42 protein-coding genes, 1 rRNA gene and 1 riboswitch are annotated in these 44,173 nt (G+C 42.0%); of the genes, 19 read left to right on the top strand and 24 right to left on the bottom strand.

Annotated elements, in window-relative coordinates:
- Positions 1 to 464: 464 nt before the first annotated feature.
- From AY605_RS05020 to AY605_RS05005, 3 genes are all read right to left on the bottom strand, one after another.
- Positions 465 to 1,514, bottom strand: coding sequence for a 3-deoxy-7-phosphoheptulonate synthase (locus AY605_RS05020; RefSeq protein WP_064095366.1), 1,050 nt, complete (start codon positions 1,512 to 1,514; stop codon positions 465 to 467).
- Between the two features lie 521 nt (positions 1,515 to 2,035).
- The gene (locus AY605_RS05015) at positions 2,036 to 2,566 is read right to left on the bottom strand and encodes a hypothetical protein (RefSeq protein ID WP_064095365.1); all 531 of its coding nucleotides are present in this window, start codon (positions 2,564 to 2,566) and stop codon (positions 2,036 to 2,038) included.
- A gap of 219 nt (positions 2,567 to 2,785) precedes the next feature.
- A complete protein-coding gene (locus tag AY605_RS05005; RefSeq protein WP_064095363.1) occupies positions 2,786 to 3,898 on the bottom strand; it encodes an S-(hydroxymethyl)glutathione dehydrogenase/class III alcohol dehydrogenase in 1,113 nt (370 codons plus the stop codon).
- Positions 3,899 to 4,019: 121 nt separating this feature from the next.
- Between AY605_RS05005 and AY605_RS05000 the strand changes: the two genes are divergently transcribed.
- The 3 genes from AY605_RS05000 (at position 4,020) to AY605_RS04990 (ending at position 6,931) form a co-directional block, all read left to right on the top strand.
- On the top strand, positions 4,020 to 5,576 hold the full coding sequence (locus tag AY605_RS05000) for a phospholipase D family protein (RefSeq protein ID WP_064095362.1): 1,557 nt from the start codon (positions 4,020 to 4,022) through the stop codon (positions 5,574 to 5,576).
- 273 nt (positions 5,577 to 5,849) lie between these two features.
- Positions 5,850 to 6,287 carry a hypothetical protein gene (locus tag AY605_RS04995; protein ID WP_064095361.1) on the top strand — a complete coding sequence of 146 codons (438 nt, stop codon included), beginning with the start codon at positions 5,850 to 5,852 and terminating at the stop codon, positions 6,285 to 6,287.
- 161 nt (positions 6,288 to 6,448) lie between these two features.
- Complete coding sequence (locus AY605_RS04990) at positions 6,449 to 6,931, top strand: hypothetical protein (RefSeq protein ID WP_064095360.1); 483 nt, start codon at positions 6,449 to 6,451, stop codon at positions 6,929 to 6,931.
- Positions 6,932 to 7,017: 86 nt separating this feature from the next.
- Here the strand turns inward: AY605_RS04990 and AY605_RS04985 are convergent, their stop codons facing one another.
- From AY605_RS04985 to AY605_RS04955, 7 genes are all read right to left on the bottom strand, one after another.
- Entirely contained in the window at positions 7,018 to 7,602 is a 585-nt protein-coding gene (locus AY605_RS04985) for a uracil-DNA glycosylase family protein (protein WP_044108343.1), read from the bottom strand.
- A gap of 32 nt (positions 7,603 to 7,634) precedes the next feature.
- Positions 7,635 to 8,345 carry an SGNH/GDSL hydrolase family protein gene (locus AY605_RS04980; RefSeq protein WP_064095359.1) on the bottom strand — a complete coding sequence of 237 codons (711 nt, stop codon included), beginning with the start codon at positions 8,343 to 8,345 and terminating at the stop codon, positions 7,635 to 7,637.
- 217 nt (positions 8,346 to 8,562) lie between these two features.
- Positions 8,563 to 9,621, bottom strand: coding sequence for a fatty acid desaturase (locus tag AY605_RS04975; protein ID WP_064095358.1), 1,059 nt, complete (start codon positions 9,619 to 9,621; stop codon positions 8,563 to 8,565).
- A 409-nt stretch (positions 9,622 to 10,030) separates the two neighbouring features.
- The gene (locus AY605_RS04970) at positions 10,031 to 10,774 is read right to left on the bottom strand and encodes an SDR family oxidoreductase (RefSeq protein WP_004280440.1); all 744 of its coding nucleotides are present in this window, start codon (positions 10,772 to 10,774) and stop codon (positions 10,031 to 10,033) included.
- Positions 10,775 to 10,826: 52 nt separating this feature from the next.
- Positions 10,827 to 11,525 carry a histidine phosphatase family protein gene (locus AY605_RS04965; protein ID WP_064095357.1) on the bottom strand — a complete coding sequence of 233 codons (699 nt, stop codon included), beginning with the start codon at positions 11,523 to 11,525 and terminating at the stop codon, positions 10,827 to 10,829.
- Positions 11,522 to 12,643, bottom strand: coding sequence for a phosphotransferase family protein (locus AY605_RS04960; protein ID WP_064095356.1), 1,122 nt, complete (start codon positions 12,641 to 12,643; stop codon positions 11,522 to 11,524). Before AY605_RS04960 ends, AY605_RS04965 begins: the two co-directional genes overlap by 4 nt.
- A 55-nt stretch (positions 12,644 to 12,698) precedes the next feature.
- Positions 12,699 to 13,940: an acyl-CoA dehydrogenase family protein gene (locus AY605_RS04955; protein ID WP_064095355.1), complete on the bottom strand. Its 1,242-nt coding sequence runs from the start codon at positions 13,938 to 13,940 to the stop codon at positions 12,699 to 12,701.
- 94 nt (positions 13,941 to 14,034) lie between these two features.
- Between AY605_RS04955 and AY605_RS04950 the strand changes: the two genes are divergently transcribed.
- Complete coding sequence (locus AY605_RS04950; protein WP_064095354.1) at positions 14,035 to 14,952, top strand: LysR family transcriptional regulator; 918 nt, start codon at positions 14,035 to 14,037, stop codon at positions 14,950 to 14,952.
- 197 nt (positions 14,953 to 15,149) lie between these two features.
- Complete coding sequence (locus tag AY605_RS04945) at positions 15,150 to 15,710, top strand: thermonuclease family protein (protein ID WP_064095353.1); 561 nt, start codon at positions 15,150 to 15,152, stop codon at positions 15,708 to 15,710.
- 80 nt (positions 15,711 to 15,790) lie between these two features.
- On the opposite strand, the gene AY605_RS14990 is transcribed toward AY605_RS04945, so the two are convergent.
- Genes AY605_RS14990 through AY605_RS04935 form a run of 3 tightly spaced genes read right to left on the bottom strand, consistent with a single transcriptional unit; the run spans position 15,791 to position 18,354 of the window.
- The gene (locus tag AY605_RS14990) at positions 15,791 to 15,898 is read right to left on the bottom strand and encodes a DUF2474 family protein (RefSeq protein WP_144724873.1); all 108 of its coding nucleotides are present in this window, start codon (positions 15,896 to 15,898) and stop codon (positions 15,791 to 15,793) included.
- Between the two features lie 9 nt (positions 15,899 to 15,907).
- Positions 15,908 to 16,912 carry a cytochrome d ubiquinol oxidase subunit II gene (gene cydB / locus AY605_RS04940; protein WP_064095352.1) on the bottom strand — a complete coding sequence of 335 codons (1,005 nt, stop codon included), beginning with the start codon at positions 16,910 to 16,912 and terminating at the stop codon, positions 15,908 to 15,910.
- Positions 16,909 to 18,354 carry a cytochrome ubiquinol oxidase subunit I gene (locus tag AY605_RS04935; protein WP_064095351.1) on the bottom strand — a complete coding sequence of 482 codons (1,446 nt, stop codon included), beginning with the start codon at positions 18,352 to 18,354 and terminating at the stop codon, positions 16,909 to 16,911. Before AY605_RS04935 ends, cydB begins: the two co-directional genes overlap by 4 nt.
- Before the next feature lie 256 nt (positions 18,355 to 18,610).
- On the opposite strand from AY605_RS04935, the gene AY605_RS04930 reads away from it, so the two are divergent.
- Both AY605_RS04930 and AY605_RS04925 read left to right on the top strand, forming a co-directional pair.
- Complete coding sequence (locus tag AY605_RS04930; RefSeq protein ID WP_064095350.1) at positions 18,611 to 19,051, top strand: MarR family winged helix-turn-helix transcriptional regulator; 441 nt, start codon at positions 18,611 to 18,613, stop codon at positions 19,049 to 19,051.
- Positions 19,051 to 20,253, top strand: coding sequence for an MFS transporter (locus AY605_RS04925; RefSeq protein WP_064095369.1), 1,203 nt, complete (start codon positions 19,051 to 19,053; stop codon positions 20,251 to 20,253). Before AY605_RS04930 ends, AY605_RS04925 begins: the two co-directional genes overlap by 1 nt.
- A 6-nt stretch (positions 20,254 to 20,259) precedes the next feature.
- Here AY605_RS04925 and AY605_RS04920 read toward each other — a convergent pair whose 3' ends face one another.
- Complete coding sequence (locus tag AY605_RS04920; protein ID WP_064095349.1) at positions 20,260 to 21,240, bottom strand: GlxA family transcriptional regulator; 981 nt, start codon at positions 21,238 to 21,240, stop codon at positions 20,260 to 20,262.
- 78 nt (positions 21,241 to 21,318) lie between these two features.
- On the opposite strand from AY605_RS04920, the gene AY605_RS04915 reads away from it, so the two are divergent.
- Entirely contained in the window at positions 21,319 to 23,130 is a 1,812-nt protein-coding gene (locus AY605_RS04915) for an acyl-CoA dehydrogenase (protein WP_081406327.1), read from the top strand.
- Between the two features lie 54 nt (positions 23,131 to 23,184).
- Here AY605_RS04915 and AY605_RS04910 read toward each other — a convergent pair whose 3' ends face one another.
- Positions 23,185 to 24,399 carry an alkane 1-monooxygenase gene (locus AY605_RS04910; RefSeq protein WP_064095347.1) on the bottom strand — a complete coding sequence of 405 codons (1,215 nt, stop codon included), beginning with the start codon at positions 24,397 to 24,399 and terminating at the stop codon, positions 23,185 to 23,187.
- A 188-nt stretch (positions 24,400 to 24,587) separates the two neighbouring features.
- Here AY605_RS04910 and AY605_RS04905 point away from each other — a divergent pair, with 188 nt between their 5' ends.
- Positions 24,588 to 25,538, top strand: coding sequence for an AraC family transcriptional regulator (locus AY605_RS04905; protein WP_064095346.1), 951 nt, complete (start codon positions 24,588 to 24,590; stop codon positions 25,536 to 25,538).
- A 5-nt stretch (positions 25,539 to 25,543) separates the two neighbouring features.
- On the opposite strand, the gene lpxB is transcribed toward AY605_RS04905, so the two are convergent.
- Complete coding sequence (lpxB, locus tag AY605_RS04900) at positions 25,544 to 26,713, bottom strand: lipid-A-disaccharide synthase (protein WP_064095345.1); 1,170 nt, start codon at positions 26,711 to 26,713, stop codon at positions 25,544 to 25,546.
- 387 nt (positions 26,714 to 27,100) lie between these two features.
- On the opposite strand from lpxB, the gene AY605_RS04895 reads away from it, so the two are divergent.
- The 3 genes from AY605_RS04895 (at position 27,101) to AY605_RS04885 (ending at position 29,799) form a co-directional block, all read left to right on the top strand.
- The gene (locus AY605_RS04895) at positions 27,101 to 27,991 is read left to right on the top strand and encodes a sulfite exporter TauE/SafE family protein (protein ID WP_064095344.1); all 891 of its coding nucleotides are present in this window, start codon (positions 27,101 to 27,103) and stop codon (positions 27,989 to 27,991) included.
- A 127-nt stretch (positions 27,992 to 28,118) separates the two neighbouring features.
- Entirely contained in the window at positions 28,119 to 29,210 is a 1,092-nt protein-coding gene (locus tag AY605_RS04890) for a 3-deoxy-7-phosphoheptulonate synthase (RefSeq protein WP_191731298.1), read from the top strand.
- A gap of 64 nt (positions 29,211 to 29,274) precedes the next feature.
- Entirely contained in the window at positions 29,275 to 29,799 is a 525-nt protein-coding gene (locus AY605_RS04885; RefSeq protein ID WP_064095343.1) for a protein tyrosine phosphatase family protein, read from the top strand.
- A 2-nt stretch (positions 29,800 to 29,801) separates the two neighbouring features.
- On the opposite strand, the gene ispF is transcribed toward AY605_RS04885, so the two are convergent.
- Entirely contained in the window at positions 29,802 to 30,290 is a 489-nt protein-coding gene (gene ispF / locus AY605_RS04880) for a 2-C-methyl-D-erythritol 2,4-cyclodiphosphate synthase (RefSeq protein WP_064095367.1), read from the bottom strand.
- 100 nt (positions 30,291 to 30,390) lie between these two features.
- Between ispF and AY605_RS04875 the strand changes: the two genes are divergently transcribed.
- The gene (locus tag AY605_RS04875; protein WP_064095342.1) at positions 30,391 to 31,044 is read left to right on the top strand and encodes a hypothetical protein; all 654 of its coding nucleotides are present in this window, start codon (positions 30,391 to 30,393) and stop codon (positions 31,042 to 31,044) included.
- Positions 31,045 to 31,330: 286 nt separating this feature from the next.
- Here AY605_RS04875 and AY605_RS04870 read toward each other — a convergent pair whose 3' ends face one another.
- From AY605_RS04870 to AY605_RS04845, 6 genes are all read right to left on the bottom strand, one after another.
- Positions 31,331 to 32,575 carry a D-amino acid dehydrogenase gene (locus tag AY605_RS04870; RefSeq protein ID WP_064095341.1) on the bottom strand — a complete coding sequence of 415 codons (1,245 nt, stop codon included), beginning with the start codon at positions 32,573 to 32,575 and terminating at the stop codon, positions 31,331 to 31,333.
- Positions 32,576 to 32,710: 135 nt separating this feature from the next.
- A riboswitch (glycine riboswitch) is annotated at positions 32,711 to 32,798 on the bottom strand.
- A 320-nt stretch (positions 32,799 to 33,118) separates the two neighbouring features.
- The gene (locus tag AY605_RS04865) at positions 33,119 to 34,027 is read right to left on the bottom strand and encodes an AEC family transporter (protein WP_064095340.1); all 909 of its coding nucleotides are present in this window, start codon (positions 34,025 to 34,027) and stop codon (positions 33,119 to 33,121) included.
- 158 nt (positions 34,028 to 34,185) lie between these two features.
- The gene (locus AY605_RS04860; RefSeq protein ID WP_064095339.1) at positions 34,186 to 34,620 is read right to left on the bottom strand and encodes an Imm44 family immunity protein; all 435 of its coding nucleotides are present in this window, start codon (positions 34,618 to 34,620) and stop codon (positions 34,186 to 34,188) included.
- A gap of 131 nt (positions 34,621 to 34,751) precedes the next feature.
- Positions 34,752 to 35,846, bottom strand: coding sequence for a chorismate synthase (aroC, locus tag AY605_RS04855; RefSeq protein WP_064095338.1), 1,095 nt, complete (start codon positions 35,844 to 35,846; stop codon positions 34,752 to 34,754).
- A gap of 13 nt (positions 35,847 to 35,859) precedes the next feature.
- Positions 35,860 to 36,870: a 50S ribosomal protein L3 N(5)-glutamine methyltransferase gene (prmB, locus tag AY605_RS04850; protein ID WP_004647103.1), complete on the bottom strand. Its 1,011-nt coding sequence runs from the start codon at positions 36,868 to 36,870 to the stop codon at positions 35,860 to 35,862.
- 203 nt (positions 36,871 to 37,073) lie between these two features.
- Positions 37,074 to 37,457, bottom strand: a complete 384-nt coding sequence (locus AY605_RS04845; protein WP_064095337.1) for a lysozyme inhibitor LprI family protein — start codon at positions 37,455 to 37,457, stop codon at positions 37,074 to 37,076.
- A 200-nt stretch (positions 37,458 to 37,657) separates the two neighbouring features.
- Between AY605_RS04845 and AY605_RS04840 the strand changes: the two genes are divergently transcribed.
- The 6 genes from AY605_RS04840 (at position 37,658) to AY605_RS04815 (ending at position 43,565) form a co-directional block, all read left to right on the top strand.
- Complete coding sequence (locus AY605_RS04840) at positions 37,658 to 37,966, top strand: hypothetical protein (protein WP_064095336.1); 309 nt, start codon at positions 37,658 to 37,660, stop codon at positions 37,964 to 37,966.
- 160 nt (positions 37,967 to 38,126) lie between these two features.
- Complete coding sequence (locus AY605_RS04835) at positions 38,127 to 39,503, top strand: ABC1 kinase family protein (RefSeq protein WP_064095335.1); 1,377 nt, start codon at positions 38,127 to 38,129, stop codon at positions 39,501 to 39,503.
- 241 nt (positions 39,504 to 39,744) lie between these two features.
- The gene (locus AY605_RS04830; RefSeq protein WP_171254916.1) at positions 39,745 to 41,031 is read left to right on the top strand and encodes an acyl-CoA dehydrogenase family protein; all 1,287 of its coding nucleotides are present in this window, start codon (positions 39,745 to 39,747) and stop codon (positions 41,029 to 41,031) included.
- A gap of 23 nt (positions 41,032 to 41,054) precedes the next feature.
- Entirely contained in the window at positions 41,055 to 42,254 is a 1,200-nt protein-coding gene (locus AY605_RS04825; RefSeq protein ID WP_064095333.1) for an acyl-CoA dehydrogenase family protein, read from the top strand.
- 111 nt (positions 42,255 to 42,365) lie between these two features.
- Positions 42,366 to 42,857: a GNAT family N-acetyltransferase gene (locus tag AY605_RS04820; protein WP_064095332.1), complete on the top strand. Its 492-nt coding sequence runs from the start codon at positions 42,366 to 42,368 to the stop codon at positions 42,855 to 42,857.
- Positions 42,858 to 42,983: 126 nt separating this feature from the next.
- Complete coding sequence (locus tag AY605_RS04815; protein ID WP_064095331.1) at positions 42,984 to 43,565, top strand: lytic transglycosylase domain-containing protein; 582 nt, start codon at positions 42,984 to 42,986, stop codon at positions 43,563 to 43,565.
- Between the two features lie 473 nt (positions 43,566 to 44,038).
- Here the strand turns inward: AY605_RS04815 and rrf are convergent.
- Positions 44,039 to 44,153: ribosomal RNA gene (rrf, locus tag AY605_RS04805) — 5S ribosomal RNA — on the bottom strand.
- Positions 44,154 to 44,173 lie beyond the last annotated feature (20 nt).

The raw sequence follows: 44,173 nt of genomic DNA, 5'->3' as shown, positions 1-44,173 counted from the left end.
TCCTGTACTTGACTTGGAAATGTCCATATAGGACATTTCTATTTGGTTATTAGGTAGGACATTTCTACTTGGGAATAACAGCATTTTTAAATAATGTTATTTATCAAATATTTAACTCAATAAATCCAAAACCCAAAAGATCAAAAAACATACGTTTTAATAACTAGTGTGTTTTTTGATCAACTTTGTAATGTTTCGCCAATAAAATTGATTGTTTTTTGATCAAATCGAGGATTTTTTCAATGTTCCCGGTCTTCCCAGGGCAAAAACTATCCCCAATTTCTGGGGATAACATTTAGACATATATTATGCATATCTTAGTAAAAATTAATCTCGACCTTTGCATCTATTTATTCATTATATTTTTAAACTATTTAATGAGCAATTTTAAACATCAAGGTAAATTACCTCATTAGCTTCTTCTGCCTTCCCCCAATGACTTGAAGAAAGACAGAACCTGATTTTTAAGCACTATGCCTTAAACCTTCAAGTCGCAGTGAGTCAGTCATATTTAACAACATCTGTTCGGTTTTAGCCCAACCCAGACATCCATCAGTGATTGATTGACCATAAGTCATTTGCTCAGAAATTTTCTGATTTCCATCGACCAGATGACTTTCAAGCATTACACCGCGAACCTTGGTGTGTAAACGTTCTACCAGGATCTGTTTCAGCACTTCAGGTTGTAGCATCGGATTTTTTGAGCAGTTGCCATGACTACAGTCAATCACTAGTGCCGGCAATTCCATCTGATGTTTTGCCTGTATTTTCTCGATTTCAGCCAGCTGGTAATTAGGTCCACTATTTGAACCACGTAAAATTAAATGCGCTTTAGGATTACCTTGAGAATGTAAAATACATGGCAAACCGGACTGGCTCATACCCAGGAATTGATGAGGATGAGAGGCAGACTGAATAGCATCTAGGGCAATCTGGATCGAACCATCAGTACCATTTTTGAAACCAATGCTATATGGCATATGACTTGAGATTTCACGGTGAATTTGTGATTCGCTGGTACGTGCTCCAATCGCACCCCAAGCCAGTAGATCATCGAAATAAGCGGTTGCCATCGGGCTGAGAATTTCCGAAGCGATTGGCAGACCCATTTCAATAATTTTAAGATATAAGTCACGGGATTTTTCCAGACCCAATTGCATATTGGATGAACCATCCAGATTCGGATCGTAAAGGAAACCTTTCCAACCTACCGTAGTCCGCGGTTTTTCAATATAAGCACGCATGACCAGAAAAATCTGATCAGAAACCTGAGTTTGTAGCTGTTTTAATTTTTCTGCATATTCTAGCGCGGAAGCTTCATCATGAATGGAACATGGACCTGTAATCACCATTAATCGATGATCTCTGCCTTCTAATATATTTTGAACAGTTTGACGATGTTCAGCGACCTGGCTAGCCAATTGCGGAGACAGTGGCAATTGCTGCTTAAGTTGCTGGGGTAAAGTTAAAATGCTTTCAGCATGATGTTGTTGTGATGTATTTGGGGTATTCATGACTTTAATCCTGGGACTGAAAAGCAGTCCAAACTTTTATTTGAGCGTTATGGGTCTAATCGAAACTGTCTTGAGGGTCATTAGCTGACTAAAATAAGACCAATAAAAGCTATTAAAGTATGAATAGTTAAATGTTGTCATGATTGTCTCCAAAATATTCTTAAAAATTAAAGGCATAAAAAAACCTGATCAGGGTTGCCGATCAGGTATAAACTGGTGGGCAACCATTTCATTGCCCAAACGCATTCAGGCAATTATCTAAACTGCCAGAAATAAAAATATGCGTTTGAAATGAGAGGTTGCGTTAACATATTATGTCTTTCATAAAATATGAATCTGAAATTAAAATACGCGCTCTAGGATCATTTGACAAGTATTAAATATAAAAAAATATTTATTAACTTTTCTACTTTTTTTTATGATTTTATCACACAGTTAAAGATATCAATAAAAATGGCAAAACCCACAGAAATGTAGATTTTGCCAACAGTACTTCACTTCATTTTCATGAAGATGAATAATTAACGTGAAACACGATTCCAGGCATCACGTACTGCAAATTTCGCCTGTTCCCAGTTTAAACGAGATTCGCCTTTCATTTGTTCCCATTTTAATTTCAGATCTGGTTCTGCATCTTCAAAACGGGTGTGGGCATCATAGCTGCCACGGTTTTCATAACCTACGCGGTAAGCAGTATCGTAATCGCGGTCATAATCCAGATCGCTGTATGTGGTACGGGCATCTGAATAGTATGGGGTATTTACAGAATTATCACGCCAGTAAGCCTGTTCTTCGGTTGGATTTACTGCTTCGCCTATACCTTTACCGGCCAGACCACCGACCACAGCACCGACAACACCACCTACAGCAGCACCAACAGGACCACCTGCTGCACCAACTGCTACGCCTGCGGCTGCACCGCCTGCAGCACCCAAACCTGTTCCTACAGGATGTGCACCAGGTTCACCAGTAATCGGATCTGCATTTAAATCGTCGCGGACATCTTTTGGAGAGTTCTTAATAACATCACGATCAAAATTATCATTCGACATAAAACTTATCCTTATTTTTTAAAATGGTTTCAATCACGTATGTTGATACGTTCTATTTAATATAAACATCTGGAATGTAATGACCTTAGTTTGCTTGTGTTCTTTGGGTGAGTCTGTGTGATGCTTTAATGCACTAATGTATCCTGAATCAAGTGAAATCCGCATAAAAAAGACCGGTTTAATACCGGTCTTTTTCTCTCTTAAGCCTACGATAATCATTTATTCAAAATGAATGACCGTACGGATTGATTTACCTTCATGCATCAGGTCAAAAGCTTCATTGATCTGATCTAATGGCATGGTATGAGTTACAAAAGGTTCAAGCTGAATTTCACCTTTCATTGACTGCTCTACCATTCCTGGTAATTGTGAACGGCCTTTCACGCCACCAAAAGCGGTACCCATCCATTTACGCCCTGTGACTAACTGGAATGGGCGGGTTGAAATTTCTTTACCTGCACCGGCTACGCCAATAATCACCGACTGGCCCCAGCCACGGTGCGCGCATTCCAGTGCTGAACGCATGACATCAACATTACCGATACATTCGAATGAATGGTCTACACCCCAACCGGTCATTTCCACAATAACCTGCTGGATTGGTTGATCATAGTCTTTTGGATTAAGGAAATCTGTCGCACCAAACTGTTTCGCCAGTTCAAACTTATCTGGATTGGTATCTACCACAATAATACGGCCTGCTTTTGCCTGGCGGGCGCCCTGTACCACAGCAAGACCAATACCACCTAAACCAAATACTGCAACACTATCACCTTCCTGTACTTTGGCAGTGTTATGGACAGCACCAATGCCTGTCGTCACGCCACAGCCCAGCAGGCAGACATGCTCATGGTTAGCTTCAGGATTAATTTTTGCCAAGGATACTTCAGCAACTACGGTATATTCAGAGAATGTTGAACAGCCCATGTAATGGTAAATTGGCTCGCCGTTATAAGAAAAACGTGTAGTTCCATCTGGCATGACACCTTTACCTTGGGTCGCCCGTACAGCGACACACAGGTTGGTTTTTCCAGATTTACAGAACAAGCACTCACCACATTCAGCAGTATAAAGTGGAATTACGTGATCACCTGGTTTCAGACTGGTGACCCCTTCACCCACTTCAACCACTACACCTGCACCTTCATGACCCAGGATTGCAGGAAACACACCCTCAGGATCTTCACCAGACAAGGTAAATGCATCGGTATGACACACACCTGTATGGCTAATTTTCACCAGTACTTCACCTGCTTTTGGTGGAGCAACATCCACCTCAACAATCTCTAAGGGTTGGCCCGGACCAAACGCAACCGCTGCACGTGATTTCATGTAAAACTATCCTTTTTTTGCTGGTTTACAGATGACTAACAGTAACCTCTTTCTATTCGGAGATTCAACTATTAACATCGGGAGTTAAGGAATAAAAAATCCTATAATCAATGGAAGATCAATGACTAAACCTTCACCGTTTATCTGTTTAAGTGTTTTTACTTTAACCCTCATGATTTCTGGCTGCGAACTGGCTCCCAACACTGCCAAAGATGCAGAAATTACTCCAGCCCAACCCGCGCAATGGATAGAGGGTCAATTTTCAAAACAGCAGATTCATGAAGGGAAAACTGCTTTTTTACCCTTATATGACGGCTTTATAAGCATGGCGGCACGCCTGTACCTGATTAATAAGGCCCATCACCATCTTGATCTGCAATATTATATCTGGAAAGATGATTATATCGGTAACATGATGTTGGCCCAACTGTTAAAAGCTGCGGAGCGTGGAGTCAAGGTACGGTTACAGATTGATGATCAGAATGGTACGCAGCTAGATGACAAATTGCTGGCCCTGAGCCAGCATCCAAATATTCAGGTAAAGCTTTTTAATCCCTATAAATTTCGTAAATTACGTGCACTTGATTATGGTTTCCGGATGAAACAGGTTAATCATCGCATGCATAATAAACTGATCATTGCTGATGGGACTGCAGCAGTGACTGGTGGTCGTAATATCAGCAGTGAATACTTTGATGCCAGTGAAGACTTCCAGTTTACCGATGTCGATATCTTTTTTACAGGTCAAAGTGTAAATGCTGCGAATCAGACCTTTATCAAGTTTTGGAATGATGATCTTAGTTATAATCTTCAGCAGGTGCTAAATGATGCAGGCAATCCTGAAATGCTCAAAAAACTCAAAACTGAGTTTGCGCACGAAGATGTTGATGAAACTGAATTAAAACGCCGGGTCGGAATAGCCGAGAAACAAGTCGAACAGCAATTGAAAAAACAGCCCATTCAGTGGGCACCTGCTTATTTCGTTGCGGATACTCCCGCTAAAGCACGTCCCCATGCAAAAAATGGCGATTATATTTATACCCATATGCTCGAACTCATGGGTGAGCCCAAAAAACATCTGGAACTGGTGTCTTCATATTTTATTCCAACACAAGAAGGCACCGACTATTTAACTCATCGTGCTCAACAGGGCGTCAAAATCAGAATCCTGACCAACTCTTTTCAGGCCAATGATGTGGCTCTGGTATATGCCTATTATCAACAATATCGTCAGCAGTTACTGCAAAACGGCATCGAACTCTGGGAATTTAAACCTTATATTGTCCGGCCTGAACGTACCTGGTATGAAGTCATGACTGGAAATATTATTCCGGCAAAGAATAAAAATAGCTCAAGCTTGCATGCCAAATTCTTTGATCTGGATGGCATGGTATTTATTGGCTCCTTCAATTTTGATCCTCGTTCAGCTTTTTTGAATACTGAAGTCGGCCTCGTGATCCAGTCTGAAGATTTCCAGAAGGAAATTACTTACGCGATGGATCAGTATTTGCCACGTATCGCTTATCAGCTCAAGCTGAATGAAAAAAATGAAATCATTTGGCTGGAATATCAAAAAGATGGTCGTATCATTCAACATTTACATGATCCAGACACTACAAAATTCCAGCGCTTCATGATGAATCTTGTGACCAAATTTCCAGGTGAATGGTTAATGTAATGACAAACACATTACAATCTAATGACACAAATTATTTTAATGATTAAAAATCATAAATGAAAATTCATTTTTTGAGTAATCACCTTCTTCTCATTTCAATCTATTCCCTGTGGGAGGAGAGATTTTCAACATTAATTAAATTCTTATACTTATATTTATTAGTTTTTTTCTTATACATTAATCAGCTCAATCACGACAAAGCTTTTACCTCCTCTCTCGATTGCTTTAAAATTACACTTTTACAATCTTTTGCGATTATTCGCCTTCACTCCCATGCAATTTTTTGATTTAAGTCGCCAGTTTAAGCTTAGTGACATTCTGACGCCTGTTAAAACTCTCCATGATTTATCCCAGCAAGAGTGGTATCTGGCCAAGATTCGGGTTGAACATGACTGTCTGTCTGAATCCGATACGGTCGAGGGTCAGGTAGTTTTAAAATCGAATGAAAATATCCAGCTCGAACTGGAATGGCTGATTCAGGATAATGGCTATGAGTTACAGGTTTTATTTAAAGGTATAGAAACTGAGGCTACTGATGAGGCCGGCATTATATTAAAAGGTGCTCAACTGGTCGATGAACAGCAGCAAGTACTCTCTACCCAAGCGTTGAGCTTATGGATTGATGGTACTCTTTTGCCGATGTTGCCTGAGATCCGTCATGAAATTAAAGCACGTTTAAATTTGTGGGATTATGTCGAATACGATGGCTAATCGCCGCATTTTGCATTTTTTAAAGAGCCCATGTGGCTCTTTTTTATAATCTGAATGACGTTTTAGATTGATCAAACTGCCGTAGTTTTAGTTTTTTCAGGCAATGCCAAGCTAAATAAGTTGTTATAAAATTTATAAAAAATAAAAAAGAGAATCACGACATGATTTCTGAGAGTGAATGGCAACAGATTCGCCAAGTGGTCGCTGATGCACAACGGGCTGCCATGCATTGCTCTATTGCAACGGTCAACTCTAAAGGTTTGCCTAGCATTACTCCGATCGGAACTATATTTCTCAACAAAAAGACCAGTACGGGTTTCTTTTTTGATACTTATTCCACTACTTTTTCTGAAAATTTACAGCATCAGCCGATGGCCTGCATACAGGCTGTGAACAGTAGCAAACTGTTTTGGTTTCATTCGTTGCTTAAAGGTAAATTTAAGCGTTATCCAGGAGTACGCTTATATGCAGAAATTGGGCCTTTACGTCCGGCCTCACCTGAGGAAATACAGCAGGTGGAGTCGCGTATTCGAACTTTAAAATGGACCAAAGGTAGCCAGTTAATCTGGTCCAGCTTTCATCATGTCCGGGAGATTAAAATTAATAGCCATCGCTGGGTTGAATATCCAAATATGAATAAATAAAGCCAATAACTTACAAATAGTAAGTTTATGTCTTGTCTGTAGCCTAAAACCTCTTTAACCATTTTATCTGATTATTGGATTAAATATTAAACTAGACCCACATGTTCAAACATCAATCGGTAACTTTCGGCTTTTTTCTCTAGAGAAACCGGATATGCTCGAGAAGATGAAGGCATGCGATATAAATACAGATCACGTCCGACAAAATGGGCCTCGCTAGGCTGACCAATACTCGGCTTTAAAGTCCCTTCAGGCATAGACAGCATCATGGTGTCTGTGGCCTTGTCGCCTGTGGTCATAATATGATTGCACTGCGGCATTTGGCTGAGTAGTTGCTCAATATTGGTAGGTACTACAATTTCCAAAAATTTGTCTGAAGCATTGCCCTTTAAACGCCGGATCTGATAGCCACTATCAAAAATCGCAATCCCCGTTTCTGTTAAAAACTCCCGGATCAATTGTTCCTGAAATTTTTTATTGGGTAGATCTAAAAAGTAATCTTTATTTTCAAAGAAAATCAGTCCAAAAATCCGCCACATATCATTTTGATAGTTTGGATAATAAAAGTTCATTTTCCAGCGTGTGGCAGGTGGCGGAAAACTACCCAACATCAGTAATTTGGCATTGGGCGGTAAAAATGGCGGTAGCGGATGCGTTTCAATATCAGACATAGAATTAACTAAATTGAGAGATTTCAACTATTTTAGAAGGTCTTCCGAATCTTGCCAGCTACTTCTTGTCCCCAAAGTGTATAAACTTCCTTACTCGGATGAAAACCATCTGCAGCCATTTGTAAATTCATGGCACGATACTTCTCAATATCGTATTCAATCCATTGCATATTCACTTGCTGATTCACAAAATTTTCTAGTTGCTGGTTCATCTGTTTAGCATACTGGCCAAATAGCCAGGCTAAAGGATTCGGTAGCGCCGGAAACATATTCATTGGCGGCACACCGGCAGCAATGATCAGTTTCGGACTAAATTTTTGCTGAATTTTACTATAAAGCTGTTCCTGTTTCTGAATCCAAACCTCGACAGGTATCAGTTTGGTCACATCATTGACGCCAACCGACGTGACGATTACATCATAGTGCTGGACTTCTATTTGGTCCAAAGCATGAATTACTTTTGAGCTGGTATCGCCTGTTTTGGCCTGTAATTTCCAGTCAATTTCAAAGTCATCTTTCAGTTCATGCAGAATTGCACCCAGTAATGCGTCATCCTGATGTTCTACTCCTACACCTGCTGCTGCCGAATCCCCTAAAATCAGCAGAGACAGTTTGTTGCCGGTTCCGGTTTGACCTTCACGTGCACCTTCAGGTTCCGGCAGTCTTAGGGTATTTTTCTTGATACGATTACCCTGAATGACAAGTGCAGGAATCAAGGCAATGGTGGCGGCTTTCAGCAACATAGCGGGCTAATTTATATAGGGATATACTTAATTTTACCTGAGTTTATTCTTTTGAACTATTTCCTCAACAGTCATTTTAAATGAATGTTCATCTAAATTTAACTAAGATAGGATTCTTGCAAAATACAGGCTTATACATCTTGCCATTGGGTAAAACATCAAGGATAAATATAAAAAAATCCCGCTTAAAAACGGGATTTCTTATGGAAATTAAAGCTTAGATTTTATAGTCATTCCAGCGATTCATACGCTTAAAAGTTCCCACATCATTAAAACGCACGCCCACTTCTTTCATTACTTTATGCGCCGTTTTGGACGTCAGTTGACGGATATAAAATGGCTCTTTGACCACAAAATGATGAATCGCATGGGTCGAACCAAAATTACAGCAGAATAACTGGAACGGAACCATCCACCATGGATTGAGCACTTGGGTTTGTTTGATCACATCACGTGGATCAATATCGCCATAGTAATGCATATTTGAGCTGACAAACTGCAAGCTAAAAGAACGGATAAAGTTCGGAATCACCCAGATGACTGCCAGCAGATTTACAATCGGCATCGCGTCGACAATGCCTTGCGACCAGAGCATCTCATAACCGAATAGCGGTGAAACTGCATTTAAACCATGAAAGACCACAAACAGGTAGCACAATCCATAGTAAATAATGCTGAGAGGTAAAAAGCCAAATAGCTGAGAAATCATGGCAATTTTACGTTCTTTTTCAGGCTGTTTTTCCAGAAAAAGATGAATCATTTTAATCATCTGAAATGGACGCAGATACACTGACATCAACTGGTCACTAATCACCAGAATTCGGCGAATGCCCCAAGGCATACCATTACTGATGCCACGTTCTTCCAGGTCATGTTCAGTGCCTGAATATTTATGATGATGCAAATGTAAACGACGACGTGCCCACGGACTGATGGTGTTTGGACGTGCCAACCAGACCAGTGCCAGCATCAGATGATGTGCCCAAGGTGTTTTTTTGAAATACATATAATGAATCAGGTCATGTTCCAATTCATGGGTCAATGACGCAAAAATCGCAATCAAGGGAATGGTAAACCATGCTGAGAAATAACCTGTTCCATATGCTACCGCGCATGCAATCATGCCTGCCCAGGCAAAGCCTAAAATACTCGCACCTATAAAGTTCTGATGTTTGAGTATGGGATAACGAGCACGCACCTCTTCCCCGGCCTGGGTAACGATACTTCTGACCTTGGAGATTCGCTGCTGGTCAGTCATATCCGCAGATGTAGACATATGGACAACCTTTAATTTCTGAACGGTTGTACATTAAAGGAAATTCTAAAAAAGAGAAGTTATCTTTCCACTTTTAGAGTGAGTATGTCTAAGTTTTGGACAGTTTGGAAAAGTTCTTAAAATTGGCGAAAATTAGGAAAAGTAAAAGATGGTCTTTCTCATGAAACGAAAATTTAAAAGTAATTGATTTAATTGCAAATTCATCAATAAAATAAAAATATAATTTTTGATAATTTAAAACTTTATTTTAATAATCAATATATTAGGATTTATAAGATTTCGCTTTTTTGTAAATTCAAGCTATACATTTTTTAGAAAAAAATACTGATTCAGAAATTTTTCTCAGTTTGTCATAAAAAATAAAAAGAGAAGCGCTCTAGCTTCTCTTTTTATAGATCTAAGAGCGCTTTTAACCTAACTTGTTCACCAGTTTAAGTGGTAATACTTTCATGGCTAGACCGAGTGGCAACCAAGGCCATTTCGGCACATAAGCCTTAACTGGTGCTTTTTCAATTTCTGCTGCCAATAAACGCGAACCAGTTTTTTCATCTACTTCAAAAGGTAGCTTTTTTGCCCCTTCATTAATTTCAGTACGAATATATCCTGGGAAAATGGTGGTCACTTTTATTGGCGTATCGATCAATTCAGCTCGAATGCCTTCCGCTAAATGAGCCACGCCGGCCTTACTTGCACCATAAGCCGTTAAATGTTTTGGCATACCGCGCATTGCACTCATAGATGAAATCATCACCAGATGGCCAGAGTTTTGTGCACGGAAGATTTCAACTGCAGCTTCACATTGTGCTAATGCCGAAATAAAGTTGGTTTCAACCGTGGCTTTATTGATAGCAAAATTACCTTTACCAATCCGGCGGCCCTCACCGACACCAGCATTCACAATAACTCGGTCAATGGTGCCAAAGTCTTCTTTAAAAGCACGAAACACTTCAAACACTTGATCGTAATCGGTGACATCTAGTGTTTTGGCAATGACTTTGATGCCATATTGGCTTTCCAGTTCCTGCTTTAAGATTTCCAGACGCTCCAAACGACGTGCACAAATCGCCAGGTTATAGCCTTTTTTCGCAAATTCACGTGCCATACCGGCGCCGATCCCTGAACTTGCACCGGTAATTAAAATTGTTTTAGCCATGTATTTACCCTATTCCTTTATTTTTCTAGCGTATTAGGTTTTCAATCTCATTTTAAATCCAGGTCAATAAGTCTGGACGCTGTGCTTTAATAAAATGATGTTCATTTAAACTGAGTAGTTGCGGTTCATTACCCACCAGACGTAGTGTCGTGATACTGGTATTGGTAATCGCCCAGTTCAGAGCAAAGGTTTTCTCCGGACTAAGGCCCAAAATTTTGCCTACAGCCACAGAAATTACCCCACCTGAGGTATAAACTACTGCATAGCGTGGTCGGCTTTTGGACAACTGGTCACACAGATTTTCTAAGCCGCTTTCCACGCGTGCTTTGAAACTTGGCCAAGATTCATCATATTCATGGTGATAATCATCGCCAGTCCAGCGTGCAATTGCACCGCTAAAAATCTTGCTCAGATAATCCCGTGGATTTTCATGTTCTGATACATCCTGTTTCAGCAATTCAGGCTGATTAAAGCGCGGCTCATAACGGGCGAATACCTGCTGATGATTAAATTCATTCCAGGCACTATCGGTCAGAATCTCACTTTCCGGAAAACATTCTTCCAGAGATAATTTCGCCGTCTGCTGATGACGCTGCATGGAACCTGCAACCACATAAGGTGCTTCTTTCAGAATTTCATCAAAATAGCGACCCAAAAGCTTTGCCTGTAACTCGCCATTGGGCGAAAGCTGATCATAACTTTCTGCGCCAAAAGAGGCTTGGCCATGCCGGATCAGGTAAATAGTGGTCATTTTGGCATTATCTCTTTAAATTTCAGGATATATTTCTGTGCGATCTCATTAGCTTCCAGTTTTTGGCTGCCAATCAGTTTTAAAGCACGAATATGCAAGGCATGAATTATCACCCAGAAATCCTTAAAGGCCGGATTATTGGTTTGTTTGTGGTAATAACGATAATAAATCTGCTGGGCGATGACCGCGAGGCGGAATACACCAAACACCTCATAAAATGTCCAGTTCTCAGGCTGCAAACCGGTTTTTTCAAGATAGTAATCTACGACCTCTTTACGGGTAAACATACCTTTTAGATTGGTCGGCTGACGACGCGTCGCTTTAAAAATGGCATTATCGGTATCTTCTACCCAATAGGCCAAGGCAGAACCCAGATCCATCAGCGGATCGCCGAGAGTGGCCATTTCCCAGTCCAGTACACCAATCACTTCAGTCGGATTCTCTGGATCCAGAATGAGATTGTCAAAACGCCAGTCATTATGAATGACGCAGGTTTTAGAGTCGGAAGGAATATTTTCATTAAGCCAGTTGCGTACATATTTAAAAGATGGAACATTTATGGTCTTGGCTTTCTCATAACGATTATCCCAACCTTCTACCTGACGGCGGCAATAACCCTCACCTTTGCCCAACTTTTCCAGCTCGGTGCCTGTATAAGGAACCTGATGCAATTCGATCAGTTTATCAATCATATTGATACATAATGTCCGAATATCAGACTCAGTCAGTTGCAATTCAGGTGGCATTTTGGCGCGTGGAATAATGCCTGCGATGCGTTTCATCACATAGAAATCACAGCCAATCACCGATTCATCCTGACAAAGCGCGACCATTTCAGGTACGACCGGATAGTACCCAGCCAAAGCTTTCTGCACATGATATTCACGTGCCATATCATGTGCTGATTTGGCTTTGGTGCCTAGTGGCGGACGACGTAAAATTAGATCGGCATTGGCATACTTTAGACGATAGGTCCAGTTTGAAGCCCCACCTGAATATTGAGTCACTTCAACGGGGCTTTCAATATTGTTACCGTTTTGGATTAACCATTCGGTGATGGCCTGTACATCCAGCTCTTCACCTTGACGAACTCGTCCACCAACATCAATAACCGCCATAATGTTTCCTCAAAATTTTTTTAATACGTTTCAATCTTCTTGTTAAAAAACTAGATCACTTTTTGCGACGAGTACTGTAGCCACGTTTTGCCAGTTCCAGTTTGGCAATCATGCCTTTATGCACTTCATCTGGGCCATCGGCCAGACGTAAGGCACGTGCCTGAGCAAAGAATCCTGTCAATGGCGTATCCTGAGAGACTCCGGCACCACCGTGGATCTGAATCGCCATATCGACAACTTTTTCAAGCACACTTGGCGCAACGACTTTAATTGCAGAAATTTCAGTCAAAGCCGCCATATTCCCTAAAGTATCCATTTTATAGGCAGCATACAAGGTCAAAAGACGCGCCTGATCAATTGCAACCCGTGCTTCCGCGACACGTTCCAGGTTGCCGCCAAGTTTTAAAATCTCTTTGCCAAATGCGCTGCGGCTCATACCACGATCTATCATCAACTCCAAAGATTTTTCCGCCGCGCCAATACAGCGCATACAATGATGAATACGACCTGGTCCTAAGCGACCTTGAGCAATTTCAAAGCCCTGACCGGCACCACCAATAAAATTTGAAATAGGGACACGGACATTATCAAAACTGACTTCGCCGTGGCCATGTGGTGCATCATAGTCACCAAACACTGGCAGCATACGTTCGATTTTAACGCCGGCAGTATCGACCGGAACCAGAACCATCGAATGCTGATGATGACGGTCTTTTGTTTCATCTGGAGTATGCGCCATAAAAATAATGATTTTAGCATTCGGATCACCCAGACCTGATGACCACCATTTACGACCATTCAGAACAATCTCATCACCTTGAATTACCGCCGTTGCCTGCATATTGGTAGCATCACTGGATGCAACTGCAGGTTCAGTCATACAAAAGACCGAACGGATTTTTCCTTCTAAAAGTGGCATCAACCATTGCTGTTTCTGTTCTTCAGAACCATAACGCCATAAAACTTCCATATTGCCGCTATCAGGCGCATTACAGTTAAATACCGTTGGCGCAATCAGGCTACGGCCGGAAAGTTCCGCGATATGTGCATATTCCTGAACCGACAGGCCTTGACCAAGTTCTGGACAAGGAAGAAACATATTCCAGAGGCTTGCAGCTTTGGCTTTGGCTTTTAAATTTTCCAGTTCTGCAGGCCATTGCCATTTGGTCCAGTCTCCACCTTGGTTCAACTCGTGAACTTGCTGCCAGAATTCAGCTTCGACCGGCTCAATTTCTTCACTAATAAACTTTTTAGTTCTGTTTAAATAATCCTGTGCATGTGCTGAAAGTTCAAACATTGATTCATCCCTCTAAATATTCTAATTCATACGCTTTACAACACCTTAACCCAAATTCTATTATGAACAAAATGATTTTAACCCATATAATATTATGCATAGTATTCATTCTAAAACCGTGATGGATATTCGAAATTTCCATCGTATTGACATTAACCTTTATCCACTTTTTATTGCGATTTATGAGCAAAATAGTATTTCTAAAGCTGCACAGATTTTATCAGTTAGTCAGTCTGCTGCTAGTCATGCGTTGCAACGTTTAAGACAGCATTTACAAGATGATTTATTTGTGCGCACTGGTAGCAAAATGCAGCCTACCCCGTTTTCAGAACAGATATATCCTGAAGTAAAAAAAGCACTTTTTGCAATTCAAAATATTTCGATTCAGCATCAGCAGTTTAACCCTGAGATGATTCAGAGCCTGAAGATTGCGGTTCATGATGAAATTGAGCCGATGATTTTCCCTAAACTGGTTCAGCACTTCCAGCAGCTTAGCCTCGATATTCAACTTAGCAGCATGAAGCTGGATCGTAAAAATATTGCAGCAGATCTGGCCTCTCAGCAGGTCGATTTTGTCATAGATCTGGAACAAAATATTGCTGAAAAAATCCAGTTTGAGCGCCTGGTACAAGATAAATTTGTAGTATGTACACAATTGACAGAAATGAGTGAACAGATTTATCTTGCCTCTCTTCATATTGGCGTGTCCTCACGTCGTACTGGGGTTTTAGTTGAAGATATTTATTTAAATCGGAAACAGTATTCACGGCAGATTTTTTTACGTTGTCAGCATTATTCAACTGCACTACAAATTTTGCAGCAACAAAAGACAGCCATGCTGACTATTCCTGAAAATGTATTGGCACATTTACAATTGGCTGCTTGTCTTAACGTTTTTAAAGTTCCTGTAGAACTGCCTGAAATTAATATGGGTATGTATTGGCATAAGGATTTACAAGAGAATAAGAGGCATCAATTTTTAAGAAGTGAAATTTATAAAATTTTTGCTTAGGCTATTTAAAATATTAATTTTTGAAGCCCGTGGATTTATCTTATCAGCAGAAAAATATACTTAGGCTATTTTAGTCGGTACAAAACTAAACACTGAGTGATTAGCTTTTAATCCGTAGATCTACTGGCTTTGCTCTAAAATGACCCAACTTTTAGCTGTGTTCTCGCAGCTGTATCTTGCTGATTTGGATCTCGCCCTTGTTAAATCTCTCCACCAGCTGGCAAATTGTGCTGGGTCTAGTACTGCTGTGTTTTTCCTATTATCTGCTGCACAAAATTACGGTCTATTTAAAAGACATATTCCGTCCCTTTAAGAAAGGTAAAAAATATTGGTGCCGCGTAAAAGCTGTGAGTGATGGGGATACACTCACCTGCTACCGTTTTAATATCCGTCGCTCTGAAATCAAATTACGCTTTGCTTTTGTAGATGCACCAGAATCTAGTCAGGCCTATGGCAAGGAATCACAGCGACTAGTCAAAAGTATGGTGCATAATAAAATGGTTCGGGTAAAGATTACCGACATTGACCGTTATGGCCGTTGCGTCGGGGTGGTCTACCGCTATCGTAAAAATATCAATGAAGAGATTGTTAAACGTGGTGCAGCTTGGGTTTATGAGGAATACATTAAAGATAAAAACCATTTACGCTATATGATTGGACTGCAAGATAAAGCTAAGAAGCAGAAGAAAGGCCTTTGGAAACATACTCGTCCTGTACGTCCAAGTGTTTATCGCAAACAGTTAAAATCCTCAATTTAATTTTTTTATAATAGATTAATTGCAGCTAAAAAAAGTGATCAGGACATCCAGATCACTTTTTTCATCTTGGTTTTAATAATTTAGTAAGCTAAATGCACCATAAAGCGGAATGCACCGGCAATCACCGCCAGCGTTAAAAATCCCGCTAGCCATAATCCTACAAACCATAATACCTGTTTGCCTTTCATTACCGCTCCTTAATGATAGCCATCATCACCGACCCTGACCTTATGCCGGAATACCCAATAGGACATACCCGTATAAATCACAATAATCGGGATCAGGATCAATGCACCAATCAAAGTGAATAACTGGCTATTTTCATGCGCTGCTGCCTGCCAGATGGTCACGCTTGGCGGAATAATATATGGCCACAGGCTGATTAAGAAGCCAGTATAAGCGAGGAAAACCAGCACCAGCATATAGGTAAATGGACCTAATTCACTGCGTCTCTTACAGGCACGCAAAGCCAGCCAGGTAAACAGCAGAACCAAAATTGGAACCGGCATAAAATACGTAAGTTGAGGCTGGCTGAACCAGCGTTCAGCAATTTGCGGATGGGTTAACGGCGTATATATACTCACACCGGCCAGTATGATCAGCAAGGCAATAATCAGCTTTGGCATCAGTTTAAACATTCGATCCTGCAAGTCATCTCCAGTTTTATAGATCAGCCAACCACAACCCAATGCTGCATAGAGTACTACCACACTAATACCGGTAAAAACACTAAATGGACTAAGCCAGTCCAGACCACCTCCGACATAGACACCGTTCCGGGTCTCAATACCCTGAATATAGGCTCCTAGAATCATGCCTTGCAGAAAACTGGTAAGTACAGAACCACCTATAAAGGCTTTATCCCACCAATGCTTGCTACGGTTTGCCTTGAAGCGGAATTCAAAGGCCACGCCCCGGAAAATCAGAGCAATCACCATTAGAATAATTGGCATATACAATGCCGAGAGTACAGTTGAGTAAGCAAGGGGAAAAGCTGCAAATAGCCCGGCACCGCCTAACACCATCCAGGTTTCATTACCATCCCAAACCGGAGCAACAGTATTCATCATGACATCACGTTCATCCTGATGCGGGAAAAAAGGAAACAAGATGCCGATTCCCAGATCAAAACCATCAAGAATGGTATATACCAGTACACCAAGACCAATAATCGCAATCCAGATTAATGATAAATCAATCATTTTTTATCCTCCTGATCCGGTTGTTCAGGAACTTCTTCAATACGCTCGCGAATACTACTTAATGGTCGACGCGAAGCCTGAACCACATCGCTATCTGTTTCATGATGCGGTCTGGAATGAATGAACTCTGGACCTTTGTGCATAAGACGTAACATGTAGTAGATCCCGATGCCAAATACCACACAGTAGACGACTACAAAAATTATCAGGGTTAGCCCCACCTGTTCGGCGGATACCGGTGACAGTGCATCCTTGGTCCGCATGATGCCGTAGACTACCCAAGGCTGACGGCCGACTTCCGTCGTAAACCATCCAGCCAGCAAGGCAATAAATCCGGAGGGACCCATAATCAAGGCAAAACGGTGTAATGCGCGGGACTCATAAAAACGACCTCGGTTACGTGCCCACGCCCCCCATAATGCCAGTAACAGCATGAGGACTCCCAGACCGACCATGATCCTGAAGCTCCAGAAAACGATTAATGAATTAGGCCGGTCTTCAGGTGCAAAATCTTTGAGTCCTGTGACCGTTCCATCCATTGAGTGAGTCAGAATCAGGCTCCCCAAGTTCGGAATTCCGATTGCATATTTGGTTTCTTCAGCTTGCATATCGGGAATCCCAAAAAGATATAAAGGCATGCCTTCATCATGATTGGTTTCCCAGTGCCCTTCTATTGCGGCCAGTTTCGCTGGTTGATGCTCAAGAGTATTAATACCATGCATATCACCAATAACCACCTGCAATGGCGCAAGTACCAGAATCAACCACATTGCCATAGAGAATGAAGTTTTAACCAGTGGATCACGACGTCCCTTGAGCAGATGCCAGGCTGCTGCAGAAGCTACCAGCAAAGCAGAAACCAGAAAAGCAGCTGTACCCATATGTGCCAGACGATAAAGGAAAGAAGGATTAAATATGATAGCAATCCAGTCTTGCGGGATAATCAGGCCATTTTCTATTGCAAAACCGTGTGGAGTCTGCATCCAGCTGTTGGAAGATAAAATCCAGAACATGGAAATACAGGTTCCAAGCGAAACCATCAAGGTCGAGAAAAAATGTGCCTTCGGTCCCACTCGTCCCCAGCCAAATAACATGATGCCGAGAAATCCGGCTTCCAGAAAGAAAGCGGTTAAAACTTCATAGGCCAGTAAAGGTCCGGTGACACTACCCGCCACCCGTGAAAACTCACTCCAGTTCGTTCCGAACTGATAGCTCATGACCACGCCTGAGACTACACCCATCCCGAATGCAACAGCGAAAATTTTCACCCAGAATTTGAACAGATCCTGAAAAATCGGGTTTTTGGTTTTGAGCCAGCGCCATTCCAGAATAGCCAGAAAACCGGCCAGCCCAATTGAAATGGCAGGAAAAATGATATGAAAAGATACAGTAAAGGCGAACTGTATTCGTGCTAACTCTAATGCAGTTAAACCCAGAGTCATAAGCTTCACCTATGTATTGTTATTTGGCATCTTTGCCTTACAATTTTTAAGTCATGAATTCTTCTAGTGACATGGCTAGCTTAGGCGCGACCATTATAAAAAGTATGTATTCTTTTGTTGGTTATTTTTTAATCATGTTAAACCATGTAACTATAGCTAGCAAAAAGAACATGCTTAATCATTTTAAAAATCCCCCCTTGAGCTTTAGATAAAACAGGCGTAAATTAAGCAAAAATTAGTTACCCAGGTTAACTATATGTTCTATCAGACTTCCAGATTTCGTTCCTTGTTGTTGCGGTGCGCACGACTCATGAGTGATGAGATCAATACTATTTTATTATCCTCTCAGCTCAATTACTCCCTATGGCAAGTGCTTTACATCATTCAAGCCCACCAACAATGTACATTGGTTGATATTTCAAGCTATTTGAATGTGTCGAAGCCCGGTATTACCAAGCGGATTCAGCAACTGGTGGAGCTGGATCTGATCGCCCAGATCGAAACTGAAGATAAGCGTCAAAAACTATTCAAACTGAGTGAACAAGGCATAGAAACCTTTGCCATGTGTTCCAAGCAGATTGATGCATTTGAAGATCAGTTACTTGAACAGATTGAGGCAAATGATCTGCAAAAAAGTAAAACCACCCTGGTACAACTTATTCAGCAGTTACAACCTAATTCTCAGGAAAATTCATGATGAGCCAAGAACAAGAAGCGCCTTTATGGACGCCCAACTTTATCCTGATCAGTCTGGTAAATTTTCAACTGGTTCTGGTGTTTTACTTGCTAGTGATTGTCATCGTCGGTTACTCGGTTGCTGAGTTAGGTGCGTCGACTGCTCAAGCCGGTCTGGTATCCGGTCTGTTTATTGTGGGTACGTTATTTGGACGATTATTGATTGGAAAATTACTGAATCGTCTAGGTTTGAAAAATACTCTTGTTATTGGTTTGACTGGTTTCCTTCTTTTTTCCGGACTGTATTTGATTCCAGCCAAGCTGGAGGTTTTATTAGGGATCCGGCTGATACACGGTTTTATGATGGGTATGGCTTCTACTGTACTGGGTACAGTGATTGCACAGACCATTCCTGCCACCCGGCGTGGTGAAGGAATTGGCTATTACAGCATGAGCAGCACCCTTGGCACAGCGATTGGTCCCTTTGTCGGAATCTGGCTGATGACAAATTTTAATTATCAGGTTATTTTCATCTTTACCAGTATCGTTGCGCTCAGCTGCCTGATTTGTGGCTTGTTCATCCAGCCACCACGCCTTAAGGCAAGTCATTCATCAGCAGATTCTACCTCGCAAAGCACCAGTAAACTGGCTCAGTATATTGAACCGAATGCCCTACCGATTGCACTGATTGTACTGCTGGTGGCTACTTCTTATTCAGGTGTACTGTCCTTTATTCATTTTTATGCCAAAGACATTAATCTGGTCGAAGCAGCATCATTCTTTTTCTTAATGTATGCCTTTGCCATTTTGCTTTCGCGTCCTTTTACCGGCCCGCTGATGGATCGTAAAGGCGAAAATATCATTATCTATCCTGCCATTGTGATTATGGCACTGGGAATATTGCTACTCAGTCAGGCGCAAAACTCTGTGATGTTACTTGCCAGTGCTGCCTTGCTTGGTTTTGGTTTTGGTAATATCCAGTCGGTGTGTCAAACTATTGCGGTGAAAAGTACGACATTGCAGCGTATGGGACTCGCAACCTCAACCTTCTTTATTGCCCTGGATGCCGGTCTTGGTTTTGGCCCTTATTTCCTGGGTATGCTGCTGGATCAGATCGGTTATCGCCAGCTTTATCTGTTCTCGGCGCTGCTCACCCTGAGCTGCCTGGTCTGGTATTACCTTCTGCATGGCCGTAAAGTAGGAAAAGTACAGCCTTCTCATTAAACGCTTTTAAAAGCGCCGGCTGAACCGGCGCCGGTATTCCAACGGCGTCAGACCGGTTTTTTTATGAAATAAACGGCGGAATGAACTTGGGTCCTGATAGCCGACATTTTGCATGATCACATCCACAGCTTGATCGGTCTCTTCCAGTCGTTTACGGGCGGCTTCAATCCGGATTGCTTGTAGATACTGATTGGGCGGTATGTCTAAAGCTTGTTTAAAGCGTCGAATCAGGGTTCGGCCAGTCACATTAAACTGCTCTGCCAGCTGGTTCAAACTAAAATCTTCATGAAAATGCTGCTCTAGCCAGTTCTGGATTTTTTGTACCAGTTCATCATGGTGCGGCTGGCCAATATTCAGCAATGAATAAGACAACTGGCTATCACGGCGGTAATCAATTACAAAAGATTTAGCCGATTGCATGGCCACCTCAAAGCCATACAAGCGCTCAATCAGATGCAAACCCAAGTCAAACCAGGCCAGGCCTCCACCCGCACAATAGATATTCTGATCCCGGCTAATCATCAGATCGGCATTCAGTTTCACCTTTGGATAGCGTGAACGGAACATTTCCTGAAAACCCCAATGCGTTGTTGCAACTCGGTCATCTAAAATGCCTGCTTCTGCAAGAAAAAAATTCCCGGTACAGTTTCCTGCAATTAAAGTCGCATCTGCATGTGCAGATTGTAAAAAATGAATCAGTTCTGGATTCTGTTGTAATACATCCTGAATCGGTGCAGCGATGGTCGGTACCACCAGAATATTTGCAGTTTGAATTTCTTGATAAGAAAAATGTGCCTGCAACTGCAGCCCATTGATACACCGAATCGGGTGTCCATCCGGACTGGCGATACTCACCTTAAACAGGCGCTGTACATCCTGCTGCTGGATCCGGTTCCAGCTTACGCCAGCCATGGCAAATAAATCGACTACACCAGTAATGGCCGAAGCCAGAGCTCCATCAAAGCCTAAAATCACCACCTGTTGCATATTTTTCTATTTGTCACTTTTCACCCGATTCATGTCATTATTGACAATCCTCCTCAATAAAAGCAACTGCTAGTCTTGATGCTATCTCAAGGATTAAACATTCAGGATAGTACCGTGACTCAACTGATGAACGATAAAGATCTTCATTTCCAGCTTTATGACGTATTCAAACTTGAAGCGCTGACTAAACTGCAACGCTATCAGGATCATGACAAAAATACTTTCGACAGTATTCTGGAAACGGCAAAAGGTATCGCGACTGATTATTTTGCACCGCATAACGCCAAAGCTGATCAGCATGAACCGAACTTTGACGGCAAACAGGTCAAAACCATTGATGAAGTGAAGACAGCTTGGCAACAGTTTGCCGATGCCGGCCTGCTCTGCGCCCAGCATGATTATGCAGATGGCGGCATGCAACTGCCCACTTTGGTGAATATGGCCTGTAATACTTATTTCATGTCGGCCAATCCGTCCACCGTGGCTTATTCTTTTCTAACAGCAGCTGCGGCGAACCTGATACAAGCTTTTGCCTCCCCAGAACAAAAGCAAATATTCCTACCGCATATGTTGAGTGGCCGCTTTGCTGGCACCATGGCCATGACCGAACCGAATGTAGGTTCCTCTTTGGGCGATCTGACCACTAAAGCGATTCCTCAGACAGATGGAATTTATAAAATTAAAGGCCAGAAAATGTTTATTTCGGGTGGCGATCAGGACATTAGCGAAAATATTGTGCATCTGGTCTTGGCGAGGATTCAGGATGCGCCGCAAGGCGTGAAAGGAATTTCCCTGTTTATCGTACCAAAACTCAGAACTCATGAGGATGGTTCCCTCGGTAAAGCTAATGATGTACAGCTGGCTGGCTTACTGCACAAAATGGGCTATCGAGGTACTACATCTACAGTTTTAAGCTTTGGAGAAAATGATAATTGCTTAGGCTATTTAATTGGAGAACCTGGACATGGCTTAAAATATATGTTCAAGATGATGAATGAAGCGCGTGTGGGTGTAGGTCTGGGCGCAGCCATGATTGGTTATCGTGGCTATCTGGAATCTCTGGATTATGCTAAAAACCGTCCGCAAGGCCGGCCAGTTCATGAAAAAACACCTGATTCCAAACCGGTGAATATCATTGAACATACCGATGTCAAACGCATGCTGCTGGCGCAAAAGTCGTATGTAGAAGGTTCGCTGGCACTTTGCTTATTTGCAGCCCGATTAATTGATGAACATCAGGCAGCTCAAGATGAAGATAGTGCAATTCTGCTTGATCTCATCACCCCGGTGGTTAAATCTTTCCCTTCTACCTATGGTCCGAAAGCCAATGATCTGGCCATTCAGGTCTTGGGCGGCGCGGGTTATACCCGTGAATATCTGGTGGAGCAATGTTACCGTGATAACCGGCTCAATCCGATTCATGAAGGCACTTATGGTATTCAGTCTCTGGATCTGCTGGGACGTAAACTCTGGCAGCACAATGGCAAAGGGCTAAATTTACTCATGCAGCGCATCCAGAAGACCTTGTCAGAGATTCATGAACCTAAGATAGTGGAACTGGCAGATATCTATAAACAGCATCTTGCCACTGTGCAAAAGACTACACAGATTTTAGGCCAGGCCTTGCATCAAGGCAAAGTCGCCAATTCAGGACTGTATCTGGATATGATGGGCAAAACCATCCTGTCCTGGCTATGGCTGGAAATGGCGAATCAGGCTCAACTCAAGTTTGGCACATCTTCGCAGGCAGAAGATCAGACTTTTCTGGCAGGGAAAATTCAGGCAGCTCAATATTTTATTCGCTGGGAACTCCCTGAAGTTGAATATCAAGCCAAATTACTGATGAATCTGGATGATACTTGCCTGAATATGCAAGCCGACTGGTTCTAGGCAGACTTCATCAAAAAATGCGCCTTTATCGGCGCATTTTTATTTTGTAATTCATTAAGCGATAGAGTCATTTACACCAAATTTTTTAAACAGCTTGGCACGCTTGGAAGGCAAGATATTGGCCTTGCTTAAATCGCCCTGATAATGCTGATATACTCGCTGATCCATGATTTTGTACCATAAAGGTGGAATCAAGGCTGGAATCAGCATGGTTGCATAACCGCTGGGTAATTCTGGCGCTTCATCAAAATGCCGCAACGCCTGAAATGGCCGGCCTGGAAAGGCATGATGGTCAGAATGGCGCTGTAACTGGTACAAAAACAGATTAGTCACGATATTGTTGTTGTTCCAGCTATGTTCCGGCAAGGTTCGCTCATAACTGCCATCCGCTTTCTGTCCGCGTTTTAGTCCGTAGTGCTCGATATAATTCACAATCTCAAACAAGCTAACGCCATAAAATGCCTGTGTCAGTGTATAAGGAATAATTTTCTTGCCATACGCCTTTAGCATCAAGGCATGATAGCCGGCACTCATGGCCCAACCATGAAACAGTTCATTTTCCTGACTAAAGAATTTCAGCCCCTTACGCTCGAGCCGTCTTTTTTCAATCCGGATTGCAGATTTTAATCCGCCTATTACGGTACGTGGCCAGAAGCGGTAAAAAGATTCACCCATTTTCGAAGATGCCGGATCTTCAGGCGTGGCTACCCGTTTATGGTGTCCATAAGGATGTTCAATTCGGAAATGGTTATAGCCCAAAGGCATCAGGCTGGCATGAGACCAGTAATGGTCTTTTTTCTGGGGACGATGGCTGAGTTCATGTGCGGTATTCACCCCCACACCATTAATCGCCCCCATAGAAATTCCAAGCAATACCTGATCCAGCAAAGACACATTTGGTCGGCTTACGACATAGCCGGCAAAGGCATTGGCTGCCATTTGCAAGGGAATAAATGCTTTTACAATGCGGTCATAATAAGGATCATTAACCAGTGCCCTGATCTGCGCATCATTTGGGTTATTGGCATCATCGCCAATCAGGGCATCTAAAGTGGGAATAATTACATGCAGTAATAAAGGCCCGCCCATCGCAAAGATTTTTTGAGTGGCTTTGGGACCAAAATGATAACCAGCCAGAATTCCCATTCCGATCACAGGCAGACCTGGGCTGAGCAACCAGCCAAAACGTTTTTTATCCAGCTTGACACCCTTTAGTGCCGACGCTTCCTGCGTAAACTGCGCTTTCTGGATTTGTGCAGGGGCATTCATTGCGACCTTCCTTTTTTATGTTACTCTGCACTTATAGTTGAATATTTCAGCAGCAGCGAACAGTATTCAACGTCCAGAAAAGCTATGTCAGCGTCTTTGGCACATGCTGCCAAATTCTGGCCTATAATCACAAAGTTAAAAAATTTATTGTCAATTAAATGAAATAAAACAGAAGAATAGAGCTAGGCATGGATGCTTTAAGTAAAATTTTTGATGATATTCATCTGGAAAAATCGGAATATCTTTATCTAAATGTGTTTCATCCGGGCGGCTTTGACTATCAGCATGAGCCTTTTATGCTGGCCTATATCCTGTTACAGGGACAGGCCCAATTAAAGTTCATGAATGGTGATTGGCTGGAGCTGCAACAAGGTGATCTGGTGCTATTACCAGCAGGTTCCGCCCATCATGTTTCCTGCCCAGACAATGCCGATTTTTCTGCACGCTGTGCGATTAATCCTTATTTTCAGAGCCATGCACAGCAATGTGTCGATCTCAATGGGGAAAATTCTACGGAGCATAGCTTCATACTGGCCATTCGTTCCAGCCTGGATATCCAGATGGCCAAACCTCTTTTGAGTGCCTTACCTAAATACCTGCATATTCAGCATATTCTGGGTGATACGGCGCCGGAATGGTTACAGGTCGGCTTGCAGTTTCTGGCACTGGAAACCCAGCAGCTTCGTCCGGGACGTGACAAGATTCTGGATCATCTGGTCAGTATTTTACTGATTGAATGCGTGCGTGATTATATTTTAAACCTGGAAAATGCCTCGAGCTGGCTGAATGCTCTCTCACATCCGGAATTATCTAATGCACTGGCGGCGATTCATGGCAAACCTGAACAGTCCTGGACCGTAGAAAGTCTGGCCGAACAGTGTCATATGTCACGTTCCAAATTCGCCCAGTTGTTTACCCAGATTGTCGGTGAGCCGCCTCTTGCTTATCTGCAACAGCACCGCCTGCGCCTCGCCGCGCAATATTTGAGAAATAGTGGATTTGGTATCCAGCAGATCGCTTATCTGGTTGGTTATTCATCCGAGACGGCATTTAGTCAAAGTTTTAAAAAACAGTTTGAACAGACGCCGACCCAATACCGGCTGAATTCTCAGAAGAATCAGTCTATATTACCAGACTAAAATTACTAGACTAAAGCCAGTACCGCTTTGACCGGGTCTTCACTATTACCAGAAAGCAGCTGCTTGTGCATGGTAATATGCTGCATGACCTGAGTCTGCGCCACTTCAATATCCATTAACTTTTCAATTTCAGCAGCCAGATTTTCCGGGGTAGCATCGGACTGAATCAATTCCTGAATCACTTTTTTGCCAGCAATGATATTTGGCAATGAAAAATAAGGGATTTTTACCAGTAATTTGGCAATTTGATAAGTCAGCCAGTGCAGTTTATAAAAAGTCACCATCGGACGGTGCAGCAACATCGCTTCAAGCGTTGCAGTTCCAGACGCCAATGCGATGATATTCGATGCATTCATCACCTGACGGCCAATTTTGGATTCAGCGCTGGTATTTTCCATCAGACGAATCTGGGCCTTTAGGCTCTCAGGATAAGTGGCCAGTAAACTTTCGATTTGCTGCTTCCGTGCATCATTAATGGCCGGAATCAAAAAGGTATAATCCGAATATTTTTGGTGCAGAATATTGGCGGCATCCAGAACCAAAGGGCCTAAACGTTCAATTTCCCCACGGCGGCTGCCCGGCAATAAGGCAATATATTTCTGATGTGGATCGAGGCCTAATTCTGTTTGAGCATCCAGAATTGGATTTTCAAGCGGTAATTGGCTAGCGAGCGGATGTCCAACAAAAGCTGCCGGTACATCCCATTGTTTGAAAAAGGCTTTTTCAAATGGAAATAAGCACAGTACCAGATCAATACTGGCTTTAATGCCATGCACACGACCTTGACGCCATGCCCAGACCGAAGGACTGACGTATTGCACGGTTTTAATCGGTAACTGTTTTTGTTTAATGGTTTTCGACAAACGCAGGTTAAAATCAGGCGCATCAATCCCGATAAAAATATCGACCGGATCTTTAGTCCAGGTTTCCACCAGACCATCACGAACAGCAAAAAGTTTTTTAATATCTTTTAAAACTTCGACAATGCCCATCACCGATAAAATATCCATCGGATAATAGCTTTTAAAACCTTCCGCGATCATTTGCGGACCACCGATACCTTCAAATTCAACATTAATGCCTTGCTCACGAAAACGGCGAATCAATTTTGCACCAAGCGTATCTCCAGAAACTTCACCGACCACGATTCCAATTTTAAGTTTTCGATTTAGCAAGTGGGTTTCCTCTCAAATCCGCATGGAAATTTATTGAATCGGGATTCTAACATAATCCTGTCGCTATTCCGGAATAAGCTTAAGCATCTTCTAATTTTAAGAAACTCACCGTTTAGAATGACTTAGTCAATGATCGAGCTTGCATAACAAGAATTAAATCGACATTTACAGGTACATTAAATTAGACAGAAATGGGTTAAATCGGGCAGTTAAAATCAATCATCATATTCGCACTTTATACACAACCCGGTGAATCAACATGAAAGATCACCTAATATTCTTCACCTAGCTTTATCTTTTTTATGCATAAGTAAATCAATAATCAAGACAACGACTTATATCCAAAAGTCATAAGATATGCTCGTTTTTTGATTTTGGCATATATGCATGTTTGGTCCGATTGAATTTATTTTAGCAGGGGTTCTGGTAGGTTTTTGTGTAGGTGTCACCGGTGTAGGTGGTGGTTCATTGATGACGCCAATTCTCATCAGTTTATTCCGGATTGAACCACATATCGCGATTGGTACTGATCTTCTTTATGCCGCGATTTCTAAATTCTGTGGCTCGTTTGTGCATGCCAAGAAAATGAATATTGTCTGGCCGATTGTGATCTGGCTGGCTGTCGGCAGTATCCCCGCTTCTTTTGCAACGCATTGGGTTCTTGATAACTATCTGAGCCAATCAACGCATTACAAGGCCGTCCTGACCATGGTATTGGGCTTTATGCTGACCATTACCGGCTTATCTATTCTGTTTCGCACCCAGATCGAAAATCTTATCAATAAATACAGAAAACAAGAACTGCCTGACATGACGCAGGATCTGGAAAAAATAAAACTGCAAGCCAAAGATAAGCGCGTAGCCATTATCATTATGGGTATTATCTTGGGCATATTTGTCACGCTCTCTTCAGTGGGGGCCGGCGCATTTGGTATCATGGCTCTTGTAGTGATGTTCCCGAATCTGCCGATGATTCGTATCATTGGCTCAGATGTTGTGCATGCAGTGTTACTGACCCTGGTTGCAGGGCTGGGTCATATGTCTTCAGGCAACGTCGATTTCATGCTACTCATGTGGTTATTGGTGGGATCTATTCCGGCGATTATTGTGGGGACCTTGCTTAGTTCACGTATGCCGGAAAAACTGATCCGCAAAATTTTAGGTATCACCCTATTTGCCCTAGGTGTAAATTTCATGATTAATCCTGTGAAATCAAAACCGGCCCAACCTGCTGAAACAGCAATGATAATCATGAGCCAAAATTCACAATCTGTTTAACTTAACTATCCGATTCATCACTTTTTTTTCAAAGAAATATTCATCTTTTTTATAACAAAGTGACGCATCATTCATGTTATATTCGGGCTATTAAACAACCTTTTGTATGATCGAACCAGTGACGGCAATGAATACACAACAGTCAAATCCTATTTCAGCATCAGATATTGATGACGTGAATATCCACAGCATGATTCCTCTTGTAACCCCTGCCGAGCTTAAAGCAGAATTACCGTTGACTGAAACTGCTTATCAAACCGTACTGCATGGTCGTGAAACGATTCGTAAAATCCTGGATGGCGAAGACAAACGCCTGTTCGTAGTGATTGGCCCTTGCTCTATACATGATCCGGCGGCTGCACATGAATATGCAGAACGTTTAAAAGTACTGAGCGAAAAAGTTAAAGACAGCTTATATATTGTGATGCGGGTTTATTTTGAAAAACCACGTACCACAATAGGCTGGAAAGGCCTGATCAATGATCCAGATATGAATGATTCATTCAATATTGAAAAAGGTCTGCGTATTGGTCGCAAACTGTTACTTGAACTAAATGAAATGGGCTTGCCATGTGCCACTGAAGCACTTGATCCAAACTCTCCACAGTATTATCAAGACCTGATTTCATGGTCAGCGATTGGTGCACGTACGACTGAAAGCCAGACCCATCGTGAAATGTCTTCAGGCCTTTCTTCTCCGGTCGGCTTTAAAAATGGTACTGACGGCGGTTTAACTGTCGCAACCAATGCGATGCAGTCGGTGAAACACGGCCATAGTTTCCTGGGTCTGAATGACCAGGGTCAGGTGGCTGTCATTCGTACCTCTGGTAACCCATATGCGCACGTGGTATTGCGTGGTGGTAATGGCAAACCGAACTATGATGCAGGCTCGGTCGCAGATGCAGAAGCTGCACTGGCCAAAGCCAAGGTCAGCGGCAAGATCATGATCGATGCCAGTCATGCAAACTCGAACAAAGATCCGTACTTACAACCGCTCGTCTTAAAAAATATTACGGAACAAATTCTTGATGGAAATAAGTCAATTGTTGGTATTATGGTAGAAAGTCACCTGAAAGGTGGCCGTCAGGATATTCCTGCCAATCTATGTGATCTGGAATATGGAAAATCAGTTACTGATGGCTGTATCGACTGGGAAACGACTGAAAAAGTTTTACTCGACATGCATGAGGCATTGAAAGACATTTTACCTAATCGTTAAATGATCTGACAAACGCCATCGCCAAGATGGCGTTTGCATTTCTAGAACAAGGAAATTATATCTGATGAATGACATTGAAACGGCATTAAGCCAGATTGAGAATTTTCAGTTCATACATGAACATCTGTTTAGTTCGGGTCAGCCGACCATTGCCCAGCTACAGCTGATGAAAGAATACGGCGTGTCTACAGTCATTAACGTAGCATTAACCGATAGCCAGCAGCATCTACCACATGAAGATAAAATTTGTCTTGAACTGGGATTGAACTATATTCAGGTTCCACTTTCCTGGGAAACGCCTTCAGACAATCAGTGCCTGCTGGTACTAGACCTGATCGATCACCTGGTAAAAGATCAAATGATCTGGGTACATTGTTCGCAAAATTACCATGTCAGTTGTCTCATGTATCTATATCGCCAATACTATATGGATATTGAACTGCCTCACGCACAACAGCATTTGCATAAAATTTGGGAACCTAATGAAACCTGGACCGGTTTAATGCATGCGGTTGCCCTACAGTTACAAGGCCGTAAAGCAACACAGGAACTGGAACTTTCCCTGATTAATCCGAATCATTTTACTTGAGCTTATTTACTATGGCTCAACAGCACGATTGCCGTGGACATAATTCCTTCCTGACGACCAGTAAAGCCTAGCTGCTCAGTAGTGGTGGCTTTAATACTGATCTGTGTCACATCGACATCCAAGACATCCGCGATACTTTGACGCATTGCCAGATTATGTTTCGCCAGTTTTGGACGTTCACAGGCTACGGTAATATCGGCATTATTCAAAAGATAACCACGATCCAGAATCAACTGATAAACATGTTTGAGTAATACCCGGCTATCTGCACCTTTAAACTCAGGATCTGTATCCGGAAAATGCTGGCCAATATCTCCAAGCGCCAAGGCCCCCAACAAAGCATCACAGAGTGCATGCAACACCACATCACCATCCGAATGTGCTTTCAGACCATGAGTATGCGGAATTTGAATGCCTGCCAAAGTGACAAAATCACCTTCTTCAAATGCATGCACATCCAGCCCCTGGCCAATACGAATTTGTGCGATCACCTTATACATCCTTTAGAAATAGCCAATTGAAATCTTGTACACTTGCTTTCTATTTCGCTATAGTTAGACCAAGCGTAACACAGTGAAAGTATAAGCGATCATGCTACTGAAAACTGATATAAAAATGTTGAAAATAATTGCAATGATGCTCGGTCTGGGGATGATTTCTACGGGCAGTTCGGCGATTACACTAGACTGTAATAACGACAGTAAAAAAACGGCTGCCATGAAGAAACTCTGTTCAGCAGCACTGGCCGAATCTCGTGAAAAACTTACAGACCAATACTTTACTGCTTTCCTGATTACTGATGCGCCTGTACGCTTATTACAAGATACCCAAAAATTATGGGTAAGCCGCTTGCAGCAATGCAAAACCATAGACTGTTTTAAACAGCAGTTCGAATGGCGTTTAGATGATTTAAATATCTATATTTCGCTGAATCAAAGTTTAACCCAGCATTATATCAAGTTTGAACAGGGGCAAATTGCCAAGCAGCCTGTTCATCTCAAGATTCATCAACTGACCAAAGACCGGATCAAGATTGAAGGCCTGGCATATCGCAATCCGAATAACCGGGCCGAGACGCAGACCATTCCCTTTTTAGCTTATACCACACCTGAGGCAAAAAATCAGATTACCGACAATGAAAATGACTGCCGCTATGAGTTTGACTATAGTAAAGCCATTTTAGTTGTCAGCAGCCAGCAGAAAGGTTGTGAGCGATTTACTGGCATTTATCGTTTATATGATTAAATAGCTAATCTAAAGTCATCAAAAAGCGAGCATTAATTAGTATCTAAATTTCCTTCTCCCTCAGGGATGAGAAGCACTGCTTCCCAAGGAGATAACCAGATATTTATAAGAACCTCTCCCCAGAGGAGCATGCTCCACACTCCTATAAAAAGAGGAAATTTCCTTGCTCATTTTGAATGGTTTAAAAATAATTTATGAAAGAACTACACTATTTTAAAGTTCAGATAACCCTTTAAAGATTTTTAAAATTCATCTTTAAAAAATAGCCCGAAAGCGGGCTATCAGTTCAAGCAGGATAATATTGAGCCACTTCCTGACCAATCATGGCTGCTGTTGCCGCTGATAAAGTCCAGCCCAGATGACCATGTCCGGTATTGTAAAATACCCGTTCATGTTTGCCACGGCGTACTACCGGCATCATATTTGGCATCATTGGGCGTAAGCCAGCCCAAGGCACGACATGTTCGGTACACAGGTCAAAATTGCGATTGGTCCAGTCAATCAGCGGCTGAATCCGGTCCGCGCGAATATCGCGATTATAGCCATTAAACTCGGCGGTGCCTGCAACACGTAAACGGTCCTTGCCTAGACGTGACAAGACAATTTTAGCACTTTCATCTAGCAGGCTGACCCAGGGCGCATTGTTCTGGCTCTGCTCATCATTTAACTGTAAGGTTATGGAATAACCTTTGACTGGATAAACATTGACCCGCTCACCGAGAATTTCAGCCAGCTGATAACTGCCAACACCTGCACATACCACAATGGCATCTGCATTAATTTCCAGAATATCCTCTGGAGAGGAATGGACATTTTCAGTACTGGGTTTGCATTTAACCCGAATATTATGAGCTTGATAATCAACAGCGAAAACATCTTGACCAAACTCAAATTTTACGCCTTTTTGCATACAGGCTTTAGCCAGCCCGGTGCTAAATTTATGAATATCCCCGGTGGCATCGCTCTGGCAGTAAAATCCTGCGTAATAATCGCCCGTTAATGCAGGTTCGATCTGCTTGATTTCTGTATCGGAAATGGCATTTCGCTCCAGCCCCCCACTACACAACAAATCATTGACTTTGATCGCAACGTCATAATCTGTCTTGTTATGATAAAAATGTAAAATACCGCGTTTTTCCAGATTGAAATCAATACCTTCTGTTTGAGCAATTTCAAACAAACGCGCTCTGGCCAGTAACGCCAACCGTACCGTTTCTCGGGTATTGGCTTCGTAATGTTTGATATTGCCTAAAAACTCCATGAGCCAGCTGTATTTATGCACACTAAAAGAGGGATTGAGCAAAAGTGGTGCAGTTTTTTGTGACATCCATTTAATGCCTTTCAGCACCGTAGCTTTCTGGTTCCATACTTCTGCGTTACAGGCAGAAAGCTGGCCACCATTGGCAAAAGATGTTTCCATCGCCGGATATAGATGCCGATCCACCACGGTCACCTGATAGCCTGATAATGCCAGCTCATAAGCTGTAGTTACTCCGGTAATACCAGCCCCAATCACCACGACATGACGCATAGACACCTCCTTGATTATATTGATGTCTTTTCCCATCTGTCATGTGTACCTGAGAGCTTCGGTAGATGCATTGCACATCAATGCGGCCACCTTCCCCTTCGGTGAGTGATTGAACACTTCTCTCCAGAGTCTTTATCCATTATCACAGTCCTTTTGCCTGAGAGTTTCCTGGGAACTTGCTCCTTCGGCGAATGCAGAAGCATTTCTCTCCTGCAATAATGTTTTATTATCATGAGCAATTTATATACCATTTTTAAGAAATACGCTGTTTTAATTTATGTTAATTCACGTAAATCAATCTTTAATTGCTTATTTTAATCAATAATTTATTAGTTAAATTGAAAACTTCAACTCTATAGCAGATTTGTATATCTTTCTTCCCACAGTCACTGAGTCGCAGCCCTTTCCTAGGATTTGTAACAGTCTAAGAGTTAAATGATTGAAGCCAGTCAAAAGATCACAATTTGCTTAGGCTATTTTATTCACTTAAAACAGGTATGATCTGGAGCAAAATGTAGACTGTTTCATTATCCATTTAAGAATTTAAATCATCCAGGAAAGCACCAATATTAAGCTTCCTGCTGCGACCACTGTTTGTACGCTGATGATACTGGCCATTAACTCACTATCACCGCCATATACCCGAGTGAGAACATAGGAAGCTGAGGCAGTAGGAAGTGCAAAGAACAAGACCAAGACCTGAGTAGTTAATGCATCAATCTGAAAAGTTTTACATACTAAAAATGCAATGAGCGGCATTGCGAAAAGACGCCCGAAAGTCATCATACCCAGTGGCAACCCCTCACGCTGAAAGCCCTGAAACTGTAGGGCAGCTCCCACACACATTAGTCCTAAGGGTAAACTGCACAGTGCAATCTGTTTAAGAAAGTGTTCTGACCCAATCCAAAGTGACCACCCAGAGAAATTAAATAAACCGCCTACAATACAGCCCAGAATTAATGGGTTTTTAGCCAAGCCGAGAATAATTTTGGTGAGCTGCATTTCGTGACTACGGGTAAATGCCAGTACCGATAAGACATTCACCAAAGGAATACACAGCACCATGATCACCGCGAAAATAGTCATACCCTGCTGCTGAAATAAGGCACTGACAGCAGCAAGGCCAATATAGGTGTTAAAGCGTAGTAAACCTTGGACATACACGCCAAAACGCGCATAAGATATCTGGTAAATATGACGCAAAATATACAATGCAATACTGACCACGGCCATAATGCTAAATACAACTAGCACCACATCTTCAATGACTGCCATTTGAATCTTGGCAGTGGCCAGATTTAAAAATAGCATCACTGGAAAAAGCACATAATAATTTAACTTTTCTGCACCGCGCCAAAAATCATCTTCCAGCCATTTTCTTTGTTTTAATACATATCCCAAGCTAATGAGGCCAATAAGCGGAAACAGTACAGTGAAGATAGTCTGAAACATTGAGCAACTCTTGATATGCAGTTTTGCGGCAATCAACCCTAATTGCCTGTCAAGGAACAAGCATACAACAACCCTCGTATTACCGGATAAAAAAACAATGGAAAAATAAACGGATAATAAATAAGAGAGACTCTATGTGACTTTAATGAATAAATCGTTTAAATCCAGCTTTCTTCTTTTGCAATATTTAATACATCTATTTTAAGTTTTTCTAACTCATCAAAAACTGTTGAATCCAGTTTTGGACGAACTTTTTCTAATTTAACTTTTAATAAGTCTAAACTTCTTAAAAGCATAGAAAAGATGAGTTTCTTTCGGCCTAGGTCATCTGTTGCCTTGAAGGTGGTCGGATCTATTCTTAAGCGAAAATCCATGTTTTTTCGTTTAGGAGAATAATAAATACGTTCATCAAAATTATCCGTTCCCATTATAATTGAAATACATTTCCACTTATTTATCGGAATATCATAAGACTTATTTTGAAGTTGAGCATTTAAGGCATCTTCAACTGCATTACGTGCTTTACATTCCTGTAGAGTTTGCTCTTCACTTAAAACTTCACTACTCAGCTCAGCACTTAACCATATTTCCATAAATACCTCCCCTGATCATTATTTTTAGAAAAATCTTAGCTTAATCTGATTTCTTTTTAACATGATAGTTTTTATACAAAAAAAGCCAGACCGAAGTCTGACTTTAATTTTATTCACTTCTATAAAGCAAACTATTTCAGTTCAATCGGTGCGAACGGCGCAACTACATCCGCGTTTTGCGCACGATGACGCATGAAGTGATCCATCAGCACAATCGCCAGCATCGCTTCTGCAATTGGCGTAGCACGTACACCCACGCAAGGATCATGACGGCCTTTGGTCAGTACATCGGTATCTTCACGGTTAATGGTAATGGTTTTACCCGGAGTAGTGATTGAAGCAGTCGGTTTCAAAGCAATTGAAACACGAATGTCCTGACCGCTAGAAATACCGCCTAGAATACCGCCAGCATGATTCGCCAGAAAACCGTCCGTAGTAAGTTCATCACGGCTTTCATGACCAAACTGTTCAGCCACGCCAAAACCATCACCGATTTCGACACCTTTAACGGCATTAATCGACATCATGGCATGCGCGATGTCAGCATCCAGACGATCAAATACAGGCTCGCCCCAACCGACAGGTACTTTAGACGCAATGATCTCAAGTTTAGCGCCACAACTAGTACCTTGTTCACGCAAAGACGTGACCAGTGCTTCAAAACGTGGTACGGCATCGACATCGCCACAGAAAAATGGATTGTTCGGAACTTCATTCCAGTCCAGTTTTTCTGCTTTTTCAGTGCCGATCTGGGTCACGTGACCACGAATCTCAATACCAAATTTCTCGAAAAGGAATTTCTTGGCAATTGCACCCGCTGCAACACGCATTGCTGTTTCACGCGCACTTGAACGGCCGCCACCGCGATAATCACGGAAACCATACTTTTGAGTATAGGTATAATCGGCATGACCCGGGCGGAATGTCTGTGCGATATTGCCGTAGTCTTTCGATTTTTGATCCGTATTACGAATCAACAAACCAATTGAAGTACCGGTGGTTTTACCCTCAAAAACACCGGAAATAATTTCTACTTCATCAGGCTCTTTGCGCTGGGTTGCAAATTTCGATGTACCCGGCTTACGGCGATCCAGATCTTTTTGCAAATCCGCTTCAGTCAGCTCAATGCCGGGTGGAACCCCATCGATGATGGCCATCAAGCCAACACCATGAGATTCACCACAAGTCGTTACACGGAACAGTTGCCCTATACTATTACCTGCCATGTCAAACGACTCCTTATGCTTGAATAGACTGAATGAATAAATCACGGTAGGTACGGCATTGCTCTGCAGTCAATGCAAAGATACCAGTACCACCTTTCTGGAATTGTAACCAGTAGAAATCAACTGAATTGAAGTTTTGGCGCATTGCCCATTCTGAGTTACCCACTTCGATCACAATCAGGCCATTCTCAGTCAGATAATCTGCAGCTTGAGCCAGCATTTTACGTACCAGATCCAGACCGTCCTGACCTGCAGCAAGCGCAAGCTCAGGCTCATGATGGAACTCCTCCGGCAAATCAGCCATATCTTCCGCATCGACATACGGCGGATTAGATACGATTAAATCGTATTGATTTTCGGCTGGAATTTTTTCGAACAAATCCGATTCAAGCAATGCGATCTGATACTGCTTGTCATGATGCTCAGTATTGATTTGCGCAACTTCCAATGCTTCTTTCGAAATATCGGTGGCATCTACTTCCGCTTCAGGGAAAGCATAAGCCAAGGCAATCGCGATACAGCCGGAACCGGTACACATATCTAGAATGCGTTGTGGTGTCTTCGGATTCGGGTTTTCCGGCAAGTTATTAACTGCCTCACCCATTTGACCATGTTCGCCCAAGAAATACGGGGCAAAACGGTTCTGAATCAGTTCAGCAATCGGTGAACGTGGAATCAGCACGCGTTCATCAACATAGTAGGGTTTGCCGTCAAAGTAAGCCAGATTCAATAAATATGAAGTTGGAACTTTTTCATTAATACGGCGTTCCAGCAGACTTAAAAATTCGGCTTTTTCACTTGGCAATAATTTGGCATCTAGAATTTCAGCGTCCGCTTTCCATTCTAGTGACAGGGTTTGCAACACTAGCGCTGAACTTTCAGCAAAATAATCTTCTGTGCCTTGGCCCAAATGTGCATCGTATTGACGTAATGCTGTCACACCAAAACGAATAAAATCACGAATGGTGGTTAAATTTTCAGCGGCTTCCTGCATATGTTCAGGGCTAATAGTCGGTCGATCCACTTAAGGCGTCTCCAAGGTCATTTTTTTAAACGCCTTATGATACCTTGTTTTGCCTGCTTTTATAATGCTAAAAGCATGAAAAACACGAATTCTCTACGCCCACAAAAATTATAAAATTCCTGTTTTTGTGAGCGATTATCAGCATAAATTTTGACTTTATTCGTAAATGTTTCAGTTAAATGCTGCTGCTAATACTATGGCGATTATCTGGAAGCTGGTGCATAAGAGCGAGATTGATAAAGATTGGCCTGATCCATAATCAAAGCCAGCATACATTGACCTTGTTGCTGTTTGGCATATTTTCCTGACATTCTAAAATTACATTGCTGGGACAGTTTACGCTCCCATAGCACATGCTGGCTGCGAATGGCAGCAGTCTGATTCGGATTTAATTTTAGATAAGTTTTATAGCTTTTCTTCAGGCGTTTATTGTGAAATTTTAGCTCTTTATTAAGGCATTTTTCAATTTTAGCAGTATTCCCATAACTGAAATTCATACATTGTGAATATTCTTTGGAATACCCCATAGCAGCCTGTGTTTGAGCGGAAGTACCCACAAAAGCAACTAAAAACCACGCAAGACGCATAACATCCCCTTTACCGAAAGCGGTACAATCCTAATAAATGTTTAACAATCAATATTGTTTAAATTATCCACTGATATTAACGTAGTCCAGACAAAAATCCTATGCATTTCTTGGAAAGAAAGATTCCACAGTTCCACAATTGAAAATTGGCCTGTGACCCTCATATAATTCATATTCAATCTTCAAACGAGCCTCTATCTATGAGCTATAAGCACAATAATCTTATGGCGATGCGCCAGAATTACTGGAATGATCAAGCATCCGGTCAGGTGCAGCAAGAAAAGGGATTTTTACAGTCGGCCTTGATACAGCATGGCGTATTTACCGATGCAACGCTGGAAGATGCCAAATATCTGTTCTTTGGCTTGCCAAGTATTGTGATTGTTAAAGGTTATTCTCTGGGCTTCATGCATGACAGCGTACAGCGTCTGATTCATCAACATATTCAAACAAATAAACAACAGTTGCAGCAACGATCTGAATTAAAAATCCAATTTCAAATGGCATAATGCCCTGTCTAAACTGATACTGGTTGGTGAATAATTGAAAGCTTGCCTAGCTTTTACTATGAATTCAGCCGCTTAAACTTTTTTAATACGTGCAGAAACGCTAATATCTCTTACAATGATTTATTCTGCTTCATGCTGATGATGAAAGGATCGAGTTTACATGTCAGATCAGAACGATAAGCTTAAACAACTGAAAACCTCCTCTATGGATCGACGCTTATCGATCGCAAAGGCATCCTTGCTGGCAGGCACACGTTGGGCGGCTTCTAGTGCAAGCTCCATGTTCTCGAGCGAAGAAGATAAAGAAAAGAAACGTAAAAAAGCCATGAAAGAACAGGCTGACTATCTGGTTGCAGAAATCGGTAAGCTCAAGGGTTCTATTGTTAAAATTGGGCAAATGATGGCGCTTTATGGAGAGCATTTTTTGCCTGAAGAAGTCACTCAGGCTTTAAATACCCTGAATAACCAGACAGTTGCACTGGCCTGGCCAGCCATCAGAACCCAATTACAGCAACAGCTTGGTTCAAAACTGGATGACCTCACTATTGATCATGAGCCTTTAGGCACAGCCTCTTTGGCACAGGTACATCGCGCTACCCGAAAATCCGATGGTATGGAACTGGTCTTAAAAATTCAGTACCCCGGTGTAGCGGAAGCCATTGATTCAGATATGAGCCTATTTAAGAACATGCTTAAATTGACGCGTATGGTGCCGCAAACCCGTGAGTTTGACCAGTGGTTCGACGAAGTCCGCGAGATGATGCATCGTGAAGTGGACTATCAGATTGAGGCAGATACAACGCGTCGTTTTGCTGCACGTTTGAAAGATGATCCACGCTATATCGTACCGACGATTATTGATGAATATTGCTCTGATCGAGTGTTGTGCATGACCTTTGAACGTGGTGTGCCAATCAATAGCCCGGTGATGTTATCCCTGCCTCAAGAACGCCGCAACCTGTTAGGCGAAGCCTCTCTGGAAATTGCAGTACGTGAAATCTTTGAATGGGGCGAGATGCAAACCGACCCGAACTTTGGTAACTATCTGGTTCGTCTCGGCAATGGCGATGATGTGCATGACAAGATCGTTCTGCTCGACTTTGGCGCAATCCGTCAGTTTGACCAGCATCTGCTCAGTGTTGCGCGCAACCTGATTCAGGCAGGCTATCATCATGACTCGGATATGATGGTCAAGGCCATGACGGGTTATGAATTTTTTGATTCAATTCCACAAAGTATCAAACCCGATATGGCCAAGGTCTTCTTATTAGCTACTGAAGCATTTAGCTCACCACTGAATAATCAGGAGCTGCCAGCCGGCGTAATGGACGAACATAATCGTTATGACTGGAAAAAGAGTCAACTGCATAGCCGTGTCATGCAACAGGCTTCAAGATCTATGGCGTCGCGTTATTTCAGTGTACCGCCAAAGGAATTTATGTTTATTAGCCGTAAATTTATTGGTGCCTATACCTTTATGACCGTCATTGATGCCAAAACCAATGTACGTGCCATGATTAAAAAACATCTCTCTTAAAATAAATACCTCATAAAGACCCGGATGATTTTGTCATCCGGGTCAATTTTTATTTATTAAAGTTTTTTTTAATTTAGATCTTTCTTCTTATTTTCATTGATTTACATTTTAATTTATTAATCTTAAAAAACCTGTGAACTGACAATTAATCTTGTCACCTACGACATAGTTTTATCCTTGAGCACATGTCAGTATTAAAAAAATAATGTGACGACACCTTAGGATAATCAGAATGAATAATATGGTGAATAAAGCCCAGGGATTTGGCTTGTCTATATTGACCAAAATCGCAGGCAGCGAAGTATTAGACCAGTTGAAGCTGCGTAAATTTGTAGAAAAATCACTTTATCAAAGTTCAAAAGCAGGATTCAAAACTCTGAGTCAAACCCAGAAAATCCTAAAATCTGGCCAAAAGATTGAAAAACAGCGTCTGCCGCATCAATCCAAATCCCTATTTGACCTGAACTTGACTGAAGAACAGCAAATGACTTGTGATGCCATGCAGCAATTTGCCCAAGAGGTGCTATATCCTTTAGCGCATAATGCAGATCAACACGAATTATTTCCTCATGAGCTCTGGCAATACAGCACTGATTTAGGCTTGAATCTCTATGCCCTTCCCGAAGCCTTAGGGGGTGTTGCAGCAGAACAGAATATCGTCAGCAATATTTTAATCACTCAACATTTAGCACAAGGAGATTTCAGCCTGACCGCTGGTTTACTTACGAATTTTAGTGTCATCAATGCAATCACTCGCTGGGGCTCAGAGCAGATTCAGGCAAAATATCTGGGCGCTTTCGCAGAGAATCCTGAGTTGAAGGCCACCTTTGCAGTGCAAGAAGCCACGGCTGCATTTAATCCTTATCAGCTTAAAACCACCGCCATTCATGGTCAGGATCATTATCTCATTAACGGTGAAAAAACCTTGGTAATACTGGGAGAAAATGCGGATATCTATCTGGTCAGCGCCGACCTGCATGGCAAGGCCGACGTGTTTGTCGTGCAACGACATAATACGATGACTGTACAGAAGTCTCCGGCCATGGGATTAAAAGCCACTGAAACTGTGACGCTTAAATTCGTAAATACCCCGGCTCAACGTCTGGGAGATGAAGATTTTGACTATGCAGCTTTTGTTGATCTGGGTAATTTAATGTGGTGTGCGATGGCAGTAGGCACCTGTGAAGCTATTAAGAAATATTGTGTGCAATATGCCAATGAACGTATCGCCTTTGGCGAACCAATTTCTCATCGTCAAAGCGTCGCCTTTATGATTGCCGATATGGCCATTGAAATTGATGCGATGCAGATGCTGATCCTGAATGCTGCGAGTCTGGCTGAATCGGGGCAAAGCTTTCATCGTGAAGCCTATCTGGCCCGTCTGCTCTGCGCAGAAAAATCCATGAAAATCGGCACTGATGGTGTACAAATTTTAGGTGGTCACGGGTTTACTAAAGAACATCCGGTAGAACGCTGGTATCGAGACCTGAGAGCCACTGCTATTCTCCACTCTGGCTTACATGCCTGATCAGAAATTAAAGAAGAATAATTATGAATCTACAAAATCCGCCAAAATTCAAACTCTTGATTGATCAAGCACATGAAGTTGCCGTCAATGTTTTGCGTCCGATTTCACGTAAATATGACAAGGCTGAACATGCTTACCCTATCGAACTTGATATGCTGGCCTCTGTGGTCGATGGTATGAATCAAGGCAGTGAAGGCATGAATGCCGGCGCAGCAGTTAATAAACGTGGTGATGCAGACAGCAATAATAAAAATGGCATTAATATGTCTACCGCCCTGAGTATTATTGAAATGTGTTATGGCGATACTGGTTTATTACTTTCGATGCCACGGCAGGGATTAGGAAACTCAGCGATTGCAGCCGTAGCAAATGAGGAACAATTGCAGCGTTTTCACGGAATTTGGGCCGCCATGGCAATTACCGAACCAGGCTGTGGTTCTGACTCTGCTGCGATCCGTACAACTGCAACCAAAGATGGTACTGATTATATTTTAAATGGTGAAAAAATCTTCGTAACTTCCGGTGAACGGGCAGATGCAGTCGTCGTTTGGGCAACTTTGGATAAAAAACTGGGACGATCAGCAATTAAATCATTTGTGGTGACCAAAGGCACTCCGGGCATGAAAGTTGAACGACTGGAACATAAATTAGGGATTAAATCATCTGATACTGCCGCCATTAGCTTTATCAACTGCCGGGTCCCCGCAAAAAACTTGCTTGGTCATGCGGAAGTTGATGTCGCCAAAGGTTTTGCCGGCGTCATGGAAACCTTTGATAATACTCGTCCATTAGTCGCTGCAATGGCAATTGGTTGCGCGAAAGCTTCACTAGAACGCATCAAGGAGATTTTTAAGGATCAGCTGGACTCCACTTATGCCACACCGTATTTACAAAGCTCTAATATCGCAGCACAAATCTATCGCATGGAAGCCGAATGGGAAGCCGCACGCCTGCTGATGCTGAAAGCTGCATGGATGGCCGATAATCGTAAACCAAATTCGCGTGAAGCCTCTATTGCCAAAGCCAAAGCAGGCCGGATCGGTAATGAAATCACCTTAAAATGTGTCGAACTCGCAGCAGCCATTGGTTATAACGAAACTGAACTTCTAGAAAAATGGGCACGTGATTCCAAGATTCTGGATATTTTTGAAGGGACCCAACAGATTCAGCAACTCATTATTGCCCGACGGGAATTAGGGAAATCATCGAGCGAATTAAAATAGTGATTGCTCATTAAATAACGAATTAAAATTATTTTAGTTGATTAAATGATGGATTTTTTAAGGGTTTAAGGCTATAAAAATTCATCTTTTTTAAAATAAAATCAGTTTAATATGTACTCTATTCGTCCTATTCAGCCTCAAAATAATGCACAAATTGCCAAGGTCATTCGTGAAGTTTCTATAGAGTTTGGTCTTGCCGCAGAGTCCGGCTTTGCGGTAGGTGATTCAATTCTAGATAATTTATATGAATTCTATAACCAAACGCATGCAGCTTACTGGGTTATTGTGGATGAACGGAATCAGGTTTATGGCGGTGGTGGAATTGCTCCCTTACAAGGTGATGCAAACATTTTAGAAATTCAGAAAATGTACTTTTTACCTGAGATCCGTCAACAAGGTTCTGCCAAAAAAATCTTAGAACTATCCTTTGAATTTGCACAGGCTCATCAGATTAAGGCAGTCTATTTAGAAACAACTAAAACGCTATGGCAAGCAATAAATCTCTATGAAAAATTAGGTTTTCAGCATTTATCTCAGCCCAAAGGCAATACCGGACATAGTAAGGCCTGTGAAATCTGGATGCTTAAAACTCTTGCAACTTAGAACAGGGTTTTACCAGATTTATAAGATTAGTGCAGAAATATAATACTTTTATCTGCACTAAGCTTGACTCTTATATTTAGGCTGCCTAACATCGAAATAGGTTTATTCAGGCATGGAATCCACAGTTTGTTTTTTTCTTATCTCTTCAATCCAGCTCAATCTCAATCTTCATTATTTCATTCTTATTCTTTTAAATTTTCCTCTATTTTATTGAGTACCTTTCTTTTTGCTGGCTGCTCATCCTTGGGTGGAGGCTCTATAGAAAAACGTGCAGCTAAATTGTCTAAAGGCATTCAAACTGCGTATTCTACTCCTGCGGATACAGCTAATCGTGTTTCTCCTTTGATTGTGCAGCATGCGCAAAATCAGGGTGTAGATCCCCTACTAATAGCAGCAGTGATTCGTCAGGAATCCACTTATCGTAGCCAAGCTACTTCTCCTGCAGGTGCTGTAGGATTAATGCAAGTAATTCCAAGATACTGGCAACAAACTTGTCCAGGTGATTTATATAGTGAGAACAGTAATATCCAGTGCGGAACTTATATTCTTGCTAAGTATACTCAATCATCTGGCAACTGGAAGAAAGCTCTTGCCTACTATAATGTGGGTCCGTCAGGTTATGAGAATAATCGCAAAATGCGCAAACAGGGTAAACGGTATGCCAAACAAGTGAAACAACATAAAAAAATATTAAAGAACTCTCTTTAATTATTTAATAATATGAGTCCAATAATCATGCTTAGGCTATTTGAAGTAAATTAAGAAAAATTTTTTAATTTCTCATCATAGTGGATTCTAGATTCGTTACTCTGTGTAGTCCATCTATAAGTTATTTCGCAACAACAATGTATGTATATAGCTAAAATAGCCAGCAGTAAAAAACCAGCGAATCGCTGGTTTTTTTATTTCCTGCATTTCAACAGCGGCATCTATACTTTGCAGGCTTGGTAGGCTCTTATAAGCCAGATCATTTCGACTTAGGACCAGCCCCGTAATCATGTGCCCAAAGCTGATGTTATCGGGCTTTGAAATCACGCTCTCTCCCCTTAGATTATTCCTTTCAGGCAGCTCTAGCCGCTCCAATACCTTTTATACATCTAAAAAGTGACTAAGCTTTTTACCTAAACTCTAGGCCTAAAAAAACACCCCCTATCCTTAGATAGGGGGTGTTTCGAATAATGAGCTGGCGATGACTTACTCTCACATGGGTAATCCCACACTACCATCAGCGCTAAGAGGTTTCACTTCTGAGTTCGGGAAGGGATCAGGTGGTTCACTCTTGCTATGGTCGCCAGCACAACTGTTTATGACTTTGC

Source organism: Acinetobacter sp. SFD (assembly GCF_001647575.1).
GTDB lineage: Bacteria > Pseudomonadota > Gammaproteobacteria > Pseudomonadales > Moraxellaceae > Acinetobacter > Acinetobacter pecorum.
This window is presented reverse-complemented; position numbering and strand designations above follow the sequence as displayed.

Excerpts from the sequence above, each read along its gene's own strand:
- AY605_RS04990 (WP_064095360.1), top strand. The coding sequence starts at position 6,449 with ATGATTTCTGAGAGTGAATGGCAACAGATTCGCCAAGTGGTCGCTGAT.
- AY605_RS04975 (WP_064095358.1), bottom strand. The coding sequence starts at position 9,621 with ATGTCTACATCTGCGGATATGACTGACCAGCAGCGAATCTCCAAGGTC.
- AY605_RS04970 (WP_004280440.1), bottom strand. The coding sequence starts at position 10,774 with ATGGCTAAAACAATTTTAATTACCGGTGCAAGTTCAGGGATCGGCGCC.
- AY605_RS04840 (WP_064095336.1), top strand. The coding sequence starts at position 37,658 with ATGAGCTATAAGCACAATAATCTTATGGCGATGCGCCAGAATTACTGG.
- AY605_RS04875 (WP_064095342.1), top strand. The coding sequence starts at position 30,391 with ATGCTACTGAAAACTGATATAAAAATGTTGAAAATAATTGCAATGATG.
- AY605_RS04865 (WP_064095340.1), bottom strand. The coding sequence starts at position 34,027 with ATGTTTCAGACTATCTTCACTGTACTGTTTCCGCTTATTGGCCTCATT.
- AY605_RS05005 (WP_064095363.1), bottom strand. The coding sequence starts at position 3,898 with ATGAAATCACGTGCAGCGGTTGCGTTTGGTCCGGGCCAACCCTTAGAG.
- AY605_RS04890 (WP_191731298.1), top strand. The coding sequence starts at position 28,119 with ATGAATACACAACAGTCAAATCCTATTTCAGCATCAGATATTGATGAC.
- AY605_RS04935 (WP_064095351.1), bottom strand. The coding sequence starts at position 18,354 with ATGACTCTGGGTTTAACTGCATTAGAGTTAGCACGAATACAGTTCGCC.
- AY605_RS04995 (WP_064095361.1), top strand. The coding sequence starts at position 5,850 with ATGCAATTTTTTGATTTAAGTCGCCAGTTTAAGCTTAGTGACATTCTG.
- AY605_RS05020 (WP_064095366.1), bottom strand. The coding sequence starts at position 1,514 with ATGAATACCCCAAATACATCACAACAACATCATGCTGAAAGCATTTTA.
- AY605_RS04925 (WP_064095369.1), top strand. The coding sequence starts at position 19,051 with ATGAGCCAAGAACAAGAAGCGCCTTTATGGACGCCCAACTTTATCCTG.
- AY605_RS04930 (WP_064095350.1), top strand. The coding sequence starts at position 18,611 with ATGTTCTATCAGACTTCCAGATTTCGTTCCTTGTTGTTGCGGTGCGCA.
- AY605_RS05000 (WP_064095362.1), top strand. The coding sequence starts at position 4,020 with ATGACTAAACCTTCACCGTTTATCTGTTTAAGTGTTTTTACTTTAACC.
- AY605_RS04895 (WP_064095344.1), top strand. The coding sequence starts at position 27,101 with ATGTTTGGTCCGATTGAATTTATTTTAGCAGGGGTTCTGGTAGGTTTT.
- AY605_RS04985 (WP_044108343.1), bottom strand. The coding sequence starts at position 7,602 with ATGTCTGATATTGAAACGCATCCGCTACCGCCATTTTTACCGCCCAAT.
- AY605_RS04920 (WP_064095349.1), bottom strand. The coding sequence starts at position 21,240 with ATGCAACAGGTGGTGATTTTAGGCTTTGATGGAGCTCTGGCTTCGGCC.
- AY605_RS04835 (WP_064095335.1), top strand. The coding sequence starts at position 38,127 with ATGTCAGATCAGAACGATAAGCTTAAACAACTGAAAACCTCCTCTATG.
- AY605_RS04980 (WP_064095359.1), bottom strand. The coding sequence starts at position 8,345 with ATGTTGCTGAAAGCCGCCACCATTGCCTTGATTCCTGCACTTGTCATT.
- AY605_RS04910 (WP_064095347.1), bottom strand. The coding sequence starts at position 24,399 with ATGAATGCCCCTGCACAAATCCAGAAAGCGCAGTTTACGCAGGAAGCG.
- AY605_RS04960 (WP_064095356.1), bottom strand. The coding sequence starts at position 12,643 with ATGGCGGTTATTGATGTTGGTGGACGAGTTCGTCAAGGTGAAGAGCTG.
- cydB (WP_064095352.1), bottom strand. The coding sequence starts at position 16,912 with ATGATTGATTTATCATTAATCTGGATTGCGATTATTGGTCTTGGTGTA.
- AY605_RS04830 (WP_171254916.1), top strand. The coding sequence starts at position 39,745 with ATGGTGAATAAAGCCCAGGGATTTGGCTTGTCTATATTGACCAAAATC.
- AY605_RS04825 (WP_064095333.1), top strand. The coding sequence starts at position 41,055 with ATGAATCTACAAAATCCGCCAAAATTCAAACTCTTGATTGATCAAGCA.
- AY605_RS04965 (WP_064095357.1), bottom strand. The coding sequence starts at position 11,525 with ATGACCACTATTTACCTGATCCGGCATGGCCAAGCCTCTTTTGGCGCA.
- AY605_RS05015 (WP_064095365.1), bottom strand. The coding sequence starts at position 2,566 with ATGTCGAATGATAATTTTGATCGTGATGTTATTAAGAACTCTCCAAAA.
- AY605_RS04955 (WP_064095355.1), bottom strand. The coding sequence starts at position 13,940 with ATGTTTGAACTTTCAGCACATGCACAGGATTATTTAAACAGAACTAAA.
- AY605_RS04860 (WP_064095339.1), bottom strand. The coding sequence starts at position 34,620 with ATGGAAATATGGTTAAGTGCTGAGCTGAGTAGTGAAGTTTTAAGTGAA.
- AY605_RS04870 (WP_064095341.1), bottom strand. The coding sequence starts at position 32,575 with ATGCGTCATGTCGTGGTGATTGGGGCTGGTATTACCGGAGTAACTACA.
- AY605_RS04905 (WP_064095346.1), top strand. The coding sequence starts at position 24,588 with ATGGATGCTTTAAGTAAAATTTTTGATGATATTCATCTGGAAAAATCG.
- AY605_RS04915 (WP_081406327.1), top strand. The coding sequence starts at position 21,319 with ATGCTATCTCAAGGATTAAACATTCAGGATAGTACCGTGACTCAACTG.
- AY605_RS04820 (WP_064095332.1), top strand. The coding sequence starts at position 42,366 with ATGTACTCTATTCGTCCTATTCAGCCTCAAAATAATGCACAAATTGCC.
- AY605_RS04845 (WP_064095337.1), bottom strand. The coding sequence starts at position 37,457 with ATGCGTCTTGCGTGGTTTTTAGTTGCTTTTGTGGGTACTTCCGCTCAA.
- AY605_RS04950 (WP_064095354.1), top strand. The coding sequence starts at position 14,035 with ATGCATAGTATTCATTCTAAAACCGTGATGGATATTCGAAATTTCCAT.
- aroC (WP_064095338.1), bottom strand. The coding sequence starts at position 35,846 with ATGGCAGGTAATAGTATAGGGCAACTGTTCCGTGTAACGACTTGTGGT.
- AY605_RS14990 (WP_144724873.1), bottom strand. The coding sequence starts at position 15,898 with ATGAAAGGCAAACAGGTATTATGGTTTGTAGGATTATGGCTAGCGGGA.
- AY605_RS04885 (WP_064095343.1), top strand. The coding sequence starts at position 29,275 with ATGAATGACATTGAAACGGCATTAAGCCAGATTGAGAATTTTCAGTTC.